At 69.8% G+C, this 57,082-nt stretch carries 61 protein-coding genes (1 of these 61 cut by a window edge); 13 read left to right on the plus strand and 48 right to left on the minus strand.

The genetic code is table 11. From position 1 onward, the window contains the following. Positions 1-169: 169 nt before the first annotated feature. On the minus strand, positions 170-1,033 hold the full coding sequence (locus JMF97_RS28510) for a hypothetical protein (protein ID WP_203224341.1): 864 nt from the start codon (positions 1,031-1,033) through the stop codon (positions 170-172). A 422-nt stretch (positions 1,034-1,455) separates the two neighbouring features. Between JMF97_RS28510 and JMF97_RS28515 the strand changes: the two genes are divergently transcribed. Further along, positions 1,456-4,827, plus strand: coding sequence for a hypothetical protein (locus JMF97_RS28515; RefSeq protein ID WP_203224342.1), 3,372 nt, complete (start codon positions 1,456-1,458; stop codon positions 4,825-4,827). Positions 4,828-5,068: 241 nt separating this feature from the next. Here the strand turns inward: JMF97_RS28515 and JMF97_RS28520 are convergent, their stop codons facing one another. Together JMF97_RS28520 and JMF97_RS28525 are read right to left on the minus strand one after the other, a co-directional pair. Next, positions 5,069-5,647 (minus strand): P-loop nucleotide/nucleoside kinase family protein, encoded by a 579-nt coding sequence (locus JMF97_RS28520; protein ID WP_203224343.1) that lies wholly within the window; start codon positions 5,645-5,647, stop codon positions 5,069-5,071. 541 nt (positions 5,648-6,188) lie between these two features. Further along, a complete protein-coding gene (locus tag JMF97_RS28525) occupies positions 6,189-8,933 on the minus strand; it encodes an AfsR/SARP family transcriptional regulator (RefSeq protein WP_203224344.1) in 2,745 nt (914 codons plus the stop codon). A 166-nt stretch (positions 8,934-9,099) separates the two neighbouring features. On the opposite strand from JMF97_RS28525, the gene JMF97_RS28530 reads away from it, so the two are divergent. Then, complete coding sequence (locus tag JMF97_RS28530; RefSeq protein ID WP_203224345.1) at positions 9,100-11,046, plus strand: Hsp70 family protein; 1,947 nt, start codon at positions 9,100-9,102, stop codon at positions 11,044-11,046. 720 nt (positions 11,047-11,766) lie between these two features. Beyond that, positions 11,767-13,476, plus strand: coding sequence for a recombinase family protein (locus JMF97_RS28535; protein ID WP_203224346.1), 1,710 nt, complete (start codon positions 11,767-11,769; stop codon positions 13,474-13,476). A gap of 182 nt (positions 13,477-13,658) precedes the next feature. On the opposite strand, the gene JMF97_RS28540 is transcribed toward JMF97_RS28535, so the two are convergent. From JMF97_RS28540 to JMF97_RS28645, 23 genes are all read right to left on the minus strand, one after another. Further along, a complete protein-coding gene (locus tag JMF97_RS28540) occupies positions 13,659-14,159 on the minus strand; it encodes a hypothetical protein (protein WP_203224347.1) in 501 nt (166 codons plus the stop codon). Positions 14,160-14,174: 15 nt separating this feature from the next. Then, on the minus strand, positions 14,175-14,597 hold the full coding sequence (locus tag JMF97_RS28545; RefSeq protein ID WP_203224348.1) for a hypothetical protein: 423 nt from the start codon (positions 14,595-14,597) through the stop codon (positions 14,175-14,177). Continuing rightward, positions 14,587-14,844: a hypothetical protein gene (locus tag JMF97_RS28550; protein WP_203224349.1), complete on the minus strand. Its 258-nt coding sequence runs from the start codon at positions 14,842-14,844 to the stop codon at positions 14,587-14,589. The genes JMF97_RS28545 and JMF97_RS28550 overlap by 11 nt, the downstream gene beginning before the upstream one ends. After that, positions 14,811-14,990 carry a DUF6011 domain-containing protein gene (locus JMF97_RS32260; protein WP_368856446.1) on the minus strand — a complete coding sequence of 60 codons (180 nt, stop codon included), beginning with the start codon at positions 14,988-14,990 and terminating at the stop codon, positions 14,811-14,813. The genes JMF97_RS28550 and JMF97_RS32260 overlap by 34 nt, the downstream gene beginning before the upstream one ends. A 3-nt stretch (positions 14,991-14,993) precedes the next feature. Continuing rightward, complete coding sequence (locus JMF97_RS28555) at positions 14,994-15,263, minus strand: hypothetical protein (RefSeq protein WP_203224350.1); 270 nt, start codon at positions 15,261-15,263, stop codon at positions 14,994-14,996. Then, complete coding sequence (locus JMF97_RS28560) at positions 15,263-15,520, minus strand: hypothetical protein (RefSeq protein ID WP_203224351.1); 258 nt, start codon at positions 15,518-15,520, stop codon at positions 15,263-15,265. The genes JMF97_RS28555 and JMF97_RS28560 overlap by 1 nt, the downstream gene beginning before the upstream one ends. Beyond that, positions 15,517-15,990, minus strand: a complete 474-nt coding sequence (locus tag JMF97_RS28565; protein WP_203224352.1) for a hypothetical protein — start codon at positions 15,988-15,990, stop codon at positions 15,517-15,519. The genes JMF97_RS28560 and JMF97_RS28565 overlap by 4 nt, the downstream gene beginning before the upstream one ends. Beyond that, complete coding sequence (locus tag JMF97_RS28570; protein WP_203224353.1) at positions 15,987-16,319, minus strand: hypothetical protein; 333 nt, start codon at positions 16,317-16,319, stop codon at positions 15,987-15,989. The genes JMF97_RS28565 and JMF97_RS28570 overlap by 4 nt, the downstream gene beginning before the upstream one ends. Positions 16,320-16,506: 187 nt before the next feature. Continuing rightward, positions 16,507-17,571: a ParB/RepB/Spo0J family partition protein gene (locus tag JMF97_RS28575; protein WP_203224354.1), complete on the minus strand. Its 1,065-nt coding sequence runs from the start codon at positions 17,569-17,571 to the stop codon at positions 16,507-16,509. A 95-nt stretch (positions 17,572-17,666) separates the two neighbouring features. Further along, a complete protein-coding gene (locus JMF97_RS28580) occupies positions 17,667-17,933 on the minus strand; it encodes a hypothetical protein (protein ID WP_203224355.1) in 267 nt (88 codons plus the stop codon). Between the two features lie 221 nt (positions 17,934-18,154). Further along, positions 18,155-19,117 carry a recombinase family protein gene (locus tag JMF97_RS28585; RefSeq protein ID WP_203224356.1) on the minus strand — a complete coding sequence of 321 codons (963 nt, stop codon included), beginning with the start codon at positions 19,115-19,117 and terminating at the stop codon, positions 18,155-18,157. A gap of 425 nt (positions 19,118-19,542) precedes the next feature. Next, entirely contained in the window at positions 19,543-19,947 is a 405-nt protein-coding gene (locus JMF97_RS28590; protein WP_203224357.1) for a hypothetical protein, read from the minus strand. Between the two features lie 14 nt (positions 19,948-19,961). Further along, the gene (locus JMF97_RS28595) at positions 19,962-20,855 is read right to left on the minus strand and encodes a DUF2637 domain-containing protein (protein ID WP_203224358.1); all 894 of its coding nucleotides are present in this window, start codon (positions 20,853-20,855) and stop codon (positions 19,962-19,964) included. Positions 20,856-20,873: 18 nt separating this feature from the next. After that, positions 20,874-21,233 carry a hypothetical protein gene (locus JMF97_RS28600; RefSeq protein WP_203224359.1) on the minus strand — a complete coding sequence of 120 codons (360 nt, stop codon included), beginning with the start codon at positions 21,231-21,233 and terminating at the stop codon, positions 20,874-20,876. Between the two features lie 257 nt (positions 21,234-21,490). Beyond that, complete coding sequence (locus tag JMF97_RS28605; RefSeq protein ID WP_203224360.1) at positions 21,491-21,799, minus strand: hypothetical protein; 309 nt, start codon at positions 21,797-21,799, stop codon at positions 21,491-21,493. A gap of 71 nt (positions 21,800-21,870) precedes the next feature. After that, on the minus strand, positions 21,871-22,407 hold the full coding sequence (locus JMF97_RS28610; RefSeq protein WP_203224361.1) for a hypothetical protein: 537 nt from the start codon (positions 22,405-22,407) through the stop codon (positions 21,871-21,873). Beyond that, entirely contained in the window at positions 22,404-23,492 is a 1,089-nt protein-coding gene (locus tag JMF97_RS28615) for an AAA family ATPase (RefSeq protein ID WP_203224362.1), read from the minus strand. The genes JMF97_RS28610 and JMF97_RS28615 overlap by 4 nt, the downstream gene beginning before the upstream one ends. A gap of 1,154 nt (positions 23,493-24,646) precedes the next feature. Continuing rightward, the gene (locus tag JMF97_RS28620; protein ID WP_203224363.1) at positions 24,647-24,946 is read right to left on the minus strand and encodes a hypothetical protein; all 300 of its coding nucleotides are present in this window, start codon (positions 24,944-24,946) and stop codon (positions 24,647-24,649) included. A gap of 63 nt (positions 24,947-25,009) precedes the next feature. Next, a complete protein-coding gene (locus JMF97_RS28625; protein ID WP_203224364.1) occupies positions 25,010-25,942 on the minus strand; it encodes a hypothetical protein in 933 nt (310 codons plus the stop codon). A gap of 193 nt (positions 25,943-26,135) precedes the next feature. Beyond that, positions 26,136-26,789 carry a hypothetical protein gene (locus JMF97_RS28630; protein WP_203224365.1) on the minus strand — a complete coding sequence of 218 codons (654 nt, stop codon included), beginning with the start codon at positions 26,787-26,789 and terminating at the stop codon, positions 26,136-26,138. After that, positions 26,786-27,874, minus strand: a complete 1,089-nt coding sequence (locus JMF97_RS28635; RefSeq protein ID WP_307817130.1) for a hypothetical protein — start codon at positions 27,872-27,874, stop codon at positions 26,786-26,788. The genes JMF97_RS28630 and JMF97_RS28635 overlap by 4 nt, the downstream gene beginning before the upstream one ends. Further along, positions 27,849-32,072 carry a hypothetical protein gene (locus JMF97_RS28640; RefSeq protein ID WP_203224367.1) on the minus strand — a complete coding sequence of 1,408 codons (4,224 nt, stop codon included), beginning with the start codon at positions 32,070-32,072 and terminating at the stop codon, positions 27,849-27,851. The genes JMF97_RS28635 and JMF97_RS28640 overlap by 26 nt, the downstream gene beginning before the upstream one ends. Continuing rightward, the gene (locus tag JMF97_RS28645) at positions 32,072-34,891 is read right to left on the minus strand and encodes a phage tail protein (RefSeq protein WP_203224368.1); all 2,820 of its coding nucleotides are present in this window, start codon (positions 34,889-34,891) and stop codon (positions 32,072-32,074) included. The genes JMF97_RS28640 and JMF97_RS28645 overlap by 1 nt, the downstream gene beginning before the upstream one ends. A 161-nt stretch (positions 34,892-35,052) precedes the next feature. Between JMF97_RS28645 and JMF97_RS28650 the strand changes: the two genes are divergently transcribed. Genes JMF97_RS28650 through JMF97_RS28660 form a run of 3 tightly spaced genes read left to right on the plus strand, consistent with a single transcriptional unit; the run spans position 35,053 to position 36,621 of the window. Continuing rightward, the gene (locus JMF97_RS28650) at positions 35,053-35,904 is read left to right on the plus strand and encodes a peptidoglycan recognition protein family protein (RefSeq protein WP_203224369.1); all 852 of its coding nucleotides are present in this window, start codon (positions 35,053-35,055) and stop codon (positions 35,902-35,904) included. Between the two features lie 10 nt (positions 35,905-35,914). Then, positions 35,915-36,304 (plus strand): hypothetical protein, encoded by a 390-nt coding sequence (locus JMF97_RS28655; RefSeq protein ID WP_203224370.1) that lies wholly within the window; start codon positions 35,915-35,917, stop codon positions 36,302-36,304. Further along, complete coding sequence (locus JMF97_RS28660) at positions 36,301-36,621, plus strand: hypothetical protein (RefSeq protein WP_203224371.1); 321 nt, start codon at positions 36,301-36,303, stop codon at positions 36,619-36,621. Before JMF97_RS28655 ends, JMF97_RS28660 begins: the two co-directional genes overlap by 4 nt. Positions 36,622-36,660: 39 nt before the next feature. On the opposite strand, the gene JMF97_RS28665 is transcribed toward JMF97_RS28660, so the two are convergent. The 21 genes from JMF97_RS28665 to JMF97_RS28765 form a co-directional block, all read right to left on the minus strand. Then, positions 36,661-36,975: a hypothetical protein gene (locus JMF97_RS28665; protein ID WP_203224372.1), complete on the minus strand. Its 315-nt coding sequence runs from the start codon at positions 36,973-36,975 to the stop codon at positions 36,661-36,663. Next, on the minus strand, positions 36,936-37,286 hold the full coding sequence (locus JMF97_RS28670; protein ID WP_203224373.1) for a hypothetical protein: 351 nt from the start codon (positions 37,284-37,286) through the stop codon (positions 36,936-36,938). Before JMF97_RS28670 ends, JMF97_RS28665 begins: the two co-directional genes overlap by 40 nt. A 10-nt stretch (positions 37,287-37,296) precedes the next feature. After that, positions 37,297-37,728 carry an HK97 gp10 family phage protein gene (locus JMF97_RS28675; protein ID WP_203224374.1) on the minus strand — a complete coding sequence of 144 codons (432 nt, stop codon included), beginning with the start codon at positions 37,726-37,728 and terminating at the stop codon, positions 37,297-37,299. After that, positions 37,728-37,994, minus strand: a complete 267-nt coding sequence (locus JMF97_RS28680; protein ID WP_203224375.1) for a hypothetical protein — start codon at positions 37,992-37,994, stop codon at positions 37,728-37,730. Before JMF97_RS28680 ends, JMF97_RS28675 begins: the two co-directional genes overlap by 1 nt. A gap of 3 nt (positions 37,995-37,997) precedes the next feature. Continuing rightward, positions 37,998-38,543: a hypothetical protein gene (locus JMF97_RS28685; RefSeq protein ID WP_203224376.1), complete on the minus strand. Its 546-nt coding sequence runs from the start codon at positions 38,541-38,543 to the stop codon at positions 37,998-38,000. Then, positions 38,540-39,322 (minus strand): hypothetical protein, encoded by a 783-nt coding sequence (locus JMF97_RS28690; protein WP_203224377.1) that lies wholly within the window; start codon positions 39,320-39,322, stop codon positions 38,540-38,542. Before JMF97_RS28690 ends, JMF97_RS28685 begins: the two co-directional genes overlap by 4 nt. Positions 39,323-39,329: 7 nt before the next feature. Beyond that, entirely contained in the window at positions 39,330-40,271 is a 942-nt protein-coding gene (locus JMF97_RS28695) for a PKD domain-containing protein (protein WP_203224378.1), read from the minus strand. A 127-nt stretch (positions 40,272-40,398) separates the two neighbouring features. Then, entirely contained in the window at positions 40,399-40,677 is a 279-nt protein-coding gene (locus tag JMF97_RS28700; protein WP_203224379.1) for a hypothetical protein, read from the minus strand. Between the two features lie 187 nt (positions 40,678-40,864). Continuing rightward, on the minus strand, positions 40,865-41,176 hold the full coding sequence (locus tag JMF97_RS28705) for a hypothetical protein (RefSeq protein WP_203224380.1): 312 nt from the start codon (positions 41,174-41,176) through the stop codon (positions 40,865-40,867). Then, entirely contained in the window at positions 41,152-41,520 is a 369-nt protein-coding gene (locus JMF97_RS28710) for a hypothetical protein (protein WP_203224381.1), read from the minus strand. The genes JMF97_RS28705 and JMF97_RS28710 overlap by 25 nt, the downstream gene beginning before the upstream one ends. Beyond that, positions 41,517-42,023 carry a hypothetical protein gene (locus JMF97_RS28715; RefSeq protein WP_203224382.1) on the minus strand — a complete coding sequence of 169 codons (507 nt, stop codon included), beginning with the start codon at positions 42,021-42,023 and terminating at the stop codon, positions 41,517-41,519. The genes JMF97_RS28710 and JMF97_RS28715 overlap by 4 nt, the downstream gene beginning before the upstream one ends. Continuing rightward, positions 42,020-42,550 (minus strand): hypothetical protein, encoded by a 531-nt coding sequence (locus JMF97_RS28720; RefSeq protein WP_203224383.1) that lies wholly within the window; start codon positions 42,548-42,550, stop codon positions 42,020-42,022. The genes JMF97_RS28715 and JMF97_RS28720 overlap by 4 nt, the downstream gene beginning before the upstream one ends. Before the next feature lie 146 nt (positions 42,551-42,696). Beyond that, on the minus strand, positions 42,697-43,068 hold the full coding sequence (locus JMF97_RS28725; protein ID WP_203224384.1) for a hypothetical protein: 372 nt from the start codon (positions 43,066-43,068) through the stop codon (positions 42,697-42,699). A gap of 146 nt (positions 43,069-43,214) precedes the next feature. Then, entirely contained in the window at positions 43,215-43,409 is a 195-nt protein-coding gene (locus tag JMF97_RS28730; RefSeq protein WP_203224385.1) for a hypothetical protein, read from the minus strand. A gap of 114 nt (positions 43,410-43,523) precedes the next feature. Then, the gene (locus JMF97_RS28735; protein ID WP_203224386.1) at positions 43,524-44,525 is read right to left on the minus strand and encodes an N-6 DNA methylase; all 1,002 of its coding nucleotides are present in this window, start codon (positions 44,523-44,525) and stop codon (positions 43,524-43,526) included. Positions 44,526-44,614: 89 nt separating this feature from the next. Continuing rightward, positions 44,615-44,908, minus strand: coding sequence for a hypothetical protein (locus tag JMF97_RS28740; protein WP_203224387.1), 294 nt, complete (start codon positions 44,906-44,908; stop codon positions 44,615-44,617). Positions 44,909-44,992: 84 nt separating this feature from the next. After that, positions 44,993-45,319, minus strand: a complete 327-nt coding sequence (locus JMF97_RS28745) for a hypothetical protein (protein ID WP_203224388.1) — start codon at positions 45,317-45,319, stop codon at positions 44,993-44,995. Positions 45,320-45,498: 179 nt separating this feature from the next. Then, positions 45,499-45,972: a hypothetical protein gene (locus JMF97_RS28750; protein WP_203224389.1), complete on the minus strand. Its 474-nt coding sequence runs from the start codon at positions 45,970-45,972 to the stop codon at positions 45,499-45,501. Positions 45,973-45,981: 9 nt separating this feature from the next. Further along, entirely contained in the window at positions 45,982-46,809 is an 828-nt protein-coding gene (locus JMF97_RS28755) for a hypothetical protein (protein ID WP_203224390.1), read from the minus strand. Between the two features lie 64 nt (positions 46,810-46,873). Further along, on the minus strand, positions 46,874-48,673 hold the full coding sequence (locus JMF97_RS28760; protein ID WP_238360352.1) for a major capsid protein: 1,800 nt from the start codon (positions 48,671-48,673) through the stop codon (positions 46,874-46,876). Between the two features lie 31 nt (positions 48,674-48,704). Continuing rightward, positions 48,705-49,898 (minus strand): helix-turn-helix domain-containing protein, encoded by a 1,194-nt coding sequence (locus tag JMF97_RS28765; RefSeq protein ID WP_203224391.1) that lies wholly within the window; start codon positions 49,896-49,898, stop codon positions 48,705-48,707. A gap of 341 nt (positions 49,899-50,239) precedes the next feature. Here JMF97_RS28765 and JMF97_RS28770 point away from each other — a divergent pair, with 341 nt between their 5' ends. The 3 genes from JMF97_RS28770 to JMF97_RS28780 are packed head-to-tail and all read left to right on the plus strand — an operon-like array spanning position 50,240 to position 53,708. Then, positions 50,240-50,929, plus strand: coding sequence for a PIG-L deacetylase family protein (locus JMF97_RS28770; RefSeq protein ID WP_203224392.1), 690 nt, complete (start codon positions 50,240-50,242; stop codon positions 50,927-50,929). Then, positions 50,926-52,446, plus strand: a complete 1,521-nt coding sequence (locus tag JMF97_RS28775) for a hypothetical protein (protein WP_203224393.1) — start codon at positions 50,926-50,928, stop codon at positions 52,444-52,446. Before JMF97_RS28770 ends, JMF97_RS28775 begins: the two co-directional genes overlap by 4 nt. A 5-nt stretch (positions 52,447-52,451) precedes the next feature. Next, on the plus strand, positions 52,452-53,708 hold the full coding sequence (locus JMF97_RS28780; protein ID WP_203224394.1) for a glycosyltransferase: 1,257 nt from the start codon (positions 52,452-52,454) through the stop codon (positions 53,706-53,708). Here the strand turns inward: JMF97_RS28780 and JMF97_RS28785 are convergent. Beyond that, on the minus strand, positions 53,698-54,711 hold the full coding sequence (locus JMF97_RS28785; RefSeq protein ID WP_203224395.1) for a phosphotransferase: 1,014 nt from the start codon (positions 54,709-54,711) through the stop codon (positions 53,698-53,700). The genes JMF97_RS28780 and JMF97_RS28785 overlap by 11 nt on opposite strands. A 67-nt stretch (positions 54,712-54,778) precedes the next feature. Here JMF97_RS28785 and JMF97_RS28790 point away from each other — a divergent pair, with 67 nt between their 5' ends. The 4 genes in view from JMF97_RS28790 to JMF97_RS28805 are tightly spaced (at most 2 nt apart) and all read left to right on the plus strand, a layout consistent with a single transcriptional unit that may run on beyond the window. Next, positions 54,779-55,492, plus strand: coding sequence for a hypothetical protein (locus tag JMF97_RS28790; RefSeq protein WP_203224396.1), 714 nt, complete (start codon positions 54,779-54,781; stop codon positions 55,490-55,492). After that, a complete protein-coding gene (locus JMF97_RS28795) occupies positions 55,489-56,382 on the plus strand; it encodes a phosphotransferase family protein (protein ID WP_203224397.1) in 894 nt (297 codons plus the stop codon). Before JMF97_RS28790 ends, JMF97_RS28795 begins: the two co-directional genes overlap by 4 nt. Beyond that, positions 56,379-57,008: a methyltransferase domain-containing protein gene (locus tag JMF97_RS28800; protein WP_203224398.1), complete on the plus strand. Its 630-nt coding sequence runs from the start codon at positions 56,379-56,381 to the stop codon at positions 57,006-57,008. The genes JMF97_RS28795 and JMF97_RS28800 overlap by 4 nt, the downstream gene beginning before the upstream one ends. A gap of 2 nt (positions 57,009-57,010) precedes the next feature. Further along, positions 57,011-57,082, plus strand: partial view of an HAD family hydrolase gene (locus JMF97_RS28805; protein ID WP_203224399.1) — the 5' portion only. Its footprint extends 627 nt past the window's final position; 72 of the gene's 699 nt are visible here — the first part of the coding sequence; it begins with the start codon at positions 57,011-57,013; its stop codon lies beyond the right edge, outside the window.

The raw sequence follows: 57,082 nt of genomic DNA on the forward strand, positions 1-57,082 counted from the left end.
ACTACAGTCAGCACCAGGCGTACCTTCCCGACCGACGCGCCAACGTCGGCCTTCACTCGAGATCCTCAACCGATCATCGGGAAGGTACGCCCCTTCCCGACCGATCCACAGGTCTCAAGCATTTCTCCGTCTCGGGCTCACCTTCTTGTGACTGCGCGGGCGCGAAGCCTCAGCGCTGGGTATACCTTCTCAACAATCCTGCAGTAGCAGCCATGATGGCTTCGGCGTCAGCGCGGCTCCAGGAAAAGCCCTCGGTGGTTCCGCCGTCGTGGTGGGCTGCATGGGTCATGCCCTTGACGTCCCAGTAAATGGCCGCCCAGCGCTGGTCCTGGGTGCGCTGGGCAGCCGGGGTGTCCGCAACGCTCTTGGCCGACGGCAGGGTGACCAGCCGGGCGATGTTCTCCAGCACCTTCCGGCAGGTGGCCACGCAGTGCTCCCACTGCTGGTCCCGCAGCTCATCCCTTGCCTGGCGCAGCCGGGCGGCGGCCTGAGCCAGCGAGGCCACGTCATCGTCCGAGGCGGCCGGCGGCGGAGAGAGGGCCGAGTCGGTCAGCGGGCTGGGTACCCGCACCAGCACCCCGACTTCCGTACCGGCCAAGTCCAGCAGTTCCTGCCACCGGGTCCGGAGGATACGCACCGGCAGTTCCTCGTGGGCCACCGGATGGACGCCGTCGGGCGGTGCTAACAGGGTGGCCTGGAGCTTGAGGCGCAGGACCACGTCGTCTCGGCCGCGGGCGCGCTCTAGAGAGACGAGCTGATCGTCGGTGAGGGAGACCACTAGCTCTTCCCCTGCCGCGTAGCTGCGGAGAGTCACGACCTGAGGCTCCAATCCGGCCAACCAACGGAAAGTCGGCTGCTCAGCCCAAAAAGTGCCGGTGAGGAGCGCCTGAGTGTTGCTCTGGGGGTTGTCCAGCCATGTGCTGGTGACCTGTACGGGCAGGGTCAGGCGGTGGTTGGCGACACCGGGCATCAGGTAAACATCTCCGAAGGAGACATGGATCTGCCCGAGCGGCAGGTAGCGAAGGGAGGCCATGTTCACGGGGGTAAGGAGTAGCACGAGGCGGCGACAGTCCGGCTTGTCTGGAAGGCTGGCGACATGGCGTGTCGCTTGGCAGGGAACGATATGAGCACACGCCACAAGCCCGGTCGCAGTACCGGAGCAAGCCGCGCCAAGCTGGCGTCGAGGATGAGCTGGACTGGCTGTCCCATGAACAACTCGCGTGAAGGGCTACGGCGGTGACGCGCAGATTGAACTAGTGAACGGCGAGGACCTGTACGGTGGGACTGCTGACGCTGCGGCATCGTCGCATGCTGGTCGCAGAGGTCACCTTCACTCTCGGCTAGGCTGGCCTGGGCGCAGCGCTGGGCGCCTGCCGTAGCCACGTCAGATTCGGCTCAAGCTAGGCCCTGACGGTCCCAGCACTCCGCAGGGTCATCGCGGTGGTGAAGCAACCAATGACCAAGAAGGCTGCCGTCTCGCCAGTGGCTAGCGGGGGCGCTGGCACACTGTTTGAGTACCGGGTGGCTGCAATCGCATACAGCTACCTGTTGTCGGGCGCGCATCCTCCCGGTCTCACGGTACCAATTACCGGCGTCGGACTTCAGCAGCGCGTTCAGGGGCATCTGCTTGACGATATCGTGTTGACAGCCGAGCCTGGTCCGCGTCCTTTGAGCACTGAGTACCAGGTCAAGCTCACGCTCGCGGTAACTGCCGGAGATCCGCATTTCGTCTCGGTAGTCACCCAGGCGCTGCATGTGCTGCGTGACCGGGCCGGCGACATCGCTCGCGGTGACCTCGATCTTGGTGTTGCCGCCCGAGGCGACCGGGAGTCATTAGAACAGCTCGCGGAGTTGGCCCGATTCGCCCGGGGTCATACTGTGGAGGAGACGTTCGCGCAGGTCTTCGTGCCCGCTGTTGTGAAAAGACCGGTACGGGACCGTCTCACCCAGGTCCGCAGAGCAGTCGAGAGGGCCATCGCTGACGGCGCACCTGATCTCGGTGGTGGGGATGTGTCCGCCCACGCGTTTCTGTCGGCGCTGCACGTCTGGTCTGTTTCAGACGCTGATGACGGGGCCGACTACTTGGCTGCGCTCGATCGGCTGGGTCCAGCTGCGGAGTCATTCGGAGTCAATCCGGTCGACCTGTTCGCGCACCTCGCGGCGCTGGCGGAGGGTTGGGGCGTAGTTGCTGGTGTGGTCGACGCCGACAGCCTTCGACGGCAGCTGCGACGCCGCGGGCTCGGCTTACGGAAGTCCACTGACGATGACCGGCTGTTCGGCCCAGAGAGCGTCGATGCGGATGCGGTTGTACGCAATCCCATTGCCGCTTTGGAGCTCGACGAATCGCTCGACCGGGCCGAGCAACTGCTCGCCGCCGAAGATCCATCGGCAGCCGACCTGTTTGCCAACCTTGCCAACCGCCTTGAGGAGGCCAGTTTCTGGCCCCATGCGGCCGTGATGCGGCGTCGGGAGGCCAGCGCGCGTCAGCGCGTCGGCCAAGCGGACGAGGCTGCCTTCAGCCGGGTGGGTCTGGCCTGGAGTCATCTCGACGCAGCCCAGCCGTGGGAGGCTGGGTTTGCCCTCAACGACGGAAGTCGACTCGGTGCCGAGGATTCCATCAGTGCATCGGCCAAGCGTGCCAGCGACGCGGCAGAGACCGCAGTCTGGGTCGCGAAGGGCGCTTCGCTAGATGATCTTGTCGGGACGTTCGACACGCTCGAGGAAGGTGACCCGTACCGCGAACAGGCTGCTGCGTTCCTCTGTGAGCATGCGATCGCTGACGCCAGACCGACCATCGTCCTAGACCGTCGTGATGTGCTTGCGGCGATCGCGCGTGAGGCCGCCAGTCGTGGTGGCCACCCTGCCAAGCGATGCGGCGCGCGTATCCAAATGTGCATAGCGGACGCCACCGGCGAATGGGCCCCACTGCTCCCCGAGATCCATCGCCGGTATCCGAGGTCGATCGTGGCATGGGCGCACGCTCGCTACGGCCGCCACCTTGCGTTGTCCGGTGATGGCGCAGGCGCCCAGACGCAGTACCTGCAGGCCATAGAGCGCGCCTGCGTAGCGAAAATGTTCGATGAATCCGCCGACTGGCTCTACGCCCTCCGCACAGTGCGATTCTGGTACGACAATGTTGGCCGCGATGACGAACACCCCTTGGCTCAGGCTCTCCGACCCAACGCCAAACCCAGCCAGCTTCCTGGGTCACCTCACACCGCCGAGCATGCGCTGCGTGCGATGCTGGCCGACGACAAGCCTGGCGAGGCACTTCAGAAAGGCCGGCAGTGGCGGTGGCAAACCGTCGTCCGCGCGCAGCTCACCGAAGAACTTGAGGCAGTAAAGACGCTCGGAAAGCTGTTTCAGCGACACGACGAGATAGGTGCCGCCATCGAGTGCTTTGTTCGCGCCGGAGAGAAGAATGCGGCGGCCGCAGCCGCACGACTCCTGCCGGACGCGCCCGCCCCCCTCGACACGAGCATGCTAGGACCCGTACCAGCATGCCGAGCCGCCGCATACTCGGCGGTTGCGGCTGCCGCCGACCTGATCAGCGACGGAAACGGCAGGTCTTGGGGAGATGCAGCCCTCGCAGAAATTACTACCGATCAGAGGTGGCGAACGCAAGTTCCGCCAGCTAAATTGTCAGCATTCGATGCCATCGCCGCACTCTGCCCCTGCCTAACTGATAGCCAACTCGACACGCTGCTACGGCTCGTCGAGCCGCTGATCGAACGGCCGCAGGATCGTTACAGGGAAACCGATGATGCCGTCGCGAAGATCCTAATATCGGCATCTGCGAGACGCCCTGACGCTGCTCCGATGCTGGTCCGGGCCCTGCTCGCAGACCAGCATATGGCTAGCACCATCCTCAGCGGAGCGATAGAGGTCCTGAAAACGCACAAGAACGTAGTTGACGAAATGCTCACAGCTGCGGCTCCCACCAACGAATACGCATCCCTCGCACTCATCCTTTCCGGCCTCGACCCTACACCCACGCTAGAGCTGGCGAGGACTCGAGTCGAACAAGACATGACGCCCCGGACATATGAGCCTGGACGGATAACCTATTACACCGGCGCAACCAAGACGGCAATTCTTGCATCAGTGCTCGACTCGAAGACGCGAAACATGGTAGCCCTGACCTTGCTCGACCGGGCGATGGATCGAAGGGAGGCCAGCGCGAGCCGCCGAGACAGCCTGAGAGGACTGCTCGGCATCCTCTCCGAGACGGACAGCCAAACCCAAGAGGCACTCCTGCCGTTCCTGCTGGAGATGGCTCAAGGCGACCATGACGGCGGCCCTATTGACGACATCGAACAGAGAAGCGGCCCATTCGACATGGTCAGAATCAACATGGGTCCGTCGACGCTCTCAGACCTTGCTCTTCAATGCGCGGCCCGCATCGCCAGCGACGAGCAACATTCCGCTACGATAGAGCAAATTGGATTCGCACTGATCCGCACCAGCGATGAGCCCGGTCAATGGCGAATCTTCCGGGCACTCACATCGCTCTCAAGAGTTCGATCTGAAGCGCACCTTCATCAGTTTGCATCGCATCCCAGCCCGGCACTGAGGGCAGTTGCCGCCCGATGCTGGGCTAGGGATCCGAGAACCCTAACTGCCAGGATCACAGCCCAACTGGCGACCGACTCCGACTACCGGGTGCGACAGGTGCTGGCTCATACGTTGAACGACAGGTACAAGCCGGAAACCATCGACGCGAGGGCCAAGCAGCTAATCACCATACTGGCCTCCGATGCCCGCAGAAGCGTCCGAATGCCCATTGGCACCTTGGTGTCCGACCCATCCGATGCTGCTCATGCCTGACGCCCTGCCGTCCACACGTACAACTTCCGCGTCTCTGCTACCGGGCCCTGAGCCGAAGACATCGCCGAAGCGTTCACCCACCTGGCCGCGGTACCCAGCCATCAACTGGGCACCCGGCGCGGACCAAGAACGAGCATCCGGCGAAACCCGGTCACCGGCTATCAGCACGCCCATCGCTGCGCATTCATCGCACGCTTGTCGGCGGCCAGCCGGATTTCCCCGTGGACGGCCAGTTCCGAAGCTACGGAAGGTAACCACGGGTTGCTGATCGTCCGGCGTTCACGAAGGCGACGATCTCGTCGAGTCCAGGGCGATAGCCGTCGCTGGTGTTTACCTCGATCTCGGGCACGCCGAGCCGGACAAGCTGGAAGCCGTGGTGGCCGACGGCATGGATCTGATGGTCGCCGAGGTATGCGTCGGCGTGGGCACGCCGGATCGAGTTCTCGTCCTGCCGTCGCTGGATGCGATCAAAGGCTGTCTGTGCGGTGACCTGGCAGTGCACGACCCGAACGTCGGCCATCCCGATCAATGGCTGCAGGCCGGGGCGCCAGAGGCGGTCTTGGAAGGCTGCCTCGGCGACCGTGGTGACGCCTGCGGTCAGGAGCAGCTGCAGCACCTTGAAGAACGTGGGCAGGGTCCGAAGGGTCAGCTCGTCGCTCGGTGCGGCAACGAAGTCGCCGGCCGCGTGGACCATCCCCTCCTTGATCTCGTCCCGGCAGATCGCTGGGCAGCCGATCCTCCGGGCGAGCAGGTGCGCGAGTGTCGTTTTTCCAGCCCCCGACGGTCCGCTGACGATGACAAGGGTCGGGATTGTTCCCATCACGTCGTTATAGCTCGGCGGGGCCCACCGCGCGGCGTCGGGTAGGGATCAGCTCTGAGTAGTCACCTACGGCCAGATACCTCCCCGCCAAGTGGCCGCCACTGGGGAATCTCAACTGGCCACCAACACACGCTGCGCGGCCACAGGCTTGTCCCAGCGGGCCCCGCGAGGTGTTCGGGCAGTTCGGCCTCCCATTTCGCGGTGCTTGCGTCGCCCGGGCCCGATGCTCGGCAGCACGCCTGCGACGGGGAGTTCGGCCCGGTAGACAGCGACTAACTGTGCCAGACGAGGGCAGCAGCGACCCGTACAGCGAGGGCGACATCGCCCCAACCGATTGTCTGCATGACGCGACGGCCAGCACGGCGTCAGGGAGCGCAGACCGCAATCCGGTGCAGCAGCCAGGTGGTCGGACAACGTTCGACTACAGCGGTTGCCCGCAGGCACAGCCGGTTCGCCGTAGACGGTCGGCGGGGCACCCCGCGTACGGTGATGGCCCAGAGGAGAACCGGCATGAGGCCAGCAGACGGGTACTTGGTGGCGCTTACGTCTCGTCCAGGCTAGTGCGGAGTTGGGTGGCCAGGGTGATCGTGTCGTCTTGCGGTCCGGCGTCGATGTCGGCGAGCACTTTGGTCAGGGCGCGTAGCAGGGTCCAGATGCCGTGGGGGTCTCCGAGGGCGTGTCGGGCGTGCATCGCCTTGCGGTAGAGGGCCTCGTTGTAGCGGTCCAGGCTGATGGCTTTGTCGAGCAGGTCGGATGCGGCTTGTGGGTCGTGGTCGAGGAGGTCGTCGGCGAGGAGGAGGTGGGCTTCGGTGCCCCAGCGTCGGATGGTCTCGCGGTGCGGTTGCACCCATTCGTAGTCTCGGCCTTCGGCGAGCGGGGCGGTGTAGAGGTCGCATGCGGCGGTGAGTAGTTCGCGGCGGCGCGGTTCGGTGGCGATGGTTGCGGTACGTATCAGGTCGCGGAGGGTCCATACGTCGACGTCCACGGTGGTGGGGTCGAGACGGTATCGGCCGGCGACCTTGATGACGTAGGCGTTCTTCGTGTCGGCGGTGCCGGCGCGGCCGAGTACGTGCCGCAGGTTTGAGGCGTTGGTGTGTACGCGTTGGTCGGCTTGGCTGATGCGGGCGTCGGGTTCGAGGTATTCGCCGATGTCCCGGGTGGTGGCGCCGTCGGGGTGTACGGCGAGGTAGACCGCCAGTTCCAGAGCTTTGGCGCGTAGCGGTCGGCCGGGTTGCGTGATGTTGTCGATGCGCGGCGGTCCGAGCACCCGTAGCTGCGCCTTGACCGTAGTGGAGTCGAGCGCCGGCTGTGGGGTGGCCGGTGGTGGTTCGTCGGCGGTCTCGGTCTGGGTCGGGCTGGTGTGGAGCGGGTCGGGCGTGGCCGGGGTCGCTGGTGTGGTGATGGTGGACGGTTCGCCTGTGTGTGCCTCGCGCAAGGTGGTCAGGAATGCCACCGTGTCGGCCGTGTCGAGGACGGCGACGCGCTCGCCGAGTGGCGAGGTTGTGGAGCTTTCGGGATTCCGGGCGTGACCGTCGGCGGTGACGGTGATGGTAGGGCCGGGTGGCCATGTGCCGAGCAGCAGCGCGGTGACGTCCAGGTGGGAACCGGTGCGGAGGGTGGCCTGCACGCGGTGCAGCCTGTCGGGTTCTGGTGTGAGGCTGATCAGCAGCACCGGCGGGAGCGCCTCGTCGTCCGGCACGCGCTGGCGTAGGTCGCCGAGGTCGGTGAGGCTGTGCTCGTCGAGGATGCGGGTGCGGTGCAGCAGCATCGTGTCGATGATGTTCAGGGCCTGGTCGAGGTCGTCGGCAACGTGCAGGCGTGGCCATGGTGTAAGCGTCGCCGGGTCGAGGCCGGTCAGGGTGGCGAGGGTGGCGTGGTCGATGACGACCTCGCCACGGTGGTGCGGCTCGCGAGGGCCGCCGGAGGCGAGCATGGTGACCAGAGCGGCCCGCGTGGCGGCGTGCGCGCCGTCGCCGACGAGACCGACCCCGCCAGGTGGTAGCAGCGACAGGTCGGGGACGGCGGCGGCTCGTTCGGCCAGGTCTTCGGCGGTCGGTAGGTCCAGGTTGCGTACGACGTGGCGGTGTACCTCGGTCACTGCCTGTGGCAGTGCGGGTGGGTTGTCGGTGCCGGCGTTGTCGGGCGGGTGGGGGGTGTAGCGGCGGCGGCGTTGCAGCCAGGCGAGTGCGGCGGCGGCGCTGATCGCGGCGGCCAGTGCCCATGGCAGGAAGCTCCCGCCGGGCAGCTGTATGCCGTCGGCGGTTGAGGCTGGGGCGGTCTGTACGGGCGTTGGGCTCGGATGGTCCCTGTCGGTGGGTGCGTCGGTGGACGGCTTCGGCGTATCCGGCGTGCCGGGTGGGGCCGGTGGCGGGGCTGCTTCTGCTGTGGGCGATGGGGCGCCCCTATCCGTGTCCTCGTTCTGCGGGGGTGACGGTGCCGGTGTGGGTGGCGCGGCGGGGTCGGGTTTCGGTTGAGCGGGTTGGTGGGTTCGTGGTGGGGCTGGTGTGGCGTCGGCCGGTGGTGTCGCGTCGGCGGGCAGGCGCAGCTCCCAGCCGGGGTAGATGAGGTTGCAGTCGCCTAGGGTGCCGCCGACGGTCGGGAAGTGGCGGTGTTTGTTCAGCTGGCAGATTTCCGGCCACCGGTTGGTGTCGCCGAGCCAGGCGGTGGCGATCTTTGACAGGGTGTCGTGGCGTTCGACGGTGTAGACGTAGCGGGTGTCGGCGATGTGGATGATGGCCGGTCCTCGGGCGGCGGCCTGCTGCGGTAGGGGCGGGGTGTTGCCGGTTGAGGTCACTGCGGCGGGTGCGGGGTTGGTGTCGCCGGGGCCGGGCAGGTGGGTGGTGGAGGTGACCGCGAGGGCGGCGGTGCCGGCCAGGCCGAACAGCAGGCGGTGCAGGGGTGCCGGCAACCTGAGGATCGGGATCCGCCACCGGGTCACTGCGGCGACCAGTTCGGCCAGCAGTAGCAGGGCGAACACGGCCCAGAACAGCCACAGCGCCCAGACGGCCAGGCCGGTGAGAACCTCGGTCGTCAGGCGGTTCTGGGGTTGGTCGAGCCATGCGGTCAGTTGTGGCCAGGTCGGTAGCCGCCGCAGCGGATCACCGCCGACGAGCCACAACACGGCCGGAACACCGGCCAGGTACACCAGCGCGCCGACCGCGACGCGAACAGACCGGGCAGCCCGTCCCCGTGCTGGTGGTGGCGGTGGGGTTTCGGGTGGGTGGTAGACGGTGGGGCGAGAGCCGTAATCGGTCAGGCGGCTGGTCTGCGTGGACTCGTCCGGCATGCAGGCACCTTCCCCGATGGTGTCGTGTGCGACCTGTCTCGCATACACGACACTTCACGCGAACGGCCATCCCACCGAGAAGGATTCTCACCATCCGCGCACAAAGGATCACTAACGAGTACAGGTGGTTGACGGGATCCCGTAGCGGCGGGTGACACTGCCGGGCATGTCCAGCGGGGGACCACAGCTGTCGATCGACCTGAGCTCACCCACCGCGATCGCCGCGACCATCGGCCGGTCCGGAGCCCGCATCCCCGTCCTCGTCGGCGGCCGGCACCTCCTGCCCACCGGCATCGCCATCGACCCCGCCGGCCACCGCTACTACGGCATCGATCCCACCGCCGCGCAGAGCCTGCCCACCGGATACCGCTTCATCGGCGACCCGGCCACCCTCCTGACCACCCCGCCTCCCCCGACGGCTGCGGATCCGGTCGACGGGGTGGACGTTCTCGCCGGGCTACTGCGGCACCTCGCCGACCACGCCGCACACCAGGTCGGCGCGCCGATCACCGCCCTGACCCTCACGATCCCGACGGGGTGGGGACCACGCCGCCGTGGCCTGCTCACCGACGCCGCGACCCGCGCCGCACTACCCCCACCGGTCCTGGTCACCGCCCCGGCCGCGCTGGCCGCCTACGCCACCACCCTCGGCCTGCACGCACCCCCCGGGTCCTGCCTGCTCACCTGCCACACCGACCAACGCCCCGCCACCCTCACCGTCCTGCAAGCACACCCCGACGGATACACGGAGTTGGCGACCCAGCCGGTCGGACAACCCCACGACCTGGACCAGATCCTCACCCACCACATCATCACCACCGCCACCAGCGACGACGACCCGCTCCGCGACGCACTCCACCACCCCGACCACGACACCGCAGCCCTCCATGAAGCGGTCCGGCAGGCCCGACACACCCTCGCCACCCACGACCGCGCCCCGATCCTGCTGCCCGCACCCCGCCCACCGGCAGTCATCACCCGCGCCGACGTCACCACCGCCGCGCAACCACTACTCGACCGCATCCCCACCGCCGTCACCGACATCCTCGACGCCGCCGACGTCGACCGCGCACACCTGGCCGCCGTGATCGTCCGTCACACCGGTCCCGTTCCCGGACTCGTCGACACCCTCACTACCGCCACCGCAACCAGCACCGGCGCCGTCGACCAACCCCACGCACTCGCCGACGGCGCACTCACCCTCACCACCCGCCACCACCACACCGCCACCGCCGCCACCACCCAACTCCCCCGCGTCCGTCTCCGGATCACCGACCTCATCACCGCGGTCCTGCTCGGCGGCTGCTCCCTCGCCCTGCTCCTCCACGCCGTCCACAACGCCGACATCTACAAGCTCGAGGGCCGGATCATCGACGTCGTCGTCTCCATGCCCCAACTCGGCGCCGCCGGCGCCCTCGCCGCCCTCGCCGCGTACGCCGTCGCCCACCTCGCCCCCACCACCTGGCTCGCCGGACCACCCACCACCGCCGAACCCACCACCGGCCGACTCATCCGACACGCCTACCTCGCCGCCGCCATCGCAGGCCCCATCACCGCCGCCCTCTACGGCCTCGCCGTCGGCACCGCCCTCCAATACCCCTACCGGCCCTTCCTCACCTGGACCCTCGGCTGGGCACTCCCCCTCGCCGCCTGCGCCACCATCATCGCCGCCGCCGCCCCCCGCATCCCCGCCGACGACCTCCCCCACTGGCTCACCCGCACCAAACCCGTCATCACCCACGCCACCATCGCCGCCACCGGCATCCTCCTCATGACCACCGCACTCATGTCTATGCCCATGAACAGCACCGGCATCGGCATCATCCGCAACGGCGGAGCCGCCCTCATCGGCATCGCCACCGCACTCACCCTCACCCGCATCCGCACCATCCGCATCATCACCGCCACCGGCCTCGCCATCGGCTACGCCCTCGTCGTCACCTGGCCCGCCCACGGCGCCCTCATCACCGGCTACCTCATCGCCCTCACCTGGTGGGCCATCCACCTCACCGCCCACACCCTCCGACTCGCCTTCCCTCTACACCGGACAGCCCTCCACCGACTCATCGGCAACCAGCACCACGGCGGCGACCGGCCTCCGCCGCAGGAGTAAGAACAGGAGTAAGAAGGGGAGTAAGAAGGGGAGCCCGCCAGCAGACCGCCCTGCACTCAGGCTGTCCTACCTGCCGTAGCACCCGTCGGCTCCTCGGCTGCTTGCACCACTGCCTACGAAACCGTCTCCGCGTTGCCCGGCGGTGATCACCACGGCGAGGGTCTTACGGCCCTGCTCGCCGGGACGTGGGCCGACCCCGACACCCGGTACGACCTCCCAAGCCTCGTCCGCTACAGGGTCAGCCTGTCCAGCCTGGGATTCCTACGTAGACAGGCTGGAGGTTCGGCGTGGCCTCGGCGGCGGTCGTGGCCGGTCTTGGCGTAAACGTCACCTGTTGGACCAGTGCAGCCAGTGCCGGATGGTGCGCACGGTAGCCAGAAGAGACGAATTATCTTCCGTCCATCGAGCACCGTTCGATGGACTCTTTTTTGCACCCGCTTCGAAAGCGAATGGAGGTCCCCATGGCCAAATCATCCGGCGCGAGAGCGCCGCCGGTTCCATTTGGGGAACAGTGCTGAATAGCGAATCAGAACAGCATGGATCAGCCAACGACAACTACAATGTAGGCGGGTCACAACGCCATTCGGCCGGCCCGTCGGTAACGCTGCCCGATGCACCACCCACATTCGATGCACCTGCCACTAAGGCGCTGCTTCGGCTGCTGCTGAAGGTCCGCGACCGGCACAGAGAGCTAAGGACGCCTAACACAATGGAGCCTTTGTGAACACGCATCAACTCATCGGACGATCATGCCACTCGCATTGCTTCGCTTTTTACGGGCGAGTCTCTACAGAAGATAATCAGGATCCAGAGTCTTCCTACAACTGGCAGTTCATGCTCGCCGAGAATCTCGTCAAGCCCGTCGGCGGAGAGATTGTCACCAGCTTCTTCGATGTTGGCGACAGCCGCTCGATTCCCTGGCCTCGTCGTCCGGAAGCGAGTCGGCTCCTGGCTGCTCTCAGAGACCCGAACCGAGGTTTCGACAACGTGGTGATTGGGGAACCCCATCGCGCCTTCTACGGCAACCAGTACAGCCTGACTGTTCCGGTCTTCGCCCACTTCGGCGTCAGGCTGTGGGTGCCCGAGGTCGGCGGACCTATCGATCCGGACAACGAGGCCCATGACCTGGTGATGTCGGTCTTCGGTGGCATGAGTAAGGGCGAGCGGACCCGCGTGAAGGTGCGGGTCCGCAGCGCCATGGCCACCCAGGCACTCATGCAGGGCCGCTACCTCGGCGGACGCCCACCGTACGGCTACACGCTCAAGGATCTTGGTCCGCATCCGAATCCGCAGAAGGCGGCCGATGGCAAACGTCTGCACGGCCTTACGCCAGACCTACAGACCGCCCCCGTCGTGCAACGCATCTTCCGCGACTTCCTCAACGGAAACGGGATCTTCGCCATCGCGGAGGCCCTGACCAGCGAGGGAATCCTCTCTCCCTCGGCCTACGACCAGCAGCGCAACCCTCACCGTGACGGTCGCGCCTGGGCGAAGAGCGCCGTCCGCGTGATCCTCACGAACCCCCGCTACACCGGCAGGCAGGTCTGGAACAAGCAGCGCACCGATGAGGTGCTCGTAGACGTGGATGATGTGGCACTGGGGCACATGCCGGTCATGCGGTGGAACCCGCGAGACAAGTGGATCACCTCACAGGAGGTCGTCCACGAACCTCTCGTCAGTGACGAGGTCTTCAACGCCGCTCGCGAACTGCTCGGGTCGCGGGCGCACAAGCCCGCCACCCACAAGCCACACCGCACACGGCATCCGTATGTCTTCAAGAGCCTCATCTACTGCTCGGTGTGCCAGCGCCGTATGCAGGGCCAGCACTCCCACGGCGTCGCCTACTACCGGTGCCGCTACCCCTCCGACTACGCCCTGGCCAACCGTGTCGATCACCCCAAGAACGTGATCATGCGCGAAGACCAGGTAATCGGCCCGATCGACCACTGGATCGCCTCCGCTTTCGACCCCTCACGACGCGATCAGACGATCGAGCTGTTGGCCCGCCAGCTCGGCGCAGAGGTCCGGCCGGCGATTCCACGGCAACAGGCCGCTGGTGACATCACCGCGGAGTTCGACAAGAAGATCGCTCGCTACAGACAGGCTCTCGACGAGGGAGCCAGCCCCGCGGTCGTGGCGGGCTGGATCGCCGAAGCTGAACAGCAGCGCGACAACGCGCTGGCAAGCCGCCCCGCTGCACCCGAGTCCGACCCCATCGACTCAATGACCGCCGAGGACATCGCCTCGCTGATCGCCGAGCTGGGCAACATCGCTGCGGCGCTGGAGGAGGCAGAACCCGAAGACAAGCTCGACCTGTACCGAAGCCTACGGCTGAGGCTGACGTACTCCGCAGAAACACAAACGGTGTCCGCCAGAATTGATCTTGGCGAACACCGTTGGGATTTGGTTCGTGTCCGAGGGGGGACTTGAACCCCCACGGCTCGGGTCGCTGACCTGCGGCGATCCTATCGACCCTGCTCAGCTTGTGTCTACTCGTGCCCCGTTGTAGCCGCTTGTAGCCCGTTGTTCCCGCCCGTTATCCCGCCGGGATCACCGTTGATCTTGCCCAAGCGGAAGGGGCCGGCCCCACGGACCGGCCCCCACCTATACGGCTACAGTTCCACGGACCCGTGCACGGTGTCGGCGGCGTCGACCGGGACTTCCTCCCACGTCCAGTTGCCGCCCATCACCACGTACATGCCGCGCTCGTCGGGCACGATCCGTAGCTCCGGCTCGTCCTCGCCGTACGGACGCCGGTCGACCACAATCACGTCGCCGTCCCACCGCATCTCGGGAACGTCGGCGTCGACCATCCTGGTCAGCTTCGGCTCGGCGATGCCCCGCGCCCGGAGGGTCGCGCGCAGGTGCCGGCGCTCCGCCTCCTGGTCGACGACGATCGCCTCAGCAACCTCTCGGGTGCACTCCCACACCGCCCAGCCGTTCCAGCGGCGGATCAGCGTGCCGGCGTACGCCGACTCGAAGCGGCGGCCGCCGTCGTACGGATACTCCAGCCACTCGCCGGAGAAGTACCCGGACTCGCCGGGTTGCAGGTCGATGTCGAGGTCGAGGGGTGGGCCCGTCTCAGCGGGCGGCCGGTCAAGAGTCATTTCCACGTGAACTCCACTTGGTCAGAACAAGGTCAGGGCGGGCGGTTCGCGCCGCTCGCCCAGCTCGGGCACCGCTCGGCCGGTCTGGTCTTCCCACCAGGCGGCGAACATGCGCCGGTGGCACCAGTTGTCCGGCGGCGGCGCAGACAGGTCGCAGAAGCAGAGCAGGACGAGCCGATCGGTACCGGCGTAGTCGGCGATCTCGGCAAGCTGCTCGGAGATCAGGTCAACGCCGGCGGCTTCCAGCCGCTCCAGATAGATGTGCCGGTACGGACCCTCGGCCATCTTGAGCATTCCGTAGGTCGGCGCGAGGAGCCGCGCGAACCCGGCCAGGTCGTACGGCAACGGGAACCGGGGAGCGCCGACGGTCGTACGGACCGGCGCCCCCTGGTCGGGTTGGAACCGCTGGTAGCGGTTCGTGGACAGCTGCAACTCATCCCCCATTGGGTTCTGCATGGTGGTCGTCGTAGAGCTTCCCGATCGTCGGGATCAGGTCGTCCAGGTGCGAAGCCAGGGCGTCCAGCGCGGACGCGACCACCGACGGGGGGCCCTGGATGGTCAGCAGCTCCAGCTCGATGACCTCGCTGTCGCCGGCCGGCGCGGCGTCCGGCGGCAGCGGAAGCGGCAGGACCGCCTTCGCCTCCACCATCGGCGTAATCAGCTGGCCCCCGAGCCTGACGAGCGTCGCCATGCTGGTCCTCCCATCGCTTCCAGCCGCTTGCGGCGGCACTTCGGTCCCACCCGTTCCATGCGGGCGCGCGCCGTCCGCAGCGGACGCCCGCAGTCCTCGCATTCGACGGGTTCTTCGTCAGGGCTGGCCGGCACCTGGTCAGGCATCGGCTACCTCCTCCCTCGTAGCCGGGCGGCGATCGCCCGGCACCAGCCGCGGTTGACCCCGAACCGCTCGGCCACGTCGTCCGGCGGGTAGCCGTCGATGAGGTATCGGGTGGCCAGGGCCGCCACGCTGTCGGTGACCGGCTCGGCGGCTGGCGGCCGCGGTGCGGACGGCCGGCTGCGTCGCGGGGGCAGCTCGGCTCCCGTCTCGCGCCGGGCGGCGCGGGCCCGGGCCAACGCCCGGTCCCGCGCCGTTCCTGCTTCTGTGCCGGCCACTACCGCGCCCGTCGCCGCCGGTGGCGCATCCGCCGCCGGTACGCCAGGTGCATCACCCGCAGCCGCACCCGCCGCTGGTCCGCCAGGCGGACTAGCGGGGCAAGGGCGCGACGGAGGGCGGCGCCGATCTGGCCGAACAGCTTCCGCAGCGCCTCGAAGGCTTCGGCGAACTGCCGGCTCAGCTGCTCCCATGCCGCCCGGATCCGGGCGGCCTGCTCAGAGTCGAGCTGCGGCACGGCGACGACGGGCGCGGTCACGCCGCCGCCTTCGTCTCGGCTCGGGCCTCGGCCGGAGGCATCGCCGCGACCGCCGCAGGCCGCCGCTCCGCCATCCACTGGCGACCGACCCGGGCCAGCCGCTCAACCAGCTCGTTGCGTACCTTCTTGACGCCTTCGGCGTATTGCTCCAGATAGGGCAGCGTCTTGCGCGCGTCAGGGTCGCTCTTGGCCTCCGCCCTCGCCGGCTTGAGCAGCCACCGGTCGTTGGCGGCCACCTCCATGTCGGCGACGGTGCAGGCGAACGAGATGCCTTGGAGCTCGGCTGCCTTGTGGATCGCGTCGACCACGGCGTTGGCCAGGTCGCGGGTGTCCCGCTCCCCCAATTCCAGCCCGAGGTCTGCCGCCATCCCGGTCAGCGCTGCGGTGGCCAGGTCGCGAACCGCGATGTAGCCGGGCAGGGCCGCCTTGACCTGGCGGGCCTCCTCCTCGATCTCCTCGATCGACCTCACGCGACCCCTCCTCGCCTCGATCCATGGCCGCAGTTCTTCATTGCGGCCGTACACCTTGCGGGCACAGTGGTCCCCTCTCTGTTCGACTCCTCCGGCAGTCGAGCTGCCTTGACTTCCGCGACGAGCGCCGGGCCGACGTGGGTGTCGAACACCGCCCGGAGTGCGACCCGGTAGGTCGCCGGCCCGAGCGGGACCGCGTTCAGCATCCGCGCTTGCTGGTAAAGCTCAGCCTGCGCTTGTCGCATCGCCTGCTGGAGTGCGGCCAGCTCGTGCGGCAGGGGCCAGGCCCACAGGACCGTGACCAGACTGCACGCGCCGATCGCCTCCAACAACCGAGGGTTATACATAAACATTGTATCCTAGTCGGATACTACGGTCAAACTGCGGCCGCACAGCTCACTGCCATGCCGAGCCTCCACGCCGGGAGCATACGCACTCGCCCGGCACGGGGACAGGTCTCGCCGGACGGCGCGAGCGCCCCGCGCACATCGCGTGGGGCGCCGCACCCTGCTTCGCTCAGTGCTGGCACACCGAGCAGAACCCGACCTCCTGCACCGCGTCGGCGTGGCCCTCCCACTCGCAGTTCGGGTCCACCTTGATCGGACCGACCGACGTCACGTCGACGACCTCCGCCGGGACCACCGCGACGGCCTCCGGGTCCAGCTCGACGGTGACGGCGGCGGCCAACGCCTGCGCCTTGCGCAGCTTCGACGACACCTTGCTCGCCAGCGCCCGAAGGTCGTCGACGCGCTGCCGGTGCCCGGCCACGCCACCCTCGGCCCCGGCGAGCAGTCGCGCCAGTTCCTCCGCGTCCATCTGCGCCAGCTCGTGCAGGATTTTCCCGGCCGCCTCCAGCCCCTCGATCTTGCTGACGACCTTCTTCCGCTTGGCGACCACCTCGGCTTGCGCCTCCTCGTCGTGCTCTCCCTTGTCGATCTGGAAGAACTCGGCCTGCTCCTCGGCCGTCTTGCACGCCTTGGCGAACGCCTCCGCGTCCCGTGCCGACGAGAACTCGCCGCGCGCCCACTTCACCAGGAACCGCCGCTGCTGGTCGGGCGACAGCCGGCACACGTACCAGGCGACACCGACCTGCAACTGCCCCCTGGCGACGAGCTGCTTCGCGTCGTCGATGAGGCCGAGCAGGTCGATCCGCCAGCCGATGTACGGCTCGCTCTTGCCGAACAGCTCGGCGATCGCCCGCGTCTCCCAGCCGGCGTCGGCGAGGCGCGCGTACGCGGCGGCTTCCTCCATCGGCGTCATGTCTTGCCGGTTGACGTTCTCGGCGACCTGCGCGATGAACGCCGCCTCGTCGTCCATCTCCCAGACCATCGCGGCCAGCGTCTCGATGCCGCCCTGCTGGGCGGCCCGCCACCGCCGCTCGCCAACGACCAGGCGGTAGTGGCCCGGCTTGCTCGTCTTGCGGACGGCGATCGGCTGGAGCTGACCGAGCTTCGCCATCGAGGCTGCCAGCTCGGTCAGCTCCTCCTCGGTGAACAGCTTGCGGGGCTGGTCCGGGTCCGCCTCGATCTTGCTGACGGAAATGGTCCGCAGGGCCGGCCTCTTGACCGTCGTGGCAACCATCGTCTTCCTCCACAGTGAACGTTGTACGCTTGTCGTACATGTTCATTGTATGCGAAAGACGATCTTGCCGTCAATGTTTTATGTACGAGGTCCGCCTAGGAGACGAACGGCGCCCACGTCGTCATCGAGAGCGCGAGTGGCAGCTCGACAACAACAGCGGCACTCCGCGTCATCCACCGACCGACCTTCTGACCCGCGCGAACAGGAAGCACCGGCGGCGTCGGACATGGCGGTACCAGCAACCCTGCAACTTTTTGCACCTGCTCGTCGCTCATGTCGACATCATCAACACGCCCGGACGCCACCTCGGCCTCGATCCGCTGAGCCAATGCCAGGATCTCGATCTTGCGCCTGCGCGGCACGTTGTTCTCCCCCCGTTCCTGCCTCGATGTGCCAGCCATGGCACTGCGACCCCACACCCCCACAGAGGCTTAAGCCGCTGTTAAGAAAGCGAGTGACAGGGATCGTAGCCTTTCCGACACAAGGCGCAACAGGGCAAACTGGCCAACAGGCCGACCACTTACACCCGAACGAACGGGAGTTCGTACCCCCTCAGCACAAACGTTTCGGGCGTGACAAGGCTCTACTTCCAGACGAACTCTAGCCGATCCGCATCGAGGTGCGTCGCTCCGGGCCGCGTGGCTGGCCGCACGACAATCCGGTCCAGCACCAGCGCAAGAAGCTCGCGGCGCCGCTCCAGTGGCGCGTCCACCCACCACTCAGCCAAGCCCTCCGGGGTGGTCGCCGGCAGCGTCCGCAGCCGCGCCGCCTGAGCCTGCGCTTCTCGCAGACTCTTACGCTCCTGTTTCGCCTCCTCCTCAATGGCCTTGAGCGTCACCAGACTGATCTGCCGTCGCGCGTACTCCTGGCCAGCCTCCACCAGCCGCTCGTCAATCGCCTTCAACGCTTGCTCAATGTCCTCATCACCCAGGGACGCCTTACCCACCGCTGCCGCCAGACGCGCACGGACCTTCGGGGAAGCCAGCCGCGCCAGCGCCCGGGCGGCGACCTCCTCCTCCAGGCTGGCGGCCGCGATACGAATACGGCCGCACCCGTAGCTGGGACTGCCCGACCGGCACACATACCCGCGCTTGCCGGAGTTGCTCGGCTGCGTGTACAGCCACTTCCCGCAGCGATGCGCCTCGTCGCCCTCGCCCTCCAGCGGGTACCCGCACACTAAGAAACCACCGCTGAGCAGGTACTTCCGTACGTTCGTCGCGCCCGGCTGCTTCCGCTCAGGGGCGTCCAGCAGTTCCAGCAGCTTCCGGTGCGTGGCCTGGTCGATGATCCGGTCCCACTGGCCCTTGCCAACGACCTCACCTTTGTATGTGCGCAGGCCCGCCAGCCGCGGGTTGCGGAGCAGTCGAGACAGCGACTGCTGCGTCCACGGACGACCGGCCGACGTCATGACCTCGCGTCGGCGCAGGTCGGCGACAATCGAGCGCAGGCTCTCCCCTGCCAGGGCTCGCCGCACCACCTCGCGGATAACTGCGGCCTCGGGCTCGATGACCTCGCGCCCCGTCTCGTCGTATCCGTAGCACCGCACTTGTTGACCCCCGCGCCTCCGCCGCTTCCTGTCGCCCTTGGTCGACGCTTGCGACGCCTCCCGTGCCGCCCGGTCACCCACCATTACTGGCAGCACGACCGGGAGTAGGCGAGCCCGATCCAGGCTCGCCTATAAGCTAGCAGTGCCTCATCGCACTGTGCTACCCACAGGTACGTATGAGTTACCGGAGCATCGCTGTCGCGTCGGCGACACTGTACAGGTACGCACTGACGGCCAGTAACCGCCACGCAAGCAGCCCGGGACCTACTTGGGAGGTCCCGGGCTGTTTGCTCGCGTTTTGGTCGGTTACGGAACCGGCCAGGGTCTACCGTCCCCCGACTGTGCTCCTGACCGGTGCCGCAACCGGCCCCGCCACCCCAGGCAAGGCCGGTCACATTCAACCATTGCGGCCGTACCGTTTACCACTACAGAGAAACCCACTTGTCGCTGTCGAGGTACTGAATCTCGGTGCACCCGTAGTTCGGCTGCCCGAAGTCGTCCAGCGGCCCGAAGTCCTCGCCGCCGCCCGGCTCGCCCGCCGTCCAGATCAGCCCTTCGTACACGACACCGCGCTCGCCCGGGTCGACCGGCTTACCGTCCGCGACCACGCCGGCGTCGACGTCTCCCTCGTCGAGCAGCCGGAAGCGTCGGCCCTCGGTCCGGGCCCGGGCCACCATCTCGTCCGTTGCCTGCGCCGGGCCGGCCGTCCCGACCTCCGACTCGCCGCCGTGCAGTTCGTAAGCCCGGTCCCGGGTCAGCACCCAGGCGTACGGGCTCTCCGGGAATGCCGTCGCCCGCTCGGCGGCGATCATCGCCATCGACACCACCATCCAGCTCTCCTCCTCTACGCGACCCCGGCGCCGGCCGGCACCGGGTTGTCCTGCTGGTCGGGTTCACCGGCGACGTCGCCGGCAGCTTGCTCGGCCTGGAGCTCCGCCTTCGCCTCCGCGATGCGGTCCCGGCCCCACCGCTCGCCCCGGCCGAACTTCTGGCCGAGGGCCTTGCCCGTCAGCGGCTGGCCGGTGGCCGAGGACTCCTTCCACGCCTTCCGCGCGGCAGCCCACAGTTCCTCCGTTGCCGCGTCGGGCGGCACCGGCGCCCGGTCGGGCGGCGGCGGCAGCGGCGCCGGGTCGGGCGGCGGCAGCGGCAGCTCCTGCTGCTGCCGGTTCGGCCACGGCTCCGGCGGCACCACCGGCTCCATACGCGGCAACGGCACGCGGGCCGGCTCCGGCGCCGGGGGCGAGGGCGGCACCGGCTCAGGCACCGGCACCGGCTCGGCAGGCGGCGGGGCCAGCGGCAGGGCGGCAGCGCGCTCGGCGGCGACCGCCGCACGCCGCTGCTGCGCGAGCACCACCAGCCCGATGGACGCCACCAGCGCCAGGCCGTCGACGGACAGCGGCAGGGTGCTAGCCGTCAGGCTGTCCTCGCCGTACGACAGGGCCAGGGCCTTCATGTGCCGGAAGCTCGCCACGGCAGCGACGCCGGCAACGATCACCGTGCCGACGATCTGCACGGCTCTCACCAGCGGGTGCCGCGGTGCCGGCACCCGCATCATGACCTCGGAGCACAGCAGCAGCGCGAGGGGCGGCCAGCCGGCAACGAACTTCGCCCCGATGCCGTCCCCAGCGTGCGCGATGTTCGCCGCCAGCGACGCGCCGATGCCGGCAGCGAATGCCGACCAGGCAACCACCCACGCGCCCTTGCTCGGCCGCTCCGGCAGGTCGGCAGTCTTCTCCACGTGAACCATTGCCGGCGCCTACCCGGCCGCCTCGTTGGCGCCGGCCTCGCGCAGCAGTGCCGCCAGCGTCCACAGTGCCGCGCGGACCGTCGCCGCGCGGTGCCGGCTCGGCGCTGCCGCGATGTGCTCGGCGACGGCAATCCAGGCGGCACGCGGGAATGCCGGGTCGAGGCGCTGCCGCGCGCATCCCTCGTGCATCCGCAGCCCGCCGAGCTTCACCGCCACCTGGCCGTCGGCGATGTCCCGGCCGCAGCCGAGGCACCACGGCGTCCACTCGTCGCCGGCCACGGACGCCGGCAGGCACACCGTGATCTCCACGGTCGTGCGGGGCGGCGGCGACTCCGGGTCGGTCCGGCCCAGGAACTCCAATATGTCCACTCGTTCTCCTCCAACAGGTCGAGGCCGCCCCGGGAAGCATGTGCTTCTCCTTCTCAGGATGGGGCAGTACGTACATATTCATTGTAGGCGGACGGCCATCCCGGCGTACAGGTTCTATGTATGCCATGGGCCGCGTGACAGGTCACACGAGCATCGACGCCGCCCCTCCACGGAGATCGCCGAACGCCGCCAATCGGGTAGTGGGGTAAGGAGATGACCGACGCCCGCTGAGACGAGCTGTGGGCGGGCGGAACCTGCTAGTCCTGCGCGGGCCGCTCGCCCAGCCGCCGCGCCTCCAACTCGGCCGCCGCTTCCAACACCCACGCCCGGGGGGCCGGCCGCCAGCCCGCAGGCCGGGGCCGACACCGGCCGCCCGGCGCGGTCCGCTCCGCGCCGCACGCCCGGCACCGGGTCGTCAGCCACACCAGGCCGCCGCCGTCCTGCGCCGACCCGTCGAGCAGGCCGCCGCAGCCGTCGCACACCCCCACCGGCCCGCCCTCGGCGACCGCAGTGAACGCGTCGACGTCGACCAGGCCGTCACGCACCAGGCTCGCGTCGATCGCCACCGCTCCACCTCCCGACCTCCGATGTGGAGCGGGACCAGGTGAAGATCGCTCCTCGCCCGGCCCCGCACCGCTCACTCCTGCCGTGCCGCCGGCAGCGCCAGCAGCTCGGGCAGCGCCAGCCGACCGTCCCGGTAGGCCGCCGCCACCTCCTCACGTCCGCCCTTCTTGAACGTCAGCGTCGTCGACGGCGGGCCCGGCTCCGCGACCTTCACGAAGTCGAGGACCCGGCCCGTCTCGCCGTCGACCACGGTGCCGTCCCGCTCGACCCGCAGCCGGCCGAGCAGCGCCTTGCGGAACGCCGGCCGCACCGACTCCACCGGCTCCGGGACGGTCGCCTGCACCTCGGTTGGGTGCTCCGCCTTGCAGTAGGCCAGCAGCCCGGCCTCCTCGACCACGAAGCCCGTCTTCGGCTCGTTGAGCGTCACCTGCGCCACGGCGCTGTCGTAGCCCGGCAGCCGCACCTCGATCGTCGTCACACCGAACGAGTGGTTCAGGCCGACCATGCCGCTGTCGGCCTCGGTCCGCGCCGCGTCGTACGCCTTCTTCACCTCGTCGAGCAGCGCCTTGAGCACCGCCGCCCGCATGGCACGCTGCTGTGGACCCATCACCGCCCCGCTCCCGCCGTCTCCGGCTGCCGGCTACCGGCCGCCGCCATCTGCCCGGCGTCGCGGGCGTGCTGAGCGGCGGCCGCCTCGGAGGCGTCCGGGTCGGCCGCACGCGCACCGGCCGCCTCGGTCACCGCGTTGGCGAGCTGCGACCCCGGTGCCTCGGCGGCACGCCGCGCGGCGGCGATCTCCGCACCCCGCATGTTGAAAACGTCCCGCAGCTTCTGCGTCTTGCCGAGCCGCTGTGCCCGCTGCCACAGCACCGACAGGTCCTCCCGCGACGCGCACGCCGCGAGGGCCTTCGGCCAGTCGACGTCCTTCGGCGGCTCGCCGTTGTCGAGCCAGTCGAGCAGCTGGTGGCCCAGCTCCGCGCCCGGCTTGTGGATCACCTGGTCGGCCAGCGCGTCGCACCGGCTCTTCGTGACCCGCAGGTAGTGGTCCTGGTCGATATCGCCCACCAGGTCGAACTCGTACTCCAGGCCGTCGCGCTGGTCGGGCTGCATGCCCAGCTTGGACACCTGCTTCTTGCCGTCCGCGCCCTCGGTGATCTCGTACTTCTGCTTCGACCGGAGGCACACCACGACGTGCCCAGGGAAGCTCATCAGCGCCTCGATGTACGCCCGCTCGATCGGGCGCACGTCCTTCCACCCGTCCATCGACCGGCCGCCGTGGTTGCGGGCGAACAGGTCGACCAGCTCCAAGATGCCGCCCGGCCCGAACCAGTAGTGCGACGCCGAGTCGAGCATGAAGCCCGTGAAGCCCGCCAGGGCCGCCTCGTCGATCAGCTCGATAAGCTGCCGCGGGTCGTACCGCACCGGGGAGAACTTTTGGAAGCCGTACCCGCCGGCCTCCTCGGGCGTCATGTCGCCGACGCCCGGCAGCTCCGGGTTGACCGCGTACTTGTCGGCCGAGTCCCGCTCGGTGTCGACGAACGCGATCCGCTCCAGGCCATCCGCGATCGTCTGCGCGCCGGTCAGCGTGTACAGCAGCTTGAGGCCGGTCAGGGTCTTCCCCGCCCCGCTCGGCCCGGCGAGCGCGATACGCGCCTTCGCCTTCTTCCGGGTCGCCGGCATGAACCGTGAACTCATCTCGTTCCTTTCCACGTGAACGAACCTACATAGAATCTATACGGCCGCATTGGGCGACCGTAGCCGTACACCTTCGGGCGACGAAAGAGCGCCAGAGCAACCCAGGCAGACCTCGCTGCCCACGGCGGCCGGCAGGCCACAGTCGCCGGTCCGGCAGATCACCGGAGTACCCAGCTCGGTGCAGTCGCCCTGCACCGGGTGCCGCCAGTCGTCCCCAGCGGGGACCAGCTCGCCGCCGCACGTCGCGCACTGCGCGACGTCGATCGGCACGAGGTGCACCCTCACTCCCCGATCACTCTCCTGTCCTGTTCAGACACGGCCCGCAGGTTCGGGCCGTGCAGCGGGGCCGACCGGTCGCACCCGGGATGGGAGCACCTGCCGTTGGGCCCCTCGACGTACCGGTGGTCGCCGTTCGCGGCGCGGCGCCCAACCGTTTCTTGTTCCCTGTATGTCTTGCGTCCGTGTGGCGGACCAACTCGGTCCGGGTGACGGACTAGCTCTAGTCCGCGTGTCGAACCAGACGTGCCCTTCACTGGTCCGCCCACCGGACTACCGAACCCGGACGATCCGGACGCGGCTGGTCCGGCACGCGGACCAACTACGCCCAGCTCGGTCAGTCGACGCAAGAGATCGGGCGGCACTCCCATGCGGTAGACCGTCCGGGCCTTCTTGCGTCGGGCGTCCGCGACCGTCGGCCGCTCGCGCCACACCCACTTGTTCTCTGGGCGCTCCTCCCCGCCCTCGCCGTCCTTGCCTTCCAGCAGGTTGAGCCACTTCGCGACCGACGACCGGGCGAGCCCGGTCGCCTTCTGCAAGTCGGTCAGGCTCGGCGTGAACTGCTCGGGGATCACCGCCGTGGCCGCATCGGACCACGTGAGCAGCGTCAGGACGAGCTGCCGGCCAGGAGGGTCGAGCGTGCATAGCTCGTGCCTCACCGCGCGCTCGACCGTCCACCGGTCCACCATGCAGGCGGCCTCTCTGTGCAGCGCCGCCAGCGCACCGCCGCCCGAACTGGCGTACGATGCGCGTGCGACCCGTTCTCTGTTCCGGGTTACTCCTCGGCCCCGCCAGATGACCGCCTGGCGGGGTCGATACGTTTTCCGGCACCCTACACCCGGTCTGTACGGCCGCAATGCCTCCGGAAGTGCTCACAGCTATGCGGCCTCGTCATCGACCAGCACGTCCCACGGATCCCACACGATCGTCCGCTTCGTGTCCTCGGCGAACTGGTAGATCGTGGTGACCTTCCATACCGGGTTGTTGCTGACCTCGCCGTCCTCCTTCGGCAGGATCCCCTTCGATCGCCACTGGTACGGCGTGTTGTCCTTCACGCCGAACATCCGCACGATCTCCTTGAGCCCCACCACCGGCGGCAGCGTCAGCGGGCCGGGCTGCATCAGCTGCGCCGACACCTGCCGGGCGACCAGCTTGAGCTTGGCCTGACTCACCTTCATCGTTCCTCTCCTCCCGCAACCACGCGCCGTACAGGGTCAATGTACGGCACCGGCCGGGGATGGTTAGGCCGCCACCCGGGCGACGAAGGACGGCGCGCGGTGCAGCAACTCCCGCGCCATGGCGAGCAGGTCGCACTGCCCGATCAGGTACACCCGGCCGTCCGAGAACACCGACGCCGGGTCCAGCGGCACCTCGTCCACGAGCCGCACCGCGCACTCCTCGGCCAGCGCCTGCGCCGCCGCGTCGTCCGTCCACGTCGGGATCACCGCGAAGCGGACCCCGGCCCCGGCCAGCCGCTGCGCGACCCGCCGGCTGGCCATCGCGTTGCGCTGCACGTTCGCCACGAGCAGCACCACATCGCACAGCCGGGCGGCGTCGACCTGGCTCCCGTCCAGCGCCCGGTCCAGGTCGACCACCTTCACCTCGGCCGGCGTCCGCTCGATCTCCCGCGCCGGCAGGTCCGGCGCGTCGACCACGCGCAGCGACATCGCCGGGGTGCCGAGCCGGTCGTCGACGCCACCACGACCGGCGGCGTCAACGAGCACCGTGCGCCGCCCCTCGTCGGCGGCCGCCAACGCGATCGCCACCGCGAGGGTCGTCGCGCCGGCACCGCCGTGCCCGCCGACCACACCGATGCGCACCTCACCGATCTGCCTGCCAGTGGCCGCCGTGGCGACGATCTCGCGTAGGCCGTCCGCAGCGCGCGGCAGCGCGTACACAGCCGCGTCCGGGTAGTCGGCCTGCCAGGCGCGGAACACCTCGGCCAGCCGATCGCCGTACAGCGCCTCCGGCGCGACGACCTCCATCCGCGGGTGCGCCGGCATCCCGTTCGCCAGCGTCCGGCAGTGCGCGTCGACCAGCACGAGCGGCGCGTTGCGCCACTGGTCGACAGTCGGCTTGCCGACCACAACCTCCATCTCCAGATCCGGGCCGAGGGCGTCCAGCACCTCGTCCACGAACTCGTGGCCCCAGGCCACGAGCAGCGGCTTACTCATCCGTACCTCCTCCACAAGCGGGCAATGCGTACAGAAACATTGTATAACGAGGAGGGGCATAGCGTCAATAATGTATGTACGCCAGCGGGTTGCTTTGCCCCATCTGCGAGCCGCCCGCTATGCTGGTGTCTCCACGTGAACGCAGTGCAGCCCCGGATTTCGCGGTCCGGGGCTGCGCTGTTTCCGGCGGCCGTCAGACCAGCGGCAACGGGTAGTCGATGGACACCCGCACGATGTCGTTCGTCGCGATCGAGGACGTCGAGTGCATGTCCAGCAAGGTCAGCTGCCCGTTCGTGTTCAGCACCGCCGACCCGGAGGTGACCGACGACCGGAACAGGTGGTGCTTCGGCATCGCCGGCCGAAACTGAGGGTCGGTCAGCGTCACCATCAACGTGTCCGTGATGTTGCCCAGGGCGGTCGCCGTGATGGCCGCCCCCGTGCGCCGCACATTCACGTTCAGCTCGATGCGCGACCCGACGATCCGGTACGCGTTGTCTTCCTGCGCCCAGCCCGCCGGGTACGACAGGGCCAGCTCGTTGGTGACCACCCCGGTGTCGGCCAGGTACGCCGACCGTGGCGGCACCCCCAGGTAGCCGACCACATGGTGACCGGCCGGCGGGGTCATCAGCACCATCACCCGCGCATCCTTCGGCAGCGTCCCCACCAGCGACACGACCCGCACCGCCGTGGTGTCCGCGTCCATCACCACCAGGAAACCGCCGCCCATTGCCGGGCCGACCACCGTCGCCGGCCGCAGCCGGCTCGTAATCCCCATCTGCAACACTCGGTCGAGGACCGCCTCCGCGATCGCCCTCACCGGCACGTGCGCCATCCGCTGGTCGATCACAGGTCATCCCCGCCCGTGTCCGGGTACGCACGGCGCAGCGTCAGCCGCATCTCCCCGCCGGCGGTCAGCGGCATCGTCCAACCCGTCTCCAGCCACAACACCCCGTCCCACCGCACCACGTCATACCCGTCATGCCGCGGGTCCAGTGGCGTCGACAGCTCCACCGTCTCGTACACCGTCTGCTGAATCCCGAGCGTCCGCGCGTACACGTCGGCCGCCACCTGCGACGGCAGCTGCGCCTCCACCACCCTTGGCAGCACGAAGCCCCGGCGCGCGATCGAGTGCGGCGCCGACGACGGCACGTCGTACGTACCGACCACCGGTAGCGCCTCCTCGCCAGGGTCGTTGCTGACCACCACGAACCGATTCGGGGCCGACAGCAGATCCGAGCCGCGCGCTACCGATCCTCGGATCACCCGCCGCGAGGCGTCCAGGTCGATCGTCGGCGGCTGGCTCGCCGGTTCGAAAGCCCGCATCAGCCGCAGCCGGCCGGCATGGTTGAACCACGGCAGGAAGTACCCGCCCTGCCGCGCCAGGTCCCGCAGCGCCATGCCTCGCGTGTTGCCCGGCGACCAGGCGCTCACCGAGGTCAGCTCCGTCGCGTCCACCTGGAGCTCACCGATCGGCATGGCCTCCAGCAGCCGCTGGATCGCCTGGTCGACCAGCTGCCCGCCGCTTTCGAAGCCTGTCTCCAGCTCCTGGTCCACGATGAACATCTCGTCGAAAAACGTCAGCGGCACGGTGGACCCGGAGCTGGTCGCCAGCTCCGTGGCGTCGCCCACCATGTAGCGCCCCAACGGGTACGACCGCTGCTGTCCGCCGACAACCATCGAGATCGCCACCCGGTCGGTCAGCGGATTCAGGCGGGCCGCGTCCCTCACACCCAGGACCAGCCCGGACACCCGCCGCACGATCGTGCCCGTGATGTCATGCGCCAGGGTCGGCGTCGTATCCCGCAGCGGCGTCAGCGGGCCCCGCCGCACCCCGGTCCGACCGTCGATCAGGTCGAACCGGAACGACAGCGACCGCTGCCCGACATCGGCGGGCAGGTCGAGCACATCAGCCCGTCCCGCAGATGCCAGCACCGTCCACCTCCCACCTCGCGCCGCGCGCATCGACGAACACCCGCGTGCCCTTCGGCTGCGCCTCGAAGTCCGGCGCGACGAGCACAGGCCCGTCAACGCCGTTGCGGATCTCCACCCTCGACACCGTGACGTCGCCGGACACCCACACCGAGAAGAAGCCGGAGTCAAGGTTCAGGGGCTCCGGGTAGTCCTCCAGGACAGCCACCTGGCTCCACGTCTCACCGTCCAGCGACGTGAGCAGGGTGGCGCGACCCACCCCACCGCCCACGTCCTGCTCGTACACAGCCCGCAGCCAACGTCGCTGGTTGCGCACTATCCCCAGCTCCTCGATGGGCGCGCAGGCGTAGAAGTAGTCCACCGCCCACACGTCGACGCACACATCCGCGTCGTTCCAGTCGACGCTCCACCCGGACCTGATGAACTCCGGGTTGGGGTCGGCCAGGTGCTCCACAACGACGTTCCACAAGTCGCCTGACGTGCGCACCTCCGCCCGGATGTCAACGTTCGCCATCGGCTCACGAACCTGGTAATCGTCGGTGTCCAAGCGGACGGCCGACGTCAGGATTCCCGACGCGACGCCGCCCCGAACACCGGTCCGTCCGGCATCCGCGTACGTGGTGTCCATCTGCTGAACCGTCCAGTCCGGGAAGTAGCTGCCGTCCGGCCAGGCCGCGGCCCGCAACACCGCTCCCCTGATCTGAAACCGCAGCCGGATCCACCCACCAGGCGCGTACGTGACCTCGCCGCCCCGCCAGTCCGTCGCCGTCACCTCCGAGCCGATGGCCGCCCGCACACCGTTATCAATCCGCTCCAGCAACACACCGACCGTGCCGTTGGGCCGGAGAGCCAGCCGCGCCCGGTAGTAGCTGCTGCCGTTCACATCCCGGCCCATCAGGTACGCGTAGATCGGCTGGCCCACCGCCATCGCGGAAACCCGGAAGCGCGCCTCCACATCAACGTCGGCAAGGTTCGGCCCCGTCACCACCCGCTTGTCAGCGGGCGCCCTCCCAATGCCCGCCTCGTCCACGTACAGCAGGTGGGACGCCGGAGGGGTGCCCGCCATCGAGACATTGCAGGTGGCCCTCGCAGTGCCCGCCAGCGTCGCCGTCGTCGTGTACACCAACGGCGTCCACGTGTTCGCCGGGACGGACGTCGCCGGCCCCGTAGACGTTCCGATGTAGGTGCCGGCCGCGTCGAACCAGTTGATCGACAGCAGGACATTGCGGGCGACCGCGCACCGGACCCACGCGACCGCCCGCCAGTCCTGGCCGACAGCAGCGCCCGACGCCTGAGGGCTCTGCACCCTCGCCGTCTCGGCGGTCCCGTCCGGGGTGAGCAGGCCCGATCCAGCGCCCTGATGGGCCTGCGCCGTCGACCGCACAAACGTCCCACCGAACACCTGCCAGCCAGCAACATCCGTCTCAAAGTCCGGGTTGGCGCTGCGGATCTCCAGCAGGCTGATCGACCCGGCACCATCGGCGACCCACACGTCCGCCGCTGCGCCCTGAATGACCTGCCACGGCAGGCCGGGTTCGTCGCTTGCGCCCCACCCGCCCGGCGGCACGTCCCGGTCGAAGTGGTCGTCCACGACCACAGGAGACCAGCCGATCCCGGCCGGGTCATCCGCCTCCGCCGCCGCTGACGACCGGCTGCCCACCACTCGCAAGCCCTCGCAGGGCGGCGGGCCACCGTCGACCGGCGCCGGCGTGTCAGTCGCCTCAACGACGGTTACCTGCGCCAGCTGAATGTGCCCGCGCTTCCTGTCGCGACGGACGGCGCCGGACGGCACCAGGAGCGTGGCCAGCCACCGGTTGTCCATCTCGTCTCGCACGCACACGTACGGCACGGTGTCCCAGGCCAGGTCACGCAGGCCCCGGAACCCCTTGTCGAGCGTCCCCGCAGGTACAGCAGCCGCGTTGACCAGCACCGTCCTGGTGAACTCGACGCCGCCGCGCTCCAACGGCCTCATCGCCACCCGATAGTCACGCCCGAACATCGCCTGCAGCTCGACCTGCCCCGCTTCCGGGAACGTGAATTCCTCATTCCCCGTGCGGTCACGGTTCGTCACGTACGCCAGGTTCGCCGCCGGGCGGTGGTTGCTGGTCAGGATCAGCACGCCCACATCGACGCGGGTGCCGGTCACGCCGGGAGCGGGGATCGTCGCCGCCACTGGCTCCGACCAGGGGCCGGGCACACCGAGGCGATGCACCATCCGGATCCGGTACCGCGACTCGACACCGACCCGGGCCTCGTAGTCGTCCACGCCGTTGATGTTCGGCGCGGTGACCTGGGCGATCGTCTCCCACTCGTCCGGAGGCATCGTGTCGTCCTGGCGCTGCACCTCGTAGGCGCCCCAGCCCGCAACCACCGCGGTGTTGATCGCATCCCATGACAGCCGGTGGTAGTGGAGCCCGGTCGGGATGCCGTCGACCGGCCGGGCGCACTGCTCGTCGATCACGGTGAGCGGCTGCACGGCAGGCTCCACGACCAGGCCGGTCACCGCGTCCATCTCCCGCACCAGCATCAGCGTCAGATCGGTCGAGCGGTCGTCGTTGCCGTCGATCGTCGCGTAGGCGACCGCCCCACCGTATGTGGTGTCGCTGATGGTGCTGGCCGCCATGCTGCCCGGTTCGGCGTCGGCGCCGAGGACCTGCCACGGCGACTCGTCGTTTGCGCCGCTGCTGAACACCCACCACGTCACGCCTCCGCCGCCGTCGGCGACGTACGGCGGCTCCAGCCGCAGGGTGACCTCCCGCCAGCCGTCGGCCACCTCGGGTAGGGCGTCGAACTCGTCCACGCTGATCGAGGCCCGCGGGCCCAGCCCAATCCACGGGTCGGCCGGGTTTCCGTGGTAGACGGACAACGAGCTGCGGGTGCCGGGCAGGTGCCTCGCGTAGAACCGCACCCACACGTAGGTGCCGACCTCGTCGTTCGGGATCCGCTGCACCACCGCCCCCGGCGGCTGCCGGTCGGAAAGAGTGCCGACAGCCTGCGCCAGGTACGCGTGGGATCGGCTATCCGCAACCCCAGGCAGCGGCTCACCCTGATACATCACGACTGCCGGCAGCTCGGCGACCGCCTGGACGGTCGACACGGCGCCCTCCCGCACCGTCTTCTGCAGCAGAACCCCGCGCAGGCTCGGCAGCTCGTCGAGCGCCCCGAGCCGGTCAATCGAGAGCGGCACCGGCGACGCGACCGACAGTTGCCCGGAGTACGCCTGCCCGACGGTCACCGCGTACCGGTTCCCGAGCCACAGCCCGTTCGGCCACCCGTAGGACAGCATGTCGAACATCGGGATCTCGTAGTACAGCCCGCCCTGCTGCCCGGACCCGTCAGAGATGTCCAGTCCACCGCCGCCGACGCGATTCTCCTCCCCGTACGTCACCTCCAACGCCAGGTAGTGCACCTGGAACTGCATCGCCGCCTCAGCCGCTCCGGTGACCTGGAGGCGCACGTTGATGTTCGTGCCGCCGGGCGTCGCCCACGCGGTCAGCCCGGACGTCGGTGAAGCGTTGCCCGCGTACGAGTACGGCATCCGCCACTTCGTTGTCAGCGGCGTCGCCGCGGTGCTCCACCACGGGTTCAGCTCGCCGAGCCGCGACCGCCGCACCGTCGTCACCCCGGTGTGCTGTGCCGGCCCGGTCAGCGTCTCGTCCATCGGCCAGTTCACACCCGCCGAAGGCCGTTCCAGGCCGAGCGTCACCGCCGGGGTCAGTTCGGCGAACGGGCCCGTCATCACGTACAGCACCGACACGTCGAGGATCCGCCGGCGGAACAGGGCGCCCAACGCACCCGAGGTCGCCGTCTGGAACCAGAACCGGGCAGCCGCAGTCGGTCCGCTCAGGCTGATGTACCGCGGGTCGGACGGGTTGCTCACCGCGTCGGCGGCGGTCGCTGCGCCGCCCGCCAGCGCCGCCCCGGGCAGCAGCTCCCCGGACGCGCACGGGATCACCAGCTTCCGGGCTGGGCCGGCGCCGGCGACGCTCTCCGCCCGGTACAGGTTGACCAGCAGCTCCTTGCGGGTCGGCCGGCCAGGCGGCGGCGACGTCGACAGCAGCCGAACCCGCTGCACGCTCTCGGTGTCGGCCCGGAACGTGTACCCGACCTCGGTGGCCACGTCGAGCAGCAGCGGATCCTTGACCAGCGGCGCCCACTGCATTCCAAGCACGTACGGCCGGTCCGGGTTGTACTCGCCCATCAGATCGTCCTCACGGTCGTGGCCACGTCCCGGCGGGCCAACGTCTGCAACACGCCTTCACCGACCGCCTGGCCGACGTCCAGCGCCTCCTGCCTGGTGGGCAGCACGCCCTCGAACACCACGCTGATCGCGCCGCGATCGAATGTGATCGGCCGGCCGCCGTCGGCCTGCCCGGCGAGAAGCGACAGCAGACCCGACTCCTCGGCGAGCTGACGGGCCCGCCGGGGCCGAGTCAGCGGGATGACCACCTCGTCGCCGGCCTCACCGCCGACGAACAGCGTCGGGGCCCGCAGGATCGCGCCGTTGGCGAGCATCGGGATCCGGGGCAGCGACCCGGGCAGCATCGCGTCGACCTTCGCGATGCCGGAGTTGATCGCCCCGATGATCCGGTTGAGCTGCCGGCGGATCGTGTCGGTGATCGCCGACGCGATGCTGCCCAGCGACGGCACCTTCCGCAGCCCGTCGACGAGCTTCCGCACCAGCCCGGAGCCCGCGGACAGGAACCGGCTGGCGTATCCAGAGATCCGGCCGGGGATCCCGGAGATGTACGACAAGATCGAGTTGAAGCCGTTCACGGCCGCCGTTCGACCGCTGCTGACCGCGTTGCGGAACGCGGTCGTGATGATGCTGCCCAGCCGGGACAGCCCCGAACCGATCCGGCCGGGCAGGTCCACCGCGAACCTGACCACCGCGTCGACGCCGGTGCGGAACGCCTGCCGGGCCAGGTCGATCGCCTGGTGGAACAGGTTGCGCAGCAGCCCCGGCAGCTTGTTGAGGCCGGCAAGGATCTGCCCCGGCAGCTGCGTCACCGCGTAGAGGATCAATCCGATGCCGACGCCCAGGGCCTGCAACGCCATGGTCGCCGCCGACGTGAACAGCGACCACAGCATCTGCGGCAGGCTCGCCAGGAACGCGCCGATCTTCCCCGGCAGTTCCGCGAACCACGTACCGATCGACTCGAAGAAGCCCTTCACCGCGTTCCACGCCGTCGAGAACGCCCCGCCGATCGCCGACCCAACTCCACTCCAGTCGATCCGGGTCAGCCAGCCGGCGATGTCCGCGAGCCAACGGGCCACACCGGACAGCGGCGACAGCAGCCACGCCATCGCGGAGGCGATCGCCGACACCAGCGGCGCGACCGCCTTCGCGGCGAGGAACCCCACCAGCAGGGCCGCGACCTTGATGAGCGGCGCGGCCACGGCGACAGCGACGGCGGCGAGCTGCGCGATCAGCTCGATCAGCGGCGTCAGCGCCACCAGGATGTCCACCATCGGCGGCAGCAGCCCTACGATCGTCGGGATCAGCGGCATCAGCGCCTCGACGACCTGGACGATCAGCGGTCCCAGCGCGGACAAGATCGGCGCGAGGGCCGTGCCGAGGGCGGCGACGACCTTGCCGAGCGGCGGACCGAGCTTCGCAAACAGCTCGGCCAGCAGCCCGGCGACCGGTCCGAGGACCGCGGTCAGGGTCTGCCCGATCTGGAGCAGCACCGGGCCGAGCGCCGATACGATCGGCGCGAGCAGCGGAGCCAACGCGGTCAGGGCCTGCGCCAGTGGCCCGACCAGCAGCGTCACCAGCTCCCCGATCACCGGCAGGACCGGGGCGACAGCGACCAGCAGCGACGCGAGCAGCTGACCGATCGGCCCCAGCGCCGGAGCGAGCGCCTGGATGCCCTGCGACAGCGCGGAGAACACCGGCCCGAGGGCCGGGCCAAGGGCACCGATAGCCGGCACCAGCGCCGACGCCAGCGCCTGCAACGCCGGCACGATGGCCTGCGCGATCGGCATGAGGGCCGGCACCAGCGAGTCGCCGATGATCCCCATCAGCGTCATGAACACCGGCGACAGCCCGGCCGCGACCGCGCCCAGCGCTCCGAACACGCCACTCAGGGCGGCCCCGCCCTCCGCCGTGGCGAAGAACTCCCGCAGCGTGCCGGTCGCCTGGACCAGGCCGGCGAGCAGCCCGCCGGTCGCCGCCTCGCTGGCGGCCAGGAGGACGCGGTGGAGGATCGCGCCGACGTTCGCCGTCAGCTGGCCCAGCTGCGACAGCACTCCGCCCGCGCGTTCGATCGCCGCGACGGCAGTGCCGCTGGCCGCCATCGCCGACAGCCATTCCCCGAACTTTGCCGTCGCCCCGCCGGCCAGTTCGGACACCCGCGCGATCGACGGCAGGGCGACCGCCGTGATGTCCCGGAACCCGGTCAGCAGGGGTCCGAGCGACGTGGCCAGGTTCCCCACCGACAGTCGGGCCGTGTCCAGAACCCCGGAGAGCACCTGAACGCTGGTCGTCTCGCGGAAGAACTCCAGGGCGCCCCGCGCCGCCCGCCCCCACTCGGCAGCGACACCGGCCAGGCCGGAGCGCAGCGGTCCCGCCAGCACCGACGCCGTTGCGGACAGCTGCCCCACCAGCTGTCCGGTGAATGCGTCCTGCGCGGCATTTCGCACGTCCATCAGCGCCGGGAAGATGTCGCGGAACTCCCGGGCGAGGCGCTGCGCCTGCGGGGACAGCTCCGCAATCGCTTCCTCGAACTTCGCGATGTCGTCGCCGGCTGCGGCACCGAACGCTTCCCCGAGCCCGATGGTGGCGACCTTCAGCGCGCTGATCGCCGCTTGGCCCACCAGCGCCGCCGCCGGGAGGGCGAACATCGCGCCGCCGACCGACGCCAGAGAGCCGGCCAGGCCGAGGAGGCTTCCCGACGCGCTCGCCGCGATCGTGCCGATCGAGGCGATCTTGAACGCCTGCGTCAGCCCCTTGCGTAACTCCGGCGCGAACCGCTTTACGTCGCCGATGATCTCGATGTACGCACGCCCCAGCGCCACACCCTCAACGTAGGCCGTCTGATACGGCCGCAGTCTGCTATTGCGGCCGTATAGCTACCTGCCGCGCTCGTCCCGGTATGCACGTCGCCGGAGACGGCAGCAGCCCGCTACCGTAAGAGCCGTCCCCCGACAGCCGATCGACGCTGCCGGGAGGACAACCAGTGGACATCATCAGCCGCGCCGAATGGGGCGCTCGACCACCTGAGGGCCGGGACGTCACCACCTGGTCGAAGCGGACCGCCTTCATGGGCCACTACTCGGCCGCCAGCGCCACCCAAACCCCCCGCCAAATCCAGGACTTCCACATGCGGGAGCGGGGCTGGGCGGACATCGGTTACAACTTCCTCATCTCGTCGACCAGCGGCGCGATCTTCGAGGGTCGAGGCTGGCTGACAGTCGGCGCGCACTGCGCCGGCCACAACACCCCGGCGATCGGCGTCTGCATCATCGGCGCCGACAAGCCCAACGTCCAGGACGTCTCGGACGCCGCCCGCCGCTCCTTCAAGTGGCTCTACGAGGAGGCCAACCGGCGCAAGGGCAGCAAGCTGACCCTCCTCGGCCACAAGGACCGAGGAGCGACCGCCTGTCCCGGCGACGAGATCTACTCGTGGCTCAAGGCCGGTCTGCCCATCGTCGGGCAGCCGACCCCGGCACCGAAGCCGCCTGCCGGCAGCAAGCCCGCACCCGGCACCCCGATCCCGTTCCCCTTGCCCGCCGGCTGGTACTTCGGCCCCGCCTCCGGCCCCGACTACTCGGTGTCCGGCCTGTACGAGCGCTACTTCCGGGGCCGCACCGACCGGGCCTGGCTGCGCGAGTGGGCCACCCAGCTCGGCCGGCGCGGCTGGTCGGTCGGCAAGGGCCGCCGCTGGCTCGGCGAGCACGGCAACGACGGCATCTACGGGCCCGAGTACCGCGCCCTGGCCCTGGCGTTCCAGCGCGACCAGCGTCTCCGCCAGGACGCGCTCATCGGCGTCAACACCTGGACGGCCGCCTTCACCAACCCGGTCACCTGATCGGCCGCCGATGACTCCCGAGCTGATCGTCTTGCTGCTCGGCGGCGGGTCGATCGTGGGCGTCGTCGTCGACCGTCTCGTGACGTGGCTGTTCGGCCGGCGCAAGGAACGCATCACGCTGGCCGACCAGTCGACCCAGATGGCGGAGCGTCTGCTGGTCCGCATGGACGCCCAGCTGGCCGGAGCCGAAACGAAGCTCCAGCTCGCCGAGACCCAGATGGCGGCCGCGAACCTGACCATCGCCCAGCTCCGGGAGGAGCTGGCCCGAACCAAGGGCGAGGTAGCCCAGCTGCGCGCCGAGCTGCGCACCCGCAAGGACGTGTCCGCTGAGCGTGACCGGCTCCTGGTCGAGAACGCCCAGCTCAAAGCCCAGGTCATCTCTCTTGGAGGGCAGCCATGACCCCTACGACCCAGACCCGCCACCCGTGGCGGGCCACCGTCCGCACCATCTTCGCTGTCACCGTGGCGCTGCTGTCGCTGCTGCCGACCATCGCCGTCGCCGGCGGCATCGACGACGTGCCGGCCGTCGCCCAGGTTCTCGGCGTCGCCGCCGCCATCACCCGCGTCCTCGCGCTGCCCGGCGTCGAGGCGTTCCTCCAGCGGTTCCTGCCGTGGCTGGCCAGCGCGCCGGCCGGCGAGGAGCCGGCCCCGACGTCGACGCAGCGGACCCCGCTGCCGCCGCCGCGCACCACCTTCCGCGACAGCGACTTCCGCTGACACCCCGAGGGCGACCCCGCTCGGGGTCGCCCTCGCGCGCTATCCGCGTACCGCCCGCCGCATCCCGCCCAGCGCCCGCGCGAACGACTCGTCGGTCTCCTCGTCCGACCACTCCTCGCGGCCTTCCAGCTCCGCGACGCTCGGCGGGGCCTCCAGGTTCTGCCGGAACTTGGCGACGTCCTTCTCGGTGCCGCCCTCCACCCACCAGGCGTAGATCACGTCCAGCAGCGACGGCAGCGGCAGGTCCAGCGGCTCCCGGCCGGTGCGCAGCAGCATCGTGCCGTGGAACTCGGGCCAGCGTCTGACCGCCAGGGTCAGGAGTCGCTGCCCGACCCAGTAGGGCGGCCCGACCACTCCTCGCACACGTACTCGAAGATCGTCATGGCGTCGGAGAAGTCGAAACTGTCCGTCGTGGCCAACAGCCGCCGCCGGAACACAGCCAGGCTGGCCGGGTCGAGGGTCTGCTCGAAGAAGTCGAGCACCGCCGCCACCTGGTCGGCCTCGGTGCGGGACGACGACGCCGCCGCCATCAGGTACGCCAGCTGGGCGTCCTTCGGCGCCCGGCAGACCATCTCCACGTCGTCGAGCTTGAATGGGACGTCCGGTAGCTTCTTGCCGTCGCTGGTGGCCTGCGCCGTCTTGGCGCTGGTCGTGAACTCCCTCATCGTGTCCTCCCTATCTGCGGACGAGCCGGAACCCCTCGGCTCTCGCCACGTCTTCCATCGCTTCCCGCAGCCACGGCTGCGCCCGAGTGCCCGGGTGGTTCACCAACGTCGTGAACACCACCTGGCCGCCCGTCACAAACCGCAACACCCCACCCGGCCGCCGGGGCCGGATCACATGCGCCGCGGTGCCGTCGTGCACGGCCGCCGCGTACTCGGCCGTGTTCTCCACGAACCCGTACACCCGGCCGGCCCGCACCCCAACCTCCTCGCGGTGCGCCGTCCGCAGCCGGCCGGTGTCCACCGGGCAGGTCAGGACCGCCCTGGTCCGTACCTTCCGCGCCACGCTGCGGATGAACCGCACCACCGGACCGACCGGCCCGTACAGCAGCCGGCGGATCTCCCCCGCGTTCAGGTCGATCCGCACGTCAGTGCGTACCGCCATCAGCGCCGCCGGGACCGCTTCGGAGGCCGCGTCCCGTTGTCGGCCGGCAGCTCGGCGACGTCACCGGCCGGCGGGACGAGCGGGACGTCCTCGATGGCGGCCGCCGCGCTCGCCGGCGGCTTCCCGCTGTCGAGGACCTCGTACCGGCCGGCGTCGACCAGCGTCGCCAGCTGCGGCGTCCACTCCACACCGTGGCGCACCTGCCCGTCGGCGACGCCGGGCATCGCCGTCAACGCCCGCACCGTCACCGTCTGCCCGTCCCGCATCGGTTACGCCTCCTCGCACACGCAGATGTTCGTCATCACCGCGACCAGCACCTCCTGGCCGACGCAGCCGCCGGACGGGCCGACGCTGGACTGCTCGCCGATCCACACCGACTCGACCTGCTCGACGTTCGGCAGCTCGCACAGCACCGCCCGGCGGATCCGGCCGGCGTCGTCGGCCAGCTCTCCCGCCGACCGCTCCAACTCGACTCCGGTCGGCGGGTTCCCGGTGTCGTCGATGGTCGGCGCGCACCGGGCGGTACCCGCACCAAGCTCCACCGCCCAGAACGCGCCCGGGTCCGCGCCGTCGTCGAGGGGGGTGCCCCGCCCGCCGGGGAACTCGCCGGGCAGCACCGGGTAGGTGCGAACGATCCGCACCCACGCCTGACCGTCGCAGCACGAGTCGATCGCCACGTCCCGGCCCGGCACCACCGCACACACCGCCGGGGCGCCGCCGAGCGCGTCGGCCAGCGCCTCGTCGACAAGCTCACGCAGCCGCACCGCGACCGGCCACGCCACCTCGTCGGCGACGGTCAGCTCCGGCTGCGTCACGACGTTCGCCTCCTGCCCCGATCCAGGTCCGGTGACCACACCACCGAATCGCGGGGCAACCGGTACGGGTTCACGACCCGCAACCACTGGTCGACCTCCGGCAGCCCGGTCATGCCGTCCCTCAACAGCTGCGACGGGTCCACGAACGACGCCTGCACACCTTGCCGCACCACCGACTGCACCCGCCTCGGCAGCCGGCAGGAGCTGTCGTTCGTCAACGCCTTCGCCACCTCGCAGGCGTACTGGCCGGCCGCGATCCGCCCGCCCGGTGGCACCAGCACGCCCCTCCGGTACGTGACCGCCCAGGTTCCCGGCTCGTCGTCGCCGAGGGTCAGGTCCTGCGTCCACGGCCAGCTCTCACCGTCGACGCGGACCAGCCACCGCCGGTCCTGCACCACGTACGCCTCGGCTGGCACCACCTCGCCGTCCACCACCACCCGGGTGACGTCGTTGACCGGGCCGGGTAGCGACAGCTCAGCCGCCGCCGGCACGCACTCGCAGCTGCCGTACCCGACGCAGCCGCACCAGGTCACTGCCAGGCTGCCGTACGGCAGCGTCAGCCACGGCTCCCGCCGCAGCCACGCGTCGTAGGTGCCGCGCCGGCACGGCCGCACCGTCGACGAGCACAGCCCGTACCGGCGGCCGGATAGTGACCACAGCACCTCTTTGGCGAGGTCCGTGGCCGCCATCCTGGCCGCCTCGTCGATCGTGTCCCAACCCTTGCAGTACGCCGTGTTCAGCGTCCATTCGCACGGGCCGGTCCGCGCCGGCTGCGTCACCGCGACCTCAGGCAGCCGGGGCGATGAACGACAGGAACCGCTGCGCACCGGACGCCGTGTGCGTCACCGTCACCAGGTAGGTTCCCGGGTTCGGGTACTGGTGGCTCACCGACGCCGCCTCGGCCGGCCCAGCCGCCGACGTGCCGTCACCCCAATCCACCGTGTACTCGTCGCCGGGCGGGGCCGGCACGTACGTCGCGGTGAACTCGGCGGTCATGCCCGTCGCGTCGTCCGCGTCGGCGGCCAGGGTGCCGTCCGGCGGCCGCGGCGTCAGCCCACACGTCGGCGCCGGGGGCGGCAGCATCGTCCAATCCATGTGCAGCAGGTCGGCGTCGCCCATCGGGTCCGTCAGCGGTTCGACACCCGTCGATCGCAGGTACACGTTGTACGGGCCGACACCCCAGCCCGCGTTCTCGATCGCCTTGCCGGTCAGCGTGAAGTTCGCCGCCCCGTTCTCGATCGTGAAGTCCCCGATCATCCCGTCGATGATCTGCGGCAGCAGGAAGTACCCGAACCGTGGCCGCTGCACCGCGCCGGGCTGGCACTTCTTGAGCTGGGTGCCCGACCACAGCTCCAGGGCTACCGCCGAGGCGAGGTTCACCTTGCTGGTGATTCGCAGGCCGGTCGCGTTGCCGTCCTCGTCGAGCACGACCGGCATCCCGGTGAACAGCGTGTACAGCTCCGGGTCGACCCGCCCGCAGGTGACGGTCACGTTGTACAGCTTGATCCGCCGCCGCGCCGGCTCGTACACAAGCGGATCACCGTTGGCGTCCTTCTGGTCGATCTCCTCGCCCTCGTCGACCTCACCGGCGTACTCGACGCTGATGAAGCCCTTCGACGTGACGTGGACCGGCCACCCTCCGGCACCCAGAATCGGGTCTCCGCACACCCCGAGCTTGGTGGCCCGGAGCATCTTCCCCTTCACGGGGGTGTCGCACACCGCGGACATCGGCACATCCTCACCAGGAGAGTCCCATGCCCGGCCCGCAGCCAGCGGCGAATACCCCGCCAGCGTAGCCGAGAGGGCGCTGGCCCCGGGTGGGACACAGCGCCCTCTCGGCGTTGCCTGCGCGCGGCTACTGCCGCACGGCCGGGTGGGTGCCGAGCACCAGGTCGCGGATCAGCGCCTCGATCTGCGGGGCGGCGTCGTGCGGCACCCGGAACGAGATCGTCGACGCGCCCGCGACCACCGCCACCGCTGTGTGCAGGCCGTCCCGCTGCGCCGCGACCGACTGCACCGACCGCATGGCGAGCATCTGCCGGCCCTGCTCCTTGAACCGAGGCCGGCACGCCCGGAACAACAGCGAGATCCCGATCGTGTAGATCGCGAGGATTACCAGCAGGACGTTCGCCACCGTCGTGCGGCCAGGCTGGCTCCACTCAATCCGGTCGGGCCATACCGCGACCCGCGCGTTTCGTCCGGCTACGTGGCTCTCGAACCGCGCCAACGCCTCCATGTTGGTCCCTCCACAGTGAACGGGGCCGCACCCTGGCTGGTGCGGCCCCGATCCTAAACCGGCCGGCACGGTGCCAGCCGTACCGTCAGGTCAGCTGGCGGCCGTCGATCACCTCCAGCGTCGCGCCGATCTCCGCGACCTTGGCGCGCACGACGTCGGCCACCTCGTCCCACGCCGCGCCCGTCAGGACCGACGCGCTGCGCTGCTCGCCCTTGATCCAGGTCACCAGCACCGCCGTGTCGACGTCGAGGACCCGACCCGTCCGCTCGCACGTGATCCGCCGCTGCACCGCGTACAGCAACGTCTCCCGGTCGAGGTGCCTCTGACGTTCTTCCTCGCTGTCGGCTATCAACGCCTTGAGCACGTTGTCCATCAGCGCCTCACCGGGGTCAGCCACGGGCCGACCGGCTTGACCGTCCGCGCCCGGCAGCCCACGCACAGCGGCTGCTCGTTCACACCCACCGCCACGTCGACGCGCACCGGCGTCGTCGTCGGGCAGCCGGCGCAGCGCAGCTGGAGCGTCCGCTCCAGACGCAAGCCCATCAGCAGCATGCCTCGCGGCACGAGGGTTTCCCTCGGCTGCCCGCCGTCGGCCGGTCGGACCACCAGGTTGACCGTCGTCGGGAAGTCCCGCACCGACTGCACGTCGACGATCTCGACCAGCTTCCCGAACAGCAGCACCTGGTCGCGGCGGACCAGCTCCTCGGTCCGGATCGGCTGACCCTGCCTCGGCTCGCTCATGCCACCTTCTCCTCTCCCCGGGCCAGCCAGCACCAGCGGGCCTCCACATCGACCACCAGCTGCTCCGTCATCTCGGCCCACACGTCGGCCGGCAGCGTCGCCAGGTGGTGCCACCTGCCGCCCCGGGCCGCGTAGACGTGCAGCGCCCCCAGCTCCTGCTCCCACAGGTACGCCCACGCGTCGTCGACGGGCGGCGGAGCCGCGATACCCGCGACGAGCGCCCGGCCGCACTGCCAGTGGTGCAGGCCCCGGCCGACGCCCGACACGTACCGCCACTCGTGCGGGTTGTGCTCGGTCACCGACGCCGGCCACTCCGTGGCGGCCAGCACCGACCAGTCGCGGCGCAGCAGCGTCGTCACCATCCGGTCCGTGTTCCGCTGGAACCGGCGGTCCCACATCGCCCGCATCTGCGCGAGGGTCCAGCTGGGCTGGCCCTCCAACTCGACCGGCCGGGCCCGGAACCACCTTCCGCCGGGCGCCAGCCGTCCCACCAGCGCGTTCATCGCGCCGCCACCTCCTTCATGCGTTCCCGAATCGCCTCGGCGTACTTGCGGTGGTCGGCCGCCAGCCACTGCGTCGAGTAGCCCCGCCTCTGCACCGTCAGCACCTCGTCCAGGCGCACAGTCGGCAGCTCGTTCACCGACCAGCACGCCCACGGCTGCCACCGCTTCGGCCCGACCTCGGGGAACACCCCCAGGTAGACGTGCAGCCGGTGACCGCCGAACAGGTAGGCCCACTCCCGGTCGCCCGCGTTCGCGGTTGCGATGTGGCCGCACAGCGGTTCGCCGTCGTTGGGGCTCGGCACACCGACCAGGTGCCCGGCGACGCCGGTTCCCGGCAGGGCGTACAGCCGCGACCAGTCGGAGCGCATCAGCTCGGCGACGGCCGCCTGGGCGTCGTGCCCCATCAGGTCGTGCACCAGCGCCGACAGGGCGGGCACGATCATCGTCGGGCAGGCGTCGTGCTGGACGTGCCGCGCCCGGTAGAACCCACCGGCACCCTCGGTGCCAATGAGCGCGCGTAGACCCATGTCAACCTCCACGTGAACGGGTCTTGCTCGGACAGTTACCTTGCGCTGTCCGGCCGCAATCGTCAATAGCGGCCGGGCAGCAGGAGACCCGACTAGGGACTCCGCACCGGGGCCGGGCGACCAGCCCGGCCCCGCCTACGCAGCCACTAGGCGCGCTTCGGGACCGTCACCACACCGATCCACTCGCCCCACCCCTGCGTGTGGTCCGTGTCCGACTTCCGGAACACCGCCACGGACGGGCCGCGCACGTCGAAGCCCTCGCGCAGCAGCACCTCCACCGCCCGGCGCACCTCCTCGACGCCGTTGTCCTCGCTGCGCAGCTCGATCACCGCCTGGGACACCACCAGCGGCCGCGAGTCGCACTCGTCGGCCGGCTCGTCGGCGTGCGGGCAGTCCGGCTGGTGCAGGTCCGCGATGTGCTCGCCGCAGTGCACGCACCTGTTCTCACTGTCGTGGCAGGAGCCGTTCGGTCGGCACTCCGCGGCCCGCAGGCCCCTCTTGATCGTGTGCTTGCCCATGTTGACCTCCACGTGAACTGGGCTCTGCTCTGGATACGTACGGCCGCCTTCGCGGTTTGCGGCCGTACTGCTTGAAGCCCGGCTAGGGACTCCGCACCGGAGCCGGACACCCGCCCGGCTCCGCCTACGCAGCCACCAGACGGCCGCTACGCCGCCTTGGCCACGCCCTCGAACTCGGCCGGGCCGTGCTCCTTCTTCCGCCACACGCCGGCCACGTCTCGGTGGAGCTCGAAGCCGGCCTGCTCCAGGACCGCGAGGATTTGGCTGGCGGTGGCCATGCCGTCGGCCGCGCGCACCTCGACGTGCACCTCGAACACCTCGCCGGGCCTTGCGTCGCTCATCTCAACCTCCACGTAGGGGACTTCATGGCGTACATATACATTGTATGCGATCGGACCCCGAGCGTACACATAATATGTACGCTCGGGCTGTGTAGCAGGTCACACATCCGCAGGTCAGAACAGGCGACCCTGCCGGTACGCCGCCTCGGCGTCGAATGTGGACGAGGGCGGCGGCGCAGGCGGCGGCGGGGGCGGCGGCTTCGGCCGCGCCTTCCGCATGTGCCGCTCCAACGCGCCCTCAGGCGTCGGCAGGTCGAGGACGTACCGCACCGCCGCGATCTGCCGGGCCATCCGCCACGCCCGCTGCACCTCGTCGATCGCCATCTGCCGGTGCTCCAGGGCCTCGTGCATCCACTGGTCCAGCAGCCCGTCACCGCAGCCGACGACGACCCGCCAGCCCAGCCCCCACAGGTGCAGGTTCACCGCGCACAGCGCCGACGCCAGCGGGTCGATGTCGTTCGCCCACCACTCGCACCTGGTCGGGTCGAGCCCGTTCTCCCGCATCGCCTGCGCCGCGCCGAGCAGCATCGTGCCCGTGCCGGCGCACGGCTCCAGAATCCGCGCGCCCTCGTCGGGCGCAACCATCCTGCCCAGCAACAGCGTCACGCTCTCCGGCGTCAGGAACTGGCCGATGCCCTTGCGCCCGCCGTGGCTCTTCATCGTCTGGAGCAGCATCCCGAGCAGGTCCGTCTCGCCCCACCCGTCCGGCCCGAACCGCGCCAGCACCCCCTTGCGGATCGCCGCCTGGCCGACGGCCTGCACGGCGTGCAGCACCGTCTCGTCCGGCTCCTCGTCGGTCCACGACCACAGGTGCTTCGTCCGCGGGTTCAGGTCCGGCCGCAGCATCGCGAACTCGCACCACAGCCGCTGCACCAGCAGCCCGAACCCCTCGTGGCCCAGGCGCTCCATCGTCTCGCCGAGCGCCGCGAGTTGGTCAGGGTCCTCGGCTTCCCGGGCCACCAGGGCGAGGGCGGCCACCACGCTCATCGGCACCTCGATCCGCGAGCCGCCGTACCGGCTGTGCCACGCGTAGTCGACCGCCTCCGCAATCGCCCGCGCGTGCTCCCGCGGGTCGGTCGGCGCGGCGTTCGCGCGCCGGGCCACCGTCTTCGTCATCTCTCCTCCACGTGAACGCCGCCGGCTCCCGCCGGCGGGAACGGCAGCGCCCCCGCAGCCAGGTCGGCTACGGGGGCGCTCGGTGCGGCTCAGCGCAGCCGCAGCACCTGCATCTCGGGCACGCCCACCACCGTGGGGTGCGTCAGGTCGTAGAAGCACAGCCGCACGCTCTCGCCCAGGTCCTCCTTCACCGCCACGGCGTGCGCGTCGGCGTACACCTCGGACCAGTCGACGCGCGGCACGCTCTCGCGGCGGCGCTCGCTCAGCGCCGCCAGGTCGAACGACACCACGTCGCCGTCCTCCACCTCGGACAGCGCGACCGGCTTCCACTCGTCGGCGGTCGGGATCTGCTCGAACAGCTCGGCTCGCATGGTCGTGGTCATCTCGTCTCCCTCTCCCGTCTCGCGGTCAGCGATTGTCGCGGCGCGCCGGCCGGGGCTTCCCCCGGCCGGCCCGCGTCGCATCACTCAGCTCGCCCGGTTGGCCTTCACGCTCTCCGCGACGAACGCCAGGGCCGTCCGCCGCTCGGCCACCTTCATGAGCGCCGCGTCGACCGCCGCCGCCTTGTCGCTCACGGCGGCCAGCAGGTCGCCGCGCACCGACGTCCGCAGGTCGCCCGCCGTCGCGGTCGCCACGGCGCTCGCGGTCGCCCCGGTGAGCTCGGCGGCGTGCCGCTCCAGCTCCCGCTCGGCCTCGACCAGCCGCACGGTCAGCTGGAAGACCAGGCCGCCCCGCTCGGCTCCCTCAGCCTCGACTCCGAACTCCGCGAGCAGTTCGTTGATCCGCTTCTCCATCTCAGTCCCTCCTAGTGGGGTGGCGCGTCGCGTACATATTCATTGTATGCGCTAGGCGCTCCGCCAGTACATAGTTTTTGTATGGATGAGCTGTGGAGCGAGTCACACAAGACGCCGCCCCGCCCGGCCCGGGAAGGGACCAGACGGGGCGGCGAGCCCGAGGCGTTGGGGTCAGCCGGTCAGCGACTCCGCGAGGACCGCGACCGGGCCGCCTTTCCCGGCGGCGGGGAGGAACCGTCCACCGGCTTGGCGTCCACCTCGGACACGTCGGCCCCGGCGACGACCGACGCGCCTCCCTCACCGACTTCGGCCGGCGCACTCTCCTCACCGGCTACCGCCGGCGCGGTTTCCTCACCGGAATCCGCTGGCGCACTCTCCCCGCCGACCTCAGCCAGCGCACTCTCCTCGCCGCCCTCAGTCGACGCGTTGTCCGCTTCGGCGCCAGCCAGCGCGTCCAGGCTCGGCTGCACCACCCGGCCCTCACCGGTGCCGAGAACCGCGTCCGCGATGTCGTCCGGCACATCGAACGCCAGGCCCAACGCCCCATCCGTGTTCGTCCGCACCTCGTCGTGCCGCTCCGGCCCCGCCGCGTCAAGCAACTGCCGCGCCAGCCGCCCAGCGTCCTCCCGGTCCGTCGGGTAGATCAGCGTCATCTCATCCTCCTACGCCGGCACGCCCGGCAGCTTGACCTTCACCGCCGCCACCGTGCAGCTCCACCCCACCGTGTAGAACCGCCCAGCGACCGCGAACACCTCGTTGCTCTTGCGGTCCAGGGCCTCCGGCAGCCGCGGCACGAACACCGCCGACCTGCGCACCATCACCGGCCCCGTCGCATACAGCCACGCCTCGCCCGGCTCCGGCACCGCATCGCCCGGCCCGACGCCGGTCGTCTGCGCGAACACCACCGGGTTGCCCAGCGGCCCGACAAGCCGCGGACCCTCCAGCCGCGTCAGCGACATCGACACGAACCAGCCGGCCGTCCACCGCGGAGCCCACAGCACACCGAGCACCCCCGCCTTCTCAGCGAGGTGCGCCTCCAGCAGCCCCACGCCCGTCTCCAGGGCGACCGGGGCCACCTCCGAGCCCGCGAGCACCGGCGTGCTGGCCGCCGCCAGGTGCGGCGTCGTGCCGTCATCGCCGGTCCACACGTAGTGCTCCAGCGACTGCTGCTCGACCAGGCCGACCGCACGCCGGGCCCGGTCCAGCAGGTCCGGCCTGCCCGGCAGCACCCCGGCTAGGCCCGTGTACAGCCGGATCACCTGGGACTGCACCAGCGGCACCCCGTCGGGCAGTTCCATCGCCGCCCGGTCCGGGTCGGACGCCGCCGCCGTGTTCGTCGGCGCAGGCGCGTCAACGCACTGCGGCTCCCACTCCACACCGGCCTGGAACTCGCGCTGGTCCACCGAGTCGACCACGGCCGCCGCCGAGAACAGGCCGTACCGGTACGGCGTCGCCGCAGGGGCGTCGACGTACACGAAGGGCTGAGTCACCCCGTCACCTCCCTGTGAAACCGGGGCCCGCACCCGGTCGGGCGCGGCCCCGTGTGCGGGTTGCTCAGCTCTCGGACGCCGCGCAGGAGAACGCGACGGTCTGCCCGGTAACGCCGGCCGGACACAACGGCACGGTCAGCTTGTACGACACGAAGCACCGCTTCACCAGCAGCGTCGCCTGCTCGGTAAACAGCGCGATGTACTCGTTGTCCCTCAGCTTCATGCTGTCGTAGACCGCCGACAGGTCGATGATCGGTTTCGTGCCCTTCACCCAGGTACCGGGCGCGTAGATCAGGAAGTCAACCGTGGCCGGCCACTGGCCCGGCGGGGTGGTGCCGCCGAACCCGACGCCGCCCGCGTTGACGTACCCGTCCTGCCAGTCGTAGATGAACTGCGGCCGCAGATGCCTCCGCGTGAACCAGGCAGTGATCTGCTCGTCGGTCACGTCGAAGTAGTTCACCCCGGCTCGGCGCGCCATGTCGGCCCGGATCCAGTCGAGCAGCCACATCGGCACGACGCACTCCAGCAGGGCCCGCCGGCTCATCCGGTACCGGTACCGGTAGTCGGTCGCCGCGAGCGACAGCGCACCAAGCACCGCCGTGGTCGTCTCGTCGCCGCCGATGTCGCCGCCGAGGGTGAGCGTGAACTGCGTCGACTGCGACGGAGCGGTGGCCATGCGTTGCACCATCCGCGCGTTGATCTTGTGCTCGTGGGCGGTCATGGCCCGCCGAACCACGTCACGGGTCAGCTCCGGCCACACCGCGTTCTGCACGATGTCCTGCTCAATCTGCACGCCGTCGATCTCCAGGCGGGTCTCAACGAAGGCGACCGTGGGCACCCGGTAGCTCGGCTTTTCGATGCCGGCGGCCGAGTCGGCCTCCGTCTGCACGAACCCGGTCGCCGAGTACAGCGTCGCGAAGTCCAGGTTCGCCGGCACCTTGATGCCGCCGCCGCGCGGAATCGAGATGCCGGGCAGGTCGAGGATGCCCTCGGTCGTCTCCAGCCCTTCGCACAGCTCCCACAGCGTCTCCGACGGCGCACCCCAGCCACCTGCCGCGACGAGGTTCCCGCCAGCCAGACGCGACTCGCTGCCAGCCAAGTCGATCAGTCCCAGGTCGACCAGGCCGCTGCCCCCTGCGACGAGGGCCTGGTCGACGGGCAGCTCCACCCGAGCCACATTCTGCTTGATGCGCGTCTGCACCTGCGAGCCCACGCCACGTGGGAACCCCGCGAACTTGTCATCGAACGCCGCCGCGACCTCGGTCACCGACGAGAACACGTGCCCGTGCGGCACGTTCGGCACATCCGCCGCCGCCTTGATGATCGCCGATCGGCTGCTCTGCGTTACCTTCGGCTTCGGCTGCCTGCGGGCTGCCCGCCGCGCCAGCGACGCCACGACCGGCGTCGGCTGCTGCGCCGCGGCCTGCTCGTCGGCCGGCGGATCCTCGACCGGGCCGCCCTCGCTTTCGCCACCGCCCGGCTCGGCGTCGCCGCCCTCGCTCTCGGGCTCCTCCGGGTTGCCGTGAACGGCGGCGTCCAGGTCGTCCAACTCCGACGCGACGGCCGCCGCGTCCTGCTCGATCTGCTCCTGCTGGGCACGAACCGACGCGACGAACGTAGCCAGCTCCCGCAGCCGGGCCAAGCCGGCGGCGTTCAGCTCCGGGTCGTCGCGGAGGGCGTCGAATGCCGCGACGGCCTCAGTTTCCAGGCGACCCAACTCATCGAGGTCGAGCCCGTCCAGGCTCGCGGGGATCTCAAACACCGTCGGCTCCTCAGCACGGTAGGGAACTCGTCCCGACCGGCCCGCAGCCAGCATCGGCGGTACAGCGCCCAGACTAACGCAGGGCAGGATACGCAGGCTCAAGGCAGGCTGGTGTCCCAGCCCTTCGAGAGCGCTACGTCATCAGCAAGTGACGAGAAAGCTCATCCAGTTCCGGCTTTCGACCGGCAGGGATGCGCGTGGTTAGCTCGGCCGTGAGGTCGCGGGCAAGTCGGTGGTATCGGATCCACTCGGGTGTCAGCCGGCGCGTCTTGTGCAGAGTCTCTGTTGCTGGGATGTCTTGACCGAGTTCGACCTGTGCCTGTGCCAGGGCAAGGAGATACCGCGACTCCCAGGTTACCGGTACACGGCTACGTGTGGCTTCCACCTCGGCGGAGAGGCGGACGGCGGTGTCGAAGTCGCCGAGTTCGGTGGCGTTGATGACCGCGCTTTGCGCGACCAGGCGGGGTCCGAACACGCTCCATCTGTCAACTCGGTCTTGGCCGAGGCGGACGGCCGCGGTACGCGCGAAGGCAAGTAGGTCGGTGGCGGTGCCGGCGCGGTCATCGCGGGCGGCGGCTCCTGCGGCGTTGATCAGTAGGCCACCCCACACGGTGAGTTGTGCCGGGGTCGCGCGGGTCATTCGAGGTTCGTGGGTTTCGGCTGCCCGGGTGGCGGCGGTGAGGCTTTCTCGGAATCGGCCTTGCCTGCGGAGGATCCATGCGGCCCAGTACACGGCAGATGCCTTGGTGACTTCGTCGGCGCAGTGTTCGGATGCTGCGACGGCGCGTTCGGTACTGAGCCAGGCAAGGTCTTCGTGTCCGAGCATGACGGTGACGCCAGCGGCGAGTTCGAAGACGGTCGCGAGGAGCGAGTAGGCGTGTTCCTGGTCGGCGCCGGTGGATTCCTTGCTGGCGTGGCGGGCTTCGGCGATGAGGTCGGGCAGGAGCCGGCCGAGGATGCTGTACTCGCCGCGCTGCCAAATGTGCCAGGCGCTGTCGACCGAGGTGGCCAGTCGCGTGAGGTCGATGTCTGCATCGCTCTCCGCAAGGCCACCGAGCTGGTCGACGGTGGAGCTGGTGATCGCTTCGCGGATTGCGGGGATGCCACGGTCGGGCTCGGGCGCGAACGTGGTTCGCGGGGCGATGATCACGGACAGTTCGGCGCCGAGGGCGGTTGCGATCTTCGTCAGTGTGTTGAGGCGTGCGGAGTGGCGGACACCTTGTTCGAGGCGTCGGATCACGTCGACGGAGATCCCGGCCCGTTCGGCAAGCTGGTCTTGGGTCAGGTGCGCGGCGCTTCGTAGCCGGGCGATCTGTTCACCAATCACGATGATCCTCCCGCTTGACCGTCTCCTTGCACCGTACGTGCCCACAACGGACCATGGGGACCACGCGAGGCGACTTCTTCGGTGAATAGAGCCAATCTCGACTTCGGCTATGCCGTCTCGGCATACCTGCTACGTCAGGGCGTGAGCCGGTGTGCCACAACGGCCTAGTCGAGCAGGGCCACGCAACGTGACCTATGACCTCCTGGCACTTCACGTTAAGCCACCGACTAGGCACCCTGGGTTGCATCGAAACTGTCCGAACTCACCGACAGATCGTCCATCGACGCCGACGGCTCGGAACACAGGCGGACAGCCTTCATCCCTCGTGCAACGGAGTCGCCATGCGAGTTCTGGCTATTGCACCGCACCCCAACGACGAAACCATCGGACCCGGCGGGTCCATCGCCCTGCACACCGACGCCGGACACCAGCTGACGATCGGGCACCTGACCAACGGCGAACGCGGCAGCCGGACCGTCACCGCCGACGAGCTGAGCCGCACCCGCCAGGCCGAAGCGGTCCGCGCTGCCGCCGTCCTGGGCGTGCCTGAGACGCAGGTGCGATTCCTCGGCCTGCCCGACGGCGGGATCAACCCCTACGACACCAGCCAGTTCACCGCCGTGATCCGATTGCTGCGGCAGGTCCGCCCAGACCTGCTCTACGTGCCCCACCCTCATGATGGGGCGTTCGACCACGAGGCAGCGTTCGCCCTGTGCTGGCGGGCCGCCGGCATGGCCGGTAGCAGCAACTTCGGCGACTACGGTCCGCCGCATTGGGTACCGACCGTCCTCGGGTACGAGGTGTGGCAACCTATCGCCTCTCCCGCCTACCTGTGCGACATCACCACCGTTGTTGACCGCAAGGTCACCGCGCTGGAGTGCTACGACAGCCAAGCGCCCGCCGCCAAGGGCGCCGGCCAGTCCAGCCAGGTCGGGCCGGGCGGCGCGCTCCTGTCCGCGTGGCGGGGCGTCACCACCACCGGCGGACACCGGGAAGCGTTCGCCGTCCTGCGTCTCGGAGCCCTGCCGTGACCGCCCGCCACGCCGCCGCCCTCTGCTGGGCCGCCACCGCCGCCGTCGCAGTCCGCGGCATCACCGGCGCCGCCCAGACCGCCGCCTCGCTGCGCTGGCTACGCCGGCACCGGCCGGCAGCCGACGCCACTGCCGCAGACAAGGCCAACCATGGGCGGCATGTGCTGCTGATCCTGCCGATGCTGCGCGAGCAAACCGTGATCGCGCCGACGGTGGACTACTTCACTGCCCTCGCGCAGTCCTGGGGCTCGGCGACCATTGTGCTGGCCACCACCGAGCGCGAACACCACGACCGACACGGGGCCGCCGGCCGGCTCGGTGAATTGGCCGCGGCACTGCGGCGGCGACGCACCGTGGCGTACCTCTCCCGCCGGTTCGCTGGAGTTCTGCCCGCCGACCTGCTCGGACAACTCGCCGAGGCATCGGGCGACCCGACGGTCGACTACCGCAGCCGTGTCGAGGCCGCGTTCCAGGAGCTGCCGTCCACACCAGAGCTGGCGGCGAAACTCGCCGCCGACAGCAACGGGCGGGTGCGCCACCATCATCACCCCGATGCGGGCGCGGTGATGGTCCACCAGATCAATCACGCCGGCGACGCCGAGCTGCGGCGCCTCGCCTCCGCTGGGGTGGCACCCGAGGCGGTGTGGATCGGCGTCTACAACGCCGACTCGCGCCCCCACCCCGACACCCTCGACGCGCTGGCTGCCGCGCCACCCGCCGCCCGGGTGGTGCAGCAGTCCGCCCTGCACACTCTCACCCTCGGCGGCGGCAGTGGCCTCGGCGGCGCGGTGGCCGATGGGGCGGCACTGTTGCAGTCGCGGTGGAGCCTTGCCCGCGAGATTCCCCGCCTCCGCGCCCAGGCCGCTCAGGCCCAGCGACGGTCAGCCCGGTGGCCTCGGCTCGGGCACTGCACCGGCCACGGCCTGTTCGTCCGCGGCGACCTCTGGCACGACGTCAACGGGCTGCCGACCGCGACGATGAACGAAGACCTCGCGTTCGGCTACCAGCTCTCCGCCGCCCGGGAACCCATCCATGTCCTGCCCCTGCTGGAAATCGCCGATTCCCCTACGACCGTCGCTGCTCTGGTCCGCCAACACCGCCAGTGGTTCTTCTCCTACCCGCAGTACCCCGCCGCCGCGCGCCTCGCGGCAGCCGCCCAGCGAAGCGACAGCCGCACCCGGGCATGGCTGACCGCACAGGGCTTGGCCCGGGGCGCGCTGTGGCTGGGGCAATCCCCGGCCATCGCCGCCACCCTCCTCCTGCCCGCCATCGCCCGCCGCCACCGGCTCGCCGCGGCATCGGCGACCGCCGCCCTGTCCGCCTACCTCATCGCACCCGCCGCCCTGCTGGCCCGATCCGGTCAGCCCGGCGCACCACGCCGGTTCGGTACCCGGGAAGCCGCCGGGATCCTCACCGCAGCGTTGATCTCCAGCGCCGGCCCGTGGCGATGCCTGCTCGATCTGGCCCGTGCCGCCATGGGCGGTGACCACCTCGTTCACGACAAGACCGAACGGTGACCACGATGACAAAGATCCCCGCCCTGGCCGCCGATTCTGGGTTCACCGCCGCCCTGCACCAGGCGCCCGCCCACAGCGTCTCGGCGGTACTGGCCACCTACAACCGATGCCCGTTCGACCCCGCCGTTCGGCTGCGCGACAACCCGCTCACCTGGGCCCTCGACACGCTGCGCGGGCAGGCGGGCGACGTCCTGGCGGAGATCGTCGTCGTCGACGATGGTTCCACCGACTACACCCCCGATGTCCTCGACCTCTACCGGGCAACCCCCGGCGTCCCGGTACGGGTCATCCGGCTGGCCGCGCACGCTGGCGCCCACACCGCGCGCAACGCCGCGGTAGCGGCGGCAGGCTGCCGATGGCAGCTGTTCGGCGACGACGACTGCGTCTTCACTCCGTACGTCGCCGCCGGCGCCGCGCACACCATGCACATCCTGCACGAGCAGGATCCGGCCAACGGGGCCGTGATGCTGCCCTTCTACTACCGGGCACTGCGTCCGCATCAAAGCCACCCACAGGCACAGATCGGCCGGCTTGACCCCGCCCGAGCCCGGTTCAGTACGCACTTCCACACCTGGCCGGCCGAGTACGGCAGCAACCCGCCACGGCTGGACTCCCCTGCCGGGATCGTCGCGCCGCTGCCGGTCGAGCTGATCGGTGGCACCGCGCTGCTCGACGCCGACGCGCTCCGTCGCATTGGAGGGTTCGTGGACCTGTCGGGCTGGGCCAGTTCGTACTCCGACCACCTGCACCTGTCCGCCGACCTGACCGACACCGGCACGCGGCTGTGGCACTGCCCCGACCCCCGCCTCAGCGCAGCTCACCTCAAGTGGGGAGCCATCGGCCGGTACCCGATGCACGCCGAGGACCTGACCACACCGCTGCCGATACTCGATAGGCCGCTCGCCGACCTCATCACGCTCGCCGCCAAGCCGCGCACTGGCACCGGCTGCCGCGTACCGGAGCACCTGTTCCACGAGGAGATGATCGGCAGCTTCTTCGCGTTCTTCGCCGGCCGCAGCCTGCCCGGCGCGAGCACCTGGGCGGCACGCTGCTGGCACGACTTCGTCACCCACGGCCAGGTGTACTCCGCGGCCGTCGCCGAGACACCACCGCCCGAGCAGCGAGTGGCCGCCTGGCGGGCCGGGTTGGCGCGGGGCGCCCGCGCCGCCGCCACCGGCCCGACCGCGCGCACCGCCGCCGAGCTGGCGACGGTGCTCGACCGCGTATGCGCTGACGTGGGGCAGCCCCCGATCAACCTGTGAACGCCGCCGCAACCTGCGGGCGATGCGCGGTCCACCAGCCCAACAGCGCCTCAGCCGACCGGAACAAGTGATCACAGGAGGTGTCGGCGTGCTCGTAGCGGCGACGCAACTGCCACGTGTCGCACACTCGCTCCCACCACAGCCGGTGTACCGCATCCGTCAGCGCCTCATCCGGCAACTTCCGCCGCGACCGGTAGCCGGCGGTGAACGCCTGCACCCTCGCCAGATCCAGTCCCCGATCGTCGCCGAAGCCGAACAGCAGCGTCGCCGAGCGCACAACCTCCGCCGCCAGCGGACGTGGCTTGAGGCGATCCCAGTCCAGGACCGCGCTGACCTCGCCGTCGGCGTAGAGCACGTTCAGGTGCTGGAAGTCCCCATGCACCCAGCCGCACGGGCCGACATCGACATCGTCGTCCGGGCGCAGGTGCCCAACCTGCGCCAGCAGGTGCCGGCGCACCCGCAACCGGTCCAGCACGAACTCGTCCATCCCGTCTCGGACCGGCCGGGCCGCCGCTGCCGCCGCGTAGCGGTCGATCTTGTCCTTGGTGGTGGCCGGCTCGGTGACCGGCTCCCGCATCGTCTCCGGCACCATCGGCATAACCTGCGCCAAGTCGGCGTGCAGATCTGCCAACACAGCGCCCAGCGCCGCTGCCTCGGGCAGCGACAGGTCCAAGCCCTCGCGGTGCGCTCCCCGCGCCCACGTCGCCGCCGCGTAGATGTGTCCGGCGTGCTCCAGCAGGGTGTCACCATCCGCCGTGGTCAGCGGTGCCGGGACGGGCCGGCCGCGTTCGGCCAGCGCCCGCGTCGCGGCGTGCTGACAGCGGGCGGCGGTCGCGTCGATGTCGAGGATCTGCTTGACCGCGAACACCCCGCGAACAGTCCACACTCGCCAGTTGCGATTCATCAAACCCGCGTCGATCACCTCGACGTTCTCGACCAGGCCGAGCCCGAACGCCGCAGCCACGACATCGAGGACGCGCGCATCAGCGGTCTCACTGGCCACACCAGCCTCTTCTGTCACCACGGTCTATTCCTACCGCCCCTCAAAACCCGGATCCGGGAGGCACGCCGTGACAACCTCCGCCCCTACTCACCCACACGAGACCGCACCCGTGATCGTCGCTGTCGAAGGACTCTGCTACTCGGGAAAGAGCACCCTCGTCCGCCACCTGGCCCCGCGACTCGACGCGATCATCGCCCCCGAATACACCGACCTCGCCCCACTGCCGCCATGGCCACCCACCGACCACACCCAGGTCAACACCGCGTTGCGGCAACTCCTCGACCTCGAACGACACCGCACCCGCCATGTCCGCACGAGGATAGCCGCCCGCACCCACGCGACCGGCAGCCGGCGCAGCCATGTCGTCCTGCTGGACCGAAGCCCACTGACGCTGATCGCGCACGAGTACGGCATGCAGGCCCTCGGCGTCCCCGCCGACCCGAGCGGCGCTGCCACCCTCTACGCCGACGCCGCAGCCGCCGGACAGATCCTCACACCGAGCGCCTACCTCTACCTGAGCATCCCCGAACCGGTCACCGACACCCGCCGCACCGCCCGCGGACCCGTCGCCAACCACCTCGACGACCCCGCCGTCCGCGCCCGCATCGACCAGACCTGCCGCACCTGGCTACGGCTGCTCCCACCCCGACGGCAGCTAATCCTCGACGGCACCGTGCCGCCCGCGCTGCTCGCCACTGCTGCCGCCGCGTTCATCCGCAGTCTCGCCGGGCCACCCGTCCCCTCGTGGCGGCTCCTAGCAGAGGCGGGAGTACCGGCATGAACGGCATCGCCCTCGCCAAGCACCTTCAGACCGCCTGCCCCGGTTTCACGCCCACCGGCAGTCCGATCCGCACCGGCACCTCGCTCCTGCAACACGGCCTCCTGCACGGGCGGCAGGTCATCGCCAAGCAGCCCACCGACCCCCGCCGGTGGTGGCACGACCGCTGCCGTCACGAAATCGGCATTTACCAGACCTTCCGGAGAATCGGAGGTCCACCCGTTCCGGTCGCGAACCTCGTCGCGGCTGACCCGCACCTGCCGCTGCTCGTCGTGACCGCACTGCCCGGCACCCCACTACACCCGGACCGCTACCCCCCGGCCGGCAGCGTCAGCGTCACGACCACACGACGCATGCTCACCGCGCTCACCGCCCTGCACCAATGGCAGCCCACCTCCCCGGCAGCCATTCCGGACGACACCGACTATCCCGCCCAGCTCGCACCGTTCGCCGGCAGCATCCTCGACGCTGCCGACGCGCGCCTGCTCAGCGACCTGGCCACCCTCGCCCACCCACCGGTCGAGGTGAGCCACGGGGACGCGCACCTGGGCAACACCCTCGCCACCGCCGACCAGGTCGCACTGCTCGACCTGGAGTTCACCGCCTGGCGACCCGTCGGCTACGACCACGCCAAGCTGTTCATCTTCCTCGCCGACAACCCCGCCGCCCGTCGCACCGTCCTGCACGACATCACCGCCTCATCCGGCGCGCACGTCGGGCTCTGGCTGGCGGTGGCTCTCGTCGCCTGCCGTGAACTCGCCTCGCATCATCGGCACGCAGACCTGCCGGACCGAGACCGGCGCGTCCACCAGCTCACCAGCGACCTTCAGCGAGCCCTCGCCCACGCCCACCACCTGCACGCCCAACTCCCGACCTCAGGAGGTGCCCGGTGACCCTGCCTCTCCACCCGCTGTCGGACTGCTACGGCTACGACCGAGGAACACCCGTCGACCGCCTCTACATCGACGTTTTCCTCACCCACCACCGCGAGTTGGTCCACGGCGACGCAGCCGAAATCAAAGACGACACCTACCTACGCCGATACGGCGCTGACCGGCTCACCTCCACCACCATCATCGACATCGACCCCACCAACGTCCGCGTCACACTCCAGGCTGACCTCACCGCGCCCGGCAGCCTCCCGCCCGCCGCGTTCGACTGCCTCATCCTCACCCAAACCCTGCAACTGCTGTCCGACCCGACCGCCGCGCTCAGCACCTGCCACTCCGCGCTGCGTCCCGGTGGCACCCTTCTGCTCACCGTCCCGAGCCTCGCCCGGATCAGCCCCAGCGGTGGCCCCGCCGACCGTTGGCGATTCACCCCTGCCGGCCTGCGCCACCTATTCACCGCATGGCCTGGCCCCACCCAAGTCACCGGCTACGGCAACCTGCGCACCTGCCTCGCCGCCCTCCTCGGCGAAGCCGCCGAAGAACTCACCGAAACCGAACGCACGCACCACGACCCCCGTTTCCCCCTCCTCGCCGCCGCCACCGCCCACCGAGCCGCAGAGGAAGCATGACCATGACCGACACCTTGCCGCGCAGGGCCCGCCCTCTACCGACCGGTCCCGTGATCTTCGACTGCGACGGCACC

Origin of the sequence: Micromonospora fiedleri (genome assembly GCF_016774385.1) — a bacterium.
GTDB classification, from domain to species: Bacteria; Actinomycetota; Actinomycetes; order Mycobacteriales; family Micromonosporaceae; genus Micromonospora; species Micromonospora gifhornensis.

Excerpts from the sequence above, each read along its gene's own strand:
- JMF97_RS28510 (WP_203224341.1), bottom strand. The coding sequence starts at position 1,033 with ATGGCCTCCCTTCGCTACCTGCCGCTCGGGCAGATCCATGTCTCCTTC.
- JMF97_RS28515 (WP_203224342.1), top strand. The coding sequence starts at position 1,456 with ATGACCAAGAAGGCTGCCGTCTCGCCAGTGGCTAGCGGGGGCGCTGGC.
- JMF97_RS28520 (WP_203224343.1), bottom strand. The coding sequence starts at position 5,647 with ATGGGAACAATCCCGACCCTTGTCATCGTCAGCGGACCGTCGGGGGCT.
- JMF97_RS28525 (WP_203224344.1), bottom strand. The coding sequence starts at position 8,933 with ATGCCGGACGAGTCCACGCAGACCAGCCGCCTGACCGATTACGGCTCT.
- JMF97_RS28530 (WP_203224345.1), top strand. The coding sequence starts at position 9,100 with ATGTCCAGCGGGGGACCACAGCTGTCGATCGACCTGAGCTCACCCACC.
- JMF97_RS28545 (WP_203224348.1), bottom strand. The coding sequence starts at position 14,597 with ATGGGGGATGAGTTGCAGCTGTCCACGAACCGCTACCAGCGGTTCCAA.
- JMF97_RS28550 (WP_203224349.1), bottom strand. The coding sequence starts at position 14,844 with ATGGCGACGCTCGTCAGGCTCGGGGGCCAGCTGATTACGCCGATGGTG.
- JMF97_RS32260 (WP_368856446.1), bottom strand. The coding sequence starts at position 14,990 with ATGCCTGACCAGGTGCCGGCCAGCCCTGACGAAGAACCCGTCGAATGC.
- JMF97_RS28575 (WP_203224354.1), bottom strand. The coding sequence starts at position 17,571 with ATGGTTGCCACGACGGTCAAGAGGCCGGCCCTGCGGACCATTTCCGTC.
- JMF97_RS28590 (WP_203224357.1), bottom strand. The coding sequence starts at position 19,947 with ATGGTGGTGTCGATGGCGATGATCGCCGCCGAGCGGGCGACGGCATTC.
- JMF97_RS28615 (WP_203224362.1), bottom strand. The coding sequence starts at position 23,492 with ATGAGTTCACGGTTCATGCCGGCGACCCGGAAGAAGGCGAAGGCGCGT.
- JMF97_RS28620 (WP_203224363.1), bottom strand. The coding sequence starts at position 24,946 with ATGAAGGTGAGTCAGGCCAAGCTCAAGCTGGTCGCCCGGCAGGTGTCG.
- JMF97_RS28625 (WP_203224364.1), bottom strand. The coding sequence starts at position 25,942 with ATGAGTAAGCCGCTGCTCGTGGCCTGGGGCCACGAGTTCGTGGACGAG.
- JMF97_RS28640 (WP_203224367.1), bottom strand. The coding sequence starts at position 32,072 with ATGGGCGAGTACAACCCGGACCGGCCGTACGTGCTTGGAATGCAGTGG.
- JMF97_RS28655 (WP_203224370.1), top strand. The coding sequence starts at position 35,915 with ATGACTCCCGAGCTGATCGTCTTGCTGCTCGGCGGCGGGTCGATCGTG.
- JMF97_RS28660 (WP_203224371.1), top strand. The coding sequence starts at position 36,301 with ATGACCCCTACGACCCAGACCCGCCACCCGTGGCGGGCCACCGTCCGC.
- JMF97_RS28670 (WP_203224373.1), bottom strand. The coding sequence starts at position 37,286 with ATGAGGGAGTTCACGACCAGCGCCAAGACGGCGCAGGCCACCAGCGAC.
- JMF97_RS28675 (WP_203224374.1), bottom strand. The coding sequence starts at position 37,728 with ATGGCGGTACGCACTGACGTGCGGATCGACCTGAACGCGGGGGAGATC.
- JMF97_RS28680 (WP_203224375.1), bottom strand. The coding sequence starts at position 37,994 with ATGCGGGACGGGCAGACGGTGACGGTGCGGGCGTTGACGGCGATGCCC.
- JMF97_RS28695 (WP_203224378.1), bottom strand. The coding sequence starts at position 40,271 with ATGTCCGCGGTGTGCGACACCCCCGTGAAGGGGAAGATGCTCCGGGCC.
- JMF97_RS28710 (WP_203224381.1), bottom strand. The coding sequence starts at position 41,520 with ATGAGCGAGCCGAGGCAGGGTCAGCCGATCCGGACCGAGGAGCTGGTC.
- JMF97_RS28715 (WP_203224382.1), bottom strand. The coding sequence starts at position 42,023 with ATGAACGCGCTGGTGGGACGGCTGGCGCCCGGCGGAAGGTGGTTCCGG.
- JMF97_RS28720 (WP_203224383.1), bottom strand. The coding sequence starts at position 42,550 with ATGGGTCTACGCGCGCTCATTGGCACCGAGGGTGCCGGTGGGTTCTAC.
- JMF97_RS28725 (WP_203224384.1), bottom strand. The coding sequence starts at position 43,068 with ATGGGCAAGCACACGATCAAGAGGGGCCTGCGGGCCGCGGAGTGCCGA.
- JMF97_RS28730 (WP_203224385.1), bottom strand. The coding sequence starts at position 43,409 with ATGAGCGACGCAAGGCCCGGCGAGGTGTTCGAGGTGCACGTCGAGGTG.
- JMF97_RS28735 (WP_203224386.1), bottom strand. The coding sequence starts at position 44,525 with ATGACGAAGACGGTGGCCCGGCGCGCGAACGCCGCGCCGACCGACCCG.
- JMF97_RS28740 (WP_203224387.1), bottom strand. The coding sequence starts at position 44,908 with ATGACCACGACCATGCGAGCCGAGCTGTTCGAGCAGATCCCGACCGCC.
- JMF97_RS28745 (WP_203224388.1), bottom strand. The coding sequence starts at position 45,319 with ATGGAGAAGCGGATCAACGAACTGCTCGCGGAGTTCGGAGTCGAGGCT.
- JMF97_RS28750 (WP_203224389.1), bottom strand. The coding sequence starts at position 45,972 with ATGACGCTGATCTACCCGACGGACCGGGAGGACGCTGGGCGGCTGGCG.
- JMF97_RS28770 (WP_203224392.1), top strand. The coding sequence starts at position 50,240 with ATGCGAGTTCTGGCTATTGCACCGCACCCCAACGACGAAACCATCGGA.
- JMF97_RS28780 (WP_203224394.1), top strand. The coding sequence starts at position 52,452 with ATGACAAAGATCCCCGCCCTGGCCGCCGATTCTGGGTTCACCGCCGCC.
- JMF97_RS28795 (WP_203224397.1), top strand. The coding sequence starts at position 55,489 with ATGAACGGCATCGCCCTCGCCAAGCACCTTCAGACCGCCTGCCCCGGT.